Source organism: Pseudomonas sp. FA-1, from assembly GCF_056856075.1.
In genome coordinates, this window is the sequence record NZ_JBWXTH010000010.1 from 169,717 (window position 1) to 225,223 (window position 55,507).

56 protein-coding genes and 1 pseudogene (1 of these 57 cut by a window edge) are annotated in these 55,507 nt (G+C 57.7%); 40 read left to right on the top strand and 17 right to left on the bottom strand.

Translation table 11 applies throughout. From position 1 onward, the window contains the following. Positions 1–315: 315 nt before the first annotated feature. The 18 genes from ihfB to AC1MHZ_RS18515 all read left to right on the top strand — a co-directional run bounded on the left by ihfB (position 316) and on the right by AC1MHZ_RS18515 (position 20,168). Complete coding sequence (gene ihfB, locus AC1MHZ_RS18430; RefSeq protein ID WP_084854919.1) at positions 316–612, top strand: integration host factor subunit beta; 297 nt, start codon at positions 316–318, stop codon at positions 610–612. 20 nt (positions 613–632) lie between these two features. After that, complete coding sequence (locus AC1MHZ_RS18435; RefSeq protein ID WP_084854920.1) at positions 633–896, top strand: LapA family protein; 264 nt, start codon at positions 633–635, stop codon at positions 894–896. A gap of 221 nt (positions 897–1,117) precedes the next feature. Beyond that, a complete protein-coding gene (locus AC1MHZ_RS18440; RefSeq protein WP_482966755.1) occupies positions 1,118–2,551 on the top strand; it encodes an MBL fold metallo-hydrolase RNA specificity domain-containing protein in 1,434 nt (477 codons plus the stop codon). A gap of 224 nt (positions 2,552–2,775) precedes the next feature. Further along, the gene (locus tag AC1MHZ_RS18445) at positions 2,776–3,840 is read left to right on the top strand and encodes an LPS O-antigen chain length determinant protein WzzB (protein WP_482966756.1); all 1,065 of its coding nucleotides are present in this window, start codon (positions 2,776–2,778) and stop codon (positions 3,838–3,840) included. Between the two features lie 182 nt (positions 3,841–4,022). Then, positions 4,023–5,369 (top strand): Wzz/FepE/Etk N-terminal domain-containing protein, encoded by a 1,347-nt coding sequence (locus tag AC1MHZ_RS18450; RefSeq protein WP_482966757.1) that lies wholly within the window; start codon positions 4,023–4,025, stop codon positions 5,367–5,369. Between the two features lie 314 nt (positions 5,370–5,683). Beyond that, on the top strand, positions 5,684–6,991 hold the full coding sequence (locus AC1MHZ_RS18455) for an MATE family efflux transporter (protein ID WP_482966758.1): 1,308 nt from the start codon (positions 5,684–5,686) through the stop codon (positions 6,989–6,991). 8 nt (positions 6,992–6,999) lie between these two features. Continuing rightward, positions 7,000–7,980 carry an NAD-dependent 4,6-dehydratase LegB gene (locus tag AC1MHZ_RS18460; protein ID WP_482966759.1) on the top strand — a complete coding sequence of 327 codons (981 nt, stop codon included), beginning with the start codon at positions 7,000–7,002 and terminating at the stop codon, positions 7,978–7,980. Positions 7,981–7,991: 11 nt separating this feature from the next. Further along, the gene (locus tag AC1MHZ_RS18465; protein ID WP_482966760.1) at positions 7,992–9,143 is read left to right on the top strand and encodes a LegC family aminotransferase; all 1,152 of its coding nucleotides are present in this window, start codon (positions 7,992–7,994) and stop codon (positions 9,141–9,143) included. After that, positions 9,140–10,294 (top strand): UDP-N-acetylglucosamine 2-epimerase, encoded by a 1,155-nt coding sequence (gene neuC / locus AC1MHZ_RS18470; protein WP_482966761.1) that lies wholly within the window; start codon positions 9,140–9,142, stop codon positions 10,292–10,294. The genes AC1MHZ_RS18465 and neuC overlap by 4 nt, the downstream gene beginning before the upstream one ends. Positions 10,295–10,299: 5 nt before the next feature. Continuing rightward, on the top strand, positions 10,300–11,388 hold the full coding sequence (neuB, locus tag AC1MHZ_RS18475; RefSeq protein ID WP_482966762.1) for an N-acetylneuraminate synthase: 1,089 nt from the start codon (positions 10,300–10,302) through the stop codon (positions 11,386–11,388). Beyond that, entirely contained in the window at positions 11,385–12,044 is a 660-nt protein-coding gene (locus AC1MHZ_RS18480; RefSeq protein ID WP_482966763.1) for an acetyltransferase, read from the top strand. Before neuB ends, AC1MHZ_RS18480 begins: the two co-directional genes overlap by 4 nt. A 13-nt stretch (positions 12,045–12,057) precedes the next feature. Then, on the top strand, positions 12,058–13,113 hold the full coding sequence (locus AC1MHZ_RS18485; protein WP_482966764.1) for a nucleotidyltransferase family protein: 1,056 nt from the start codon (positions 12,058–12,060) through the stop codon (positions 13,111–13,113). A 9-nt stretch (positions 13,114–13,122) separates the two neighbouring features. After that, complete coding sequence (locus tag AC1MHZ_RS18490; protein WP_482966765.1) at positions 13,123–13,794, top strand: acylneuraminate cytidylyltransferase family protein; 672 nt, start codon at positions 13,123–13,125, stop codon at positions 13,792–13,794. A gap of 80 nt (positions 13,795–13,874) precedes the next feature. Further along, positions 13,875–14,813 carry a polysialyltransferase family glycosyltransferase gene (locus AC1MHZ_RS18495; protein WP_482966766.1) on the top strand — a complete coding sequence of 313 codons (939 nt, stop codon included), beginning with the start codon at positions 13,875–13,877 and terminating at the stop codon, positions 14,811–14,813. A 36-nt stretch (positions 14,814–14,849) separates the two neighbouring features. After that, complete coding sequence (locus tag AC1MHZ_RS18500; RefSeq protein WP_482966767.1) at positions 14,850–16,094, top strand: O-antigen polymerase; 1,245 nt, start codon at positions 14,850–14,852, stop codon at positions 16,092–16,094. A 44-nt stretch (positions 16,095–16,138) separates the two neighbouring features. After that, the gene (locus AC1MHZ_RS18505; RefSeq protein ID WP_482966768.1) at positions 16,139–17,260 is read left to right on the top strand and encodes a DUF1972 domain-containing protein; all 1,122 of its coding nucleotides are present in this window, start codon (positions 16,139–16,141) and stop codon (positions 17,258–17,260) included. A 290-nt stretch (positions 17,261–17,550) separates the two neighbouring features. Continuing rightward, positions 17,551–18,936, top strand: coding sequence for an undecaprenyl-phosphate glucose phosphotransferase (locus AC1MHZ_RS18510; RefSeq protein WP_482966769.1), 1,386 nt, complete (start codon positions 17,551–17,553; stop codon positions 18,934–18,936). 23 nt (positions 18,937–18,959) lie between these two features. Further along, positions 18,960–20,168 (top strand): O-antigen ligase family protein, encoded by a 1,209-nt coding sequence (locus tag AC1MHZ_RS18515; protein WP_482966770.1) that lies wholly within the window; start codon positions 18,960–18,962, stop codon positions 20,166–20,168. Positions 20,169–20,217: 49 nt separating this feature from the next. Here AC1MHZ_RS18515 and AC1MHZ_RS18520 read toward each other — a convergent pair whose 3' ends face one another. Next, positions 20,218–20,949 carry a metallophosphoesterase gene (locus AC1MHZ_RS18520; protein ID WP_482966771.1) on the bottom strand — a complete coding sequence of 244 codons (732 nt, stop codon included), beginning with the start codon at positions 20,947–20,949 and terminating at the stop codon, positions 20,218–20,220. Positions 20,950–21,126: 177 nt separating this feature from the next. On the opposite strand from AC1MHZ_RS18520, the gene rfbC reads away from it, so the two are divergent. From rfbC to AC1MHZ_RS18545, 5 genes are all read left to right on the top strand, one after another. Continuing rightward, positions 21,127–21,672: a dTDP-4-dehydrorhamnose 3,5-epimerase gene (gene rfbC / locus AC1MHZ_RS18525; RefSeq protein WP_482966772.1), complete on the top strand. Its 546-nt coding sequence runs from the start codon at positions 21,127–21,129 to the stop codon at positions 21,670–21,672. Between the two features lie 294 nt (positions 21,673–21,966). Then, a complete protein-coding gene (gene rfbB, locus AC1MHZ_RS18530) occupies positions 21,967–23,037 on the top strand; it encodes a dTDP-glucose 4,6-dehydratase (RefSeq protein ID WP_224458326.1) in 1,071 nt (356 codons plus the stop codon). Beyond that, positions 23,034–23,930: a dTDP-4-dehydrorhamnose reductase gene (gene rfbD, locus AC1MHZ_RS18535; protein ID WP_482966773.1), complete on the top strand. Its 897-nt coding sequence runs from the start codon at positions 23,034–23,036 to the stop codon at positions 23,928–23,930. Before rfbB ends, rfbD begins: the two co-directional genes overlap by 4 nt. A gap of 5 nt (positions 23,931–23,935) precedes the next feature. Next, entirely contained in the window at positions 23,936–24,817 is an 882-nt protein-coding gene (gene rfbA / locus AC1MHZ_RS18540) for a glucose-1-phosphate thymidylyltransferase RfbA (protein ID WP_368830210.1), read from the top strand. A gap of 187 nt (positions 24,818–25,004) precedes the next feature. Next, complete coding sequence (locus tag AC1MHZ_RS18545; protein ID WP_084854938.1) at positions 25,005–25,352, top strand: ComEA family DNA-binding protein; 348 nt, start codon at positions 25,005–25,007, stop codon at positions 25,350–25,352. A 46-nt stretch (positions 25,353–25,398) separates the two neighbouring features. Here the strand turns inward: AC1MHZ_RS18545 and AC1MHZ_RS18550 are convergent, their stop codons facing one another. Next, positions 25,399–25,566, bottom strand: a complete 168-nt coding sequence (locus AC1MHZ_RS18550; RefSeq protein WP_084854939.1) for a DUF2897 family protein — start codon at positions 25,564–25,566, stop codon at positions 25,399–25,401. Between the two features lie 182 nt (positions 25,567–25,748). On the opposite strand from AC1MHZ_RS18550, the gene pyrF reads away from it, so the two are divergent. Further along, positions 25,749–26,450: an orotidine-5'-phosphate decarboxylase gene (pyrF, locus tag AC1MHZ_RS18555; RefSeq protein WP_084854940.1), complete on the top strand. Its 702-nt coding sequence runs from the start codon at positions 25,749–25,751 to the stop codon at positions 26,448–26,450. A gap of 187 nt (positions 26,451–26,637) precedes the next feature. Here pyrF and AC1MHZ_RS18560 read toward each other — a convergent pair whose 3' ends face one another. Then, complete coding sequence (locus tag AC1MHZ_RS18560; RefSeq protein ID WP_324817731.1) at positions 26,638–27,639, bottom strand: NADP-dependent oxidoreductase; 1,002 nt, start codon at positions 27,637–27,639, stop codon at positions 26,638–26,640. Between the two features lie 235 nt (positions 27,640–27,874). On the opposite strand from AC1MHZ_RS18560, the gene AC1MHZ_RS18565 reads away from it, so the two are divergent. After that, a complete protein-coding gene (locus AC1MHZ_RS18565; protein WP_224458331.1) occupies positions 27,875–28,636 on the top strand; it encodes an SDR family oxidoreductase in 762 nt (253 codons plus the stop codon). Positions 28,637–28,639: 3 nt separating this feature from the next. On the opposite strand, the gene AC1MHZ_RS18570 is transcribed toward AC1MHZ_RS18565, so the two are convergent. Further along, positions 28,640–29,485, bottom strand: a complete 846-nt coding sequence (locus AC1MHZ_RS18570) for a lipopolysaccharide kinase InaA family protein (RefSeq protein WP_416767734.1) — start codon at positions 29,483–29,485, stop codon at positions 28,640–28,642. Positions 29,486–29,746: 261 nt separating this feature from the next. After that, positions 29,747–30,916, bottom strand: coding sequence for an MFS transporter (locus AC1MHZ_RS18575; protein ID WP_416767732.1), 1,170 nt, complete (start codon positions 30,914–30,916; stop codon positions 29,747–29,749). A gap of 306 nt (positions 30,917–31,222) precedes the next feature. Here AC1MHZ_RS18575 and AC1MHZ_RS18580 point away from each other — a divergent pair, with 306 nt between their 5' ends. The 3 genes and pseudogenes from AC1MHZ_RS18580 to AC1MHZ_RS18590 all read left to right on the top strand — a co-directional run bounded on the left by AC1MHZ_RS18580 (position 31,223) and on the right by AC1MHZ_RS18590 (position 34,773). After that, the gene (locus tag AC1MHZ_RS18580; RefSeq protein ID WP_482966774.1) at positions 31,223–32,620 is read left to right on the top strand and encodes an aminotransferase-like domain-containing protein; all 1,398 of its coding nucleotides are present in this window, start codon (positions 31,223–31,225) and stop codon (positions 32,618–32,620) included. A gap of 1,067 nt (positions 32,621–33,687) precedes the next feature. Beyond that, positions 33,688–33,864, top strand: a pseudogene (locus AC1MHZ_RS18585) (HAMP domain-containing protein); the annotation flags it as partial. A 204-nt stretch (positions 33,865–34,068) separates the two neighbouring features. Further along, positions 34,069–34,773 (top strand): methyl-accepting chemotaxis protein, encoded by a 705-nt coding sequence (locus AC1MHZ_RS18590; protein ID WP_482966785.1) that lies wholly within the window; start codon positions 34,069–34,071, stop codon positions 34,771–34,773. Between the two features lie 152 nt (positions 34,774–34,925). On the opposite strand, the gene AC1MHZ_RS18595 is transcribed toward AC1MHZ_RS18590, so the two are convergent. Continuing rightward, a complete protein-coding gene (locus AC1MHZ_RS18595; RefSeq protein ID WP_084854947.1) occupies positions 34,926–36,116 on the bottom strand; it encodes a benzoate/H(+) symporter BenE family transporter in 1,191 nt (396 codons plus the stop codon). 144 nt (positions 36,117–36,260) lie between these two features. On the opposite strand from AC1MHZ_RS18595, the gene AC1MHZ_RS18600 reads away from it, so the two are divergent. After that, entirely contained in the window at positions 36,261–36,863 is a 603-nt protein-coding gene (locus tag AC1MHZ_RS18600; RefSeq protein WP_084854948.1) for a glutathione S-transferase family protein, read from the top strand. Between the two features lie 127 nt (positions 36,864–36,990). On the opposite strand, the gene AC1MHZ_RS18605 is transcribed toward AC1MHZ_RS18600, so the two are convergent. The 5 genes from AC1MHZ_RS18605 to AC1MHZ_RS18625 form a co-directional block, all read right to left on the bottom strand. Next, complete coding sequence (locus AC1MHZ_RS18605) at positions 36,991–37,362, bottom strand: glutaredoxin family protein (RefSeq protein WP_084854949.1); 372 nt, start codon at positions 37,360–37,362, stop codon at positions 36,991–36,993. Positions 37,363–37,424: 62 nt separating this feature from the next. Beyond that, a complete protein-coding gene (gene folE, locus AC1MHZ_RS18610) occupies positions 37,425–37,970 on the bottom strand; it encodes a GTP cyclohydrolase I FolE (protein ID WP_084854950.1) in 546 nt (181 codons plus the stop codon). 70 nt (positions 37,971–38,040) lie between these two features. Then, positions 38,041–38,601, bottom strand: a complete 561-nt coding sequence (locus tag AC1MHZ_RS18615; RefSeq protein WP_084854951.1) for a Smr/MutS family protein — start codon at positions 38,599–38,601, stop codon at positions 38,041–38,043. A gap of 182 nt (positions 38,602–38,783) precedes the next feature. Beyond that, positions 38,784–39,104 carry a hypothetical protein gene (locus AC1MHZ_RS18620; protein ID WP_084854952.1) on the bottom strand — a complete coding sequence of 107 codons (321 nt, stop codon included), beginning with the start codon at positions 39,102–39,104 and terminating at the stop codon, positions 38,784–38,786. A 58-nt stretch (positions 39,105–39,162) separates the two neighbouring features. Continuing rightward, positions 39,163–39,753, bottom strand: coding sequence for a cysteine hydrolase family protein (locus AC1MHZ_RS18625; RefSeq protein WP_084854953.1), 591 nt, complete (start codon positions 39,751–39,753; stop codon positions 39,163–39,165). A gap of 178 nt (positions 39,754–39,931) precedes the next feature. Here AC1MHZ_RS18625 and prmB point away from each other — a divergent pair, with 178 nt between their 5' ends. Continuing rightward, positions 39,932–40,840 (top strand): 50S ribosomal protein L3 N(5)-glutamine methyltransferase, encoded by a 909-nt coding sequence (gene prmB, locus AC1MHZ_RS18630; RefSeq protein WP_465001842.1) that lies wholly within the window; start codon positions 39,932–39,934, stop codon positions 40,838–40,840. Positions 40,841–40,959: 119 nt separating this feature from the next. Here the strand turns inward: prmB and AC1MHZ_RS18635 are convergent, their stop codons facing one another. Both AC1MHZ_RS18635 and AC1MHZ_RS18640 read right to left on the bottom strand, forming a co-directional pair. Continuing rightward, positions 40,960–41,748, bottom strand: coding sequence for a hypothetical protein (locus AC1MHZ_RS18635; RefSeq protein ID WP_482966775.1), 789 nt, complete (start codon positions 41,746–41,748; stop codon positions 40,960–40,962). A 112-nt stretch (positions 41,749–41,860) separates the two neighbouring features. After that, entirely contained in the window at positions 41,861–42,823 is a 963-nt protein-coding gene (locus AC1MHZ_RS18640) for an alpha/beta hydrolase (RefSeq protein ID WP_482966776.1), read from the bottom strand. Between the two features lie 231 nt (positions 42,824–43,054). Here AC1MHZ_RS18640 and aroC point away from each other — a divergent pair, with 231 nt between their 5' ends. The 3 genes from aroC (at position 43,055) to AC1MHZ_RS18655 (ending at position 45,979) form a co-directional block, all read left to right on the top strand. Further along, positions 43,055–44,146 carry a chorismate synthase gene (gene aroC / locus AC1MHZ_RS18645; RefSeq protein WP_084854957.1) on the top strand — a complete coding sequence of 364 codons (1,092 nt, stop codon included), beginning with the start codon at positions 43,055–43,057 and terminating at the stop codon, positions 44,144–44,146. Between the two features lie 142 nt (positions 44,147–44,288). Beyond that, a complete protein-coding gene (locus AC1MHZ_RS18650) occupies positions 44,289–45,443 on the top strand; it encodes an MFS transporter (RefSeq protein ID WP_482966777.1) in 1,155 nt (384 codons plus the stop codon). After that, positions 45,443–45,979, top strand: a complete 537-nt coding sequence (locus tag AC1MHZ_RS18655) for an oxidase (protein ID WP_416767721.1) — start codon at positions 45,443–45,445, stop codon at positions 45,977–45,979. Before AC1MHZ_RS18650 ends, AC1MHZ_RS18655 begins: the two co-directional genes overlap by 1 nt. Before the next feature lie 100 nt (positions 45,980–46,079). Here AC1MHZ_RS18655 and AC1MHZ_RS18660 read toward each other — a convergent pair whose 3' ends face one another. Further along, a complete protein-coding gene (locus AC1MHZ_RS18660) occupies positions 46,080–46,352 on the bottom strand; it encodes a DUF3509 domain-containing protein (protein ID WP_084854960.1) in 273 nt (90 codons plus the stop codon). A gap of 274 nt (positions 46,353–46,626) precedes the next feature. On the opposite strand from AC1MHZ_RS18660, the gene AC1MHZ_RS18665 reads away from it, so the two are divergent. Then, complete coding sequence (locus AC1MHZ_RS18665) at positions 46,627–47,148, top strand: ankyrin repeat domain-containing protein (protein ID WP_084854961.1); 522 nt, start codon at positions 46,627–46,629, stop codon at positions 47,146–47,148. A gap of 59 nt (positions 47,149–47,207) precedes the next feature. Next, a complete protein-coding gene (locus AC1MHZ_RS18670; protein ID WP_084854962.1) occupies positions 47,208–47,738 on the top strand; it encodes a hypothetical protein in 531 nt (176 codons plus the stop codon). Between the two features lie 118 nt (positions 47,739–47,856). Here the strand turns inward: AC1MHZ_RS18670 and AC1MHZ_RS18675 are convergent, their stop codons facing one another. Then, positions 47,857–48,795 (bottom strand): ZIP family metal transporter, encoded by a 939-nt coding sequence (locus AC1MHZ_RS18675; protein ID WP_324817212.1) that lies wholly within the window; start codon positions 48,793–48,795, stop codon positions 47,857–47,859. A gap of 128 nt (positions 48,796–48,923) precedes the next feature. Between AC1MHZ_RS18675 and AC1MHZ_RS18680 the strand changes: the two genes are divergently transcribed. The 4 genes from AC1MHZ_RS18680 to AC1MHZ_RS18695 all read left to right on the top strand — a co-directional run bounded on the left by AC1MHZ_RS18680 (position 48,924) and on the right by AC1MHZ_RS18695 (position 52,411). After that, on the top strand, positions 48,924–49,115 hold the full coding sequence (locus tag AC1MHZ_RS18680; protein ID WP_084854964.1) for a PLDc N-terminal domain-containing protein: 192 nt from the start codon (positions 48,924–48,926) through the stop codon (positions 49,113–49,115). A gap of 306 nt (positions 49,116–49,421) precedes the next feature. Beyond that, the gene (locus AC1MHZ_RS18685; RefSeq protein ID WP_084854965.1) at positions 49,422–51,500 is read left to right on the top strand and encodes an LTA synthase family protein; all 2,079 of its coding nucleotides are present in this window, start codon (positions 49,422–49,424) and stop codon (positions 51,498–51,500) included. Between the two features lie 160 nt (positions 51,501–51,660). Beyond that, positions 51,661–51,897 carry a hypothetical protein gene (locus tag AC1MHZ_RS18690; RefSeq protein WP_084854966.1) on the top strand — a complete coding sequence of 79 codons (237 nt, stop codon included), beginning with the start codon at positions 51,661–51,663 and terminating at the stop codon, positions 51,895–51,897. A gap of 181 nt (positions 51,898–52,078) precedes the next feature. After that, positions 52,079–52,411 (top strand): ribonuclease E inhibitor RraB, encoded by a 333-nt coding sequence (locus tag AC1MHZ_RS18695; protein ID WP_084854967.1) that lies wholly within the window; start codon positions 52,079–52,081, stop codon positions 52,409–52,411. A gap of 245 nt (positions 52,412–52,656) precedes the next feature. Here AC1MHZ_RS18695 and AC1MHZ_RS18700 read toward each other — a convergent pair whose 3' ends face one another. After that, the gene (locus tag AC1MHZ_RS18700; RefSeq protein WP_084854968.1) at positions 52,657–53,457 is read right to left on the bottom strand and encodes a cytochrome c; all 801 of its coding nucleotides are present in this window, start codon (positions 53,455–53,457) and stop codon (positions 52,657–52,659) included. 529 nt (positions 53,458–53,986) lie between these two features. On the opposite strand from AC1MHZ_RS18700, the gene AC1MHZ_RS18705 reads away from it, so the two are divergent. Further along, complete coding sequence (locus AC1MHZ_RS18705; RefSeq protein WP_084854970.1) at positions 53,987–54,721, top strand: amidotransferase; 735 nt, start codon at positions 53,987–53,989, stop codon at positions 54,719–54,721. Between the two features lie 121 nt (positions 54,722–54,842). Here AC1MHZ_RS18705 and AC1MHZ_RS18710 read toward each other — a convergent pair whose 3' ends face one another. Continuing rightward, positions 54,843–55,507 carry the 3' portion of a magnesium and cobalt transport protein CorA gene (locus tag AC1MHZ_RS18710; protein ID WP_084854971.1) on the bottom strand. 307 nt of this gene lie beyond the right edge of the window, so the window shows 665 of its 972 coding nt (coding positions 308–972); the start codon falls outside the window, past its right edge; the stop codon is at positions 54,843–54,845.

Below are 55,507 nucleotides of genomic sequence, written 5' to 3' on the forward strand. Positions count from 1 at the left end.
TTGATCGGTAAAAAAGGGGCGACCTTCGGGTCGCCCTTTTTTTTTTGCCCTTCCCACGCCCCCCCCTGTGGGAGCGGGCTTGCCCCGCGATAGCGCCCGCCCAAGCACCACTGTTCACGTCCCTTCCACGCCCAGCTCGCGCAGCCAGCCCCTCTCCCAGCCTCCCTACGCTCAAGTCCCTCTACCACTGGGGTTCACGCCCCACCCATTCTTGAATTTTTTTATTAAGTCAAGATGCACCCTGTTCAAATCTTTCAGAGCGTGCTACAAACTGGTTAAGCAATGATCTAGCTGCTTGATAACGAAGGGAAAAATATGACGAAGTCGGAGCTGATCGAACGTATTGTCACCCATCAAGGGCTGCTCTCGTCCAAGGACGTGGAGTTGGCCATCAAGACCATGCTTGAACAGATGTCCCAGTGCCTGGCCACCGGCGATCGCATCGAGATCCGCGGCTTTGGCAGCTTTTCCTTGCACTACCGCTCACCCCGCGTAGGCCGCAACCCGAAGACCGGCCAATCGGTGAGCCTTGAAGGCAAGTACGTCCCGCACTTCAAGCCCGGCAAGGAATTGCGCGACCGGGTCAACGAAGAAGAACACGCCCACACCTGAAGGGCAGAAGGAGCAGTCTGATGCGTAACCTCAAGCGCGCCGTGGCGGCGTTGTTCGTGCTGCTGCTGGCAGCCGTGGTGCTGTTCTTCGTGCTGGAGAACCAGCAAAGCGTCTCCCTGGTCCTGTTCGGCTGGGCCGCCCCCGCCGTGCCGGTAGCCGTGCTGGTCATCGCCGCCCTGGTCATCGGCCTCGCCGTCGGCCCCTTGCTCGGTGCCTACGGCGTACTGCGCAGCAAGCGCAAGATCCGCGCCTCCGCCCGCCAGGCTGCCCTCTCCGGTAACTGACACCATTTCTCCGCGCGGCCCAACCAAGCCCCCGCGATCCGGTAGGAGCGGCCTTGCGCCGCGAAAGGGGCGCAAAGCGCCCCCAGCAATTCCCCAAACCTCCACACCCCACTCACCAACCAGATATTTCCTACACTCATGTAGGAAGCCCACCCTGTAACTCCCTCCAAGCCACATGGGCTAATACCCAATTCCAATCCGCACAGGGAAGGCCTACCGGCATGGACTACCCCAACCTCTCACACCACGGCGCCATCCGCGGCGTCACCGGTTCCTGCCACCAACTCCACCTCGACACCACCAACAGCCTATTGATCGACTGCGGCCTGGAACAAGGCACCGACGCCACCCCCAACAGCGAAACCACCCCCCTCGATTTCGCCATCACCGGCATCCAGGCCCTGGTCATCACCCACGTCCACCTCGACCACGTCGGCCGCATCCCCACACTCCTGGCCGCCGGCTACCGAGGCCCGATCCTGTGCAGCGAGCCCTCCGCGAAACTCCTGCCGCTGATCCTCGAAGACGCCTACCGCCTCGGCATCTCCAGCGAACCCGCACAGATCGACCGCTACCTGGACCTGCTGAACCGCCTGGTCGTCCCGCTCCCCTTCGACCAGTGGCGCACCATCACCCAAACCCCCAGCCTCGAATGCCGCATACGCCTCCAGCGCGCCGGGCACCTGCTGGGCTCTGCCTATGTCGAGTGCGATGTCCGCTACCCCAAACAGGCAACCGATACCCGCGTCGTCTTCTCAGGCGACCTCGGCGCCCCCGACAGCCCACTGCTACGTCCGCTGCAGCCACCCGAAAGCGCCGACATCCTGGTGCTCGAAAGCACCTACGGCGACCGCCTGCACCCAGACCGCAGCGAGCGCCAACAACGCCTGGAATCCGCCATCGACCGCGCCCTTGCGGACCAAGGCACCATCCTCATCCCAGCATTCAGCCTGGGCCGAACACAAGAGCTGCTCTACGAGCTGGAAGACATCCTCCACCGCAAAGCGCTGCTGACCGATGAAGAAAAGCCCGGTGCCGACCCGCTGGATTGGTCCCAACTCCCCATCATCCTCGACTCCCCCTTGGCCCGGCGCGTGACCCAGGCCTACCGCGAGCTGCACGACTACTGGAACACCGAAGCCAGGCAACGCCTGGGCGAAGGCCGCAAGCCATTGGGTTTCCGCCAACTGATCTGCATCGATACCCATGCCAAGCACCAGCAGGTGGTCAACTACCTCAAGAGCACCGGCCGACCCGCCATCGTTATCGCCGGCAATGGCATGTGCTCGGGTGGGCGAATCGTCAATTACCTCAAGGCCATGCTCGAGGATCCGCGGCATGAGGTGATGTTCGTGGGCTACCAGGCCAGAGGTACGCCGGGTGCGGTGATCCAGGCGAGCAGTGGCGCGGACAGGACGGCATGGGTCGAATTGGATCAAGTGCGTTATGAGATACGTGCGAAGGTAATGACACTCGAAGGGTATTCCGCGCATGCGGACCAGGCAGGGTTGGTACGGTTTGCCCTCGGCCAGGGCCAGCCGGCGAGGCGAGTGGTGCTGGTGCATGGAGAGGGGAGGGCGAAGCAGGCCTTGGCCCGGGCGTTGCGGTTACGTTACGAGGCGCTGGGGTATGAGCTGGACGTCACAATTCCGTGAACGCCGTTTGGCGGCAAGGTGAATTTTGGTCGGAAAGCAGGGAACTTCTTTGGTCGGGTTCCCTCTACTGCTGATTAATGCTTAAGGCGTACGGCGGTTCTTGAGCGTGTTGGCAAAATGACGCTACGCTTCAATTGAGTGGCTTGCGCCACCGACGGACGGTCGGTTGGTTGATGGGCTACCGGAGCATGCGGATAGACGTGACCCAAGGAAAAACAGAATAGATGCGCAACGAACCTGAGCGCCTGAGTAGTACTGGTGACGAGATTGACCTTTTCGAGCTGATCGAGGGACTGTGGAAGCAGAAGGTGTTGATCATCGTGACGACTGTAGTCGTGACGGCGATTGCGGTGGCGTATGCGTTTCTGGCCAAGCCTGTGTATGAGGCGAAGGTTTTTGTGCAACCCCCGACTCAAAATGATGTTTCCCCGCTGAATTATGGTCGCGGCGGGAACACGGGTTTGAGCATGCTGACGGTGAAGGATGTCTATGACATTTATCTGCGGAATCTTCAGTCGGAGTCGTTGCGTAGGGAGTTCTTCCGCAACGTATACCTGCCGAGTCTGCCTGAGGATGAGCGTGGTGGATCGCAGGATGAGCTCTATGGTCGCTTTCAGGATGTGCTGACGCTCGGTATCGCTGCCAAGGAAACCCCCAATCGTTTCTTTGTAAAAGCCAACGTATCTGATCCTCAGCAAGCTGCCGAGTGGGTCGTCCGTTATCTCGAAATGGCGGGGCGTCGCGGACGTACGGAAGTCGTCAGGGATGTGAAAGCTGATGCTACGATCAAAGCGAATAACCTTGAGCAGCAGATCAACGCGGCGCTGGAAAGCGCCCGCAAACAGCGTGAAGACCAGATCGTACAACTGACTGAGGCGCTGCGCGTGGCCAAGTCGATTGGCCTCGAGAAGCCACCGATCATCTCGAATACCTTGTCAAGCGAGGTTTCGGCTGGCATGGACGGCTCGTTGATGTACATGCGTGGTAGCAAGGCGCTCGAAGCTGAAATCGATAATTTGCGCAAGCGTACGTCGGATGATGCGTTCGTGAAGAATCTGCGCCAACGGCAAGAGGCCCTGGCGTTTTACCGTACGTTGCAGATTGATCCGGGCGTGATCCAGGTTTACAGGCAGGACGGTGCTGTTGAGTCTCCGGATAAGCCGGTAAAACCTAAAAAATTGCTTATCGTAGCGCTGGGCGTTGTGCTGGGAGGCATTTTGGGAGTGCTGCTTGCACTCTTGCGAAACCTCCGGGCCGAAATTAATGCACGTAGGGTTCGAGAAAGCTGACAGGGTTACGATGGCTATCCAATAGCATGATGCTGGCATCTTGGGATCCGAACTGTCAGAATGGCCGCCATTCGTCCGCACTGGACAGGGATAGTTTATGCTGGCTTCGGCTAGGCGCTATGATGGCGAAATGACTGTTCCTGTCAGGTGGGATAATTTTCCACCGACTAACAGGCCATGCCGTGACCAGCATTATCCCAACCCCACATGCGGTTTCTCATGATGAAATAGACCTTCTGGCGATGCTTCGATCTGTCTGGAGACAGAAGCTTCTGATCGGGGCTGTCGCTGGCTTATGCACCGCAATGGCCGTAGTGTATATATTTAGCGTAACGCCAGAATATGAGGTCAGCACAGTCTTGCGTCCCGCAGCGCTGAATGATTTAGATGAGCTGAACCGCAGCCAAGTTTACTCTCTGCCACCAGAGGCTGCGTTGAAGCGCGTGGGCTCGGCGCTTGACTCTTATGACACTCGCTTGGGTTATTTCCGCTCTAGTTCAGCTTTGCAAGCCGCCTTCATGAAAGACGGCCGTACGTTGGAGCAGGCGTTCGAAGATTTTAACTTCAAAGCGTTGAAGCTTATCCAGCCAGACCCTAAGAAAACCGATTTATTAAAAAAATTTGTCGGTTTGGAAATGCGCTATCCTGAAGGATTAGACGGAAAGTCTGTTCTCAATGGTCTCGTTCAATACGCTATAGTGAACGAGCGGCAACAAATATCTAGGGACCTGCAAGTTATAATCCAGAATCGTATCAAAGAAGTTGATGCGAAGTTGGATGTTGCGCGTGTGGATTATTCGGCAGGCAAGAATAGTAAGATTGCGGAGTTGCTTGAGGCAGATACGCTAAAGCGAGCAAAGTTAAATGATGAGTTGCGAGCTCTGCGTTTGCAGTTGAAGTTGCGTCGCGATAACCGTATTGCTCAACTCAATGAGGCTATTAATATAGCGCAATCATTAGGGCTGAAGCGACCCTCTACTCCTTCTAGCTTTGGACAAGCGGCTTTGGAGTCGGCGGCTAATGTAATTCGGACCGAGGTTACTAATCAACAAATACCCCTTTACTTTATGGGTACGGACGCTCTTGAGGCAGAAAAGCGTGCCCTGCGTAATCGTACTTCCGACGATTTTGCTGACCCACGAGTAGCGGAAATTCGCAAGGAATTGTTACTGCTAGAAAACAATCGTAAAGTTCAAGTCCTGCGTTCTCGGCAAAATGAAGAGCTTTTCCTGAGAGGGATTGAGGGTCTGCGGGCAGAGCGTGCTCGCCTCGCAACAATTAGCACTGACATGAGTACCTTACAGTTGGTTACTGTTGATCGCGTAGCGGTGGACCCTGTCAACGCGGTGTGGCCAAAGAAAGGATTGGTGTTGATGCTTGGCTTGGTGCTGGGCTGTGGGCTAGGGCTTGCGGTGGCTGTATTGCGCTATATGATGCAGATGCGTCCCTATGAGGTCCATCAGGTGGATATTTCCGCCGTGTCAAAAACTCAAGAGCATGACGCGAAGATGCCAATCGTCCTGAGATAACCTCTGACCCTGAGCTGGAAGGGGTGCTTTGTCTAAGGCGTGAGGCGCCTTCTTGCTTGAGTTAAGCGATCAACGCTAGGCGGCTGGCGTTGCGAGGAGAGGCGTTGATAAGCATCTGTTTGGAATTTTTATGTAACACAGCGGGCGAAGGTAGGCGATAATACTCCGCTTGGGTAGCGTCCAAGTGATGTCAATTTAATATTGGCCCAATCACTGGTTGCTAGGGTCAATCTGAAAGTCTGGATACGGGGAAAACGTGTTCGAGCTAAATCAATCCTCACTCACGCTTCAGCATTTCCGACAGGAGCAGGTGGATGCACGCTGAGGGCCGGGAAGATCGGCGGCCGCCGTTAAGTTTGCAAAAAAGGCAAAATATAGAAAAGCTTATAAATGTAGGCCTTCGCGGCGCAACTTTGGCCAGTAAGTTCTTGCTGGTTCTATTTCTTGCAAAATTTTTAGCGCCTGCTGAGCTAGGTCTGTACGGGCTTATTGTTGCTAGTGTCAGCTATGCACTATATTTGGTTGGCTTGGATTTTTATACCTATACTACACGGGAAATCATAAAGCGTAACCCGGGGGACTGGGGAGACATTATAAAGTCTCAAGTTGCTCTGAGTTTTTGTATGTATGTTGTGTTTGTGCCTATTATAAGCATCTCTTTTTGGAAGGGGATTCTTCCGATCTCGTTGATCTATTGGTTTTTCTCTTTGTTGGTTCTTGAACATCTCGCACAGGAGCTAAACAGGGTATTGGTTGCTTTGTCGGCTCAGCTTGTTGCGAGTTTGGTTTTATTCCTACGTTCCGGTCTATGGGCTATCATTGCCGTAGGTCTAATGTTTTTCGATGTTAAGAAGCAGAGCTTAGATTTTGTTTTGTTGTGCTGGGTAGTTGGGGGGGTATGTGCGTGTGCGGTTTCCCTCGTCTATCTAGCTCAAAAAAAGTCGCGGGGCTGGAATCGAGCCGTAGATTGGCGATGGATTAAGGTTGGCGTATATACCGCGATACCTTTTTTAGTCTCTACGTTGGCTACTCGTGGTATTTTTACGCTGGACAGGTACTGGCTTGAGCATTTGACTAATCTTGAAGTCGTGGGGGCGTATGTGCTGTTTATGAGTGTTTCAAATGCCTTGGTTTCATTTCTCGATGCAGGGGTCTTTGTATATACTTATCCAGCATTGATCGCTGCTCACAATGCAGGTCAATTAGATATATATCGCTATCATATGCGTAAACTCGCTATACAGTGTTTAATAATAAGTGTTTTGTTTGGTATTTTTGCCGTATGTGTAATGCCTTATGTGCTTTTAGTGCTTGATAAGGATATTTATATTGGGCAGTCCTGGATGTTCGCGTGGGTGATGCTGGCGACTGTGATATTTAGTTTGGGGATGATTCCGCAGTTTGGCCTTTATGCCCAAGGAAAAGATAAGCATATTGTTGTTAGTCATATAGCAGGATTTTCTGTTTTTGTGCTGGTAGTGGCTGCGTTTTCAAAAAGTTCAGCTAGCGCTTCGGTGCTTGCTGGCTTGGTTGTTGGGTTTGGAGTTAGTACAGTATGGAAGGCGATCGCCTACCATTTGCTGAGTCCATCGATTTATTTGTTTTATAAAAGACGGGTGTGAGAGGAATTATGAAAAGAGCTCTTGTGACAGGCGCGGATGGATTTATTGGCTCTCATCTCACTGAATTACTGGTTCGTGAGGGGTATCAGGTCAAAGCTCTCTCGCAATATAATTCGTTTAACTATTGGGGATGGCTCGAGGACGTAGATTGTTTGGCGGATATTCAGGTTCTGAACGGCGATGTACGTGACCCACACTACTGTAAATATATAACTAAAGATGTTGATGTGGTCTTTCATCTTGCGGCCCTGATCGCGATTCCTTATTCGTATGTTGCGCCTGATAGCTATGTAGATACTAACGTTAAAGGGACGCTTAATATATGCCAGGCCGCGCTGGATAATGGCGTGCAGCGAGTGATTCATACCTCGACGAGTGAGGTATACGGTACGGCGCAATATGTGCCTATCGATGAGAAGCATCCCCTGCAACCACAGTCGCCATATAGTGCTTCAAAAATTGGAGCGGATGCTATGGCGATGAGTTTTTTTAACGCCTTCGATCTGCCATTGACAATTGCTCGTCCTTTCAATACATATGGTCCTCGTCAATCGGCTCGCGCAGTAATTCCTACTATAATCAGTCAGATTGCAAGTGGCAAAAAACAGATTAAGCTAGGCGACGTATCTCCAACGCGCGACTTTAATTATGTAGCTGATACTTGCCGAGGATTCCTTGATTTGGCTCGTTGTGATAAAGCCATTGGTGATACTGTCAACATTGGTTCAAATTATGAAATTTCCGTAGGTGATACGCTAAATCTCATCAAAGAATTGATGGGGAGTGATGTCGAGTTTTTAACCGACGATCAACGTATTCGTCCTGAAAAGTCCGAAGTATTCCGGTTGTGGTGCGATAACACCAAGATCAAAGGACTTACGGGGTTCGAGCCGCAGTACTCGATTCGTGAAGGCCTACAGGCTACGATCGATTGGTTTACCCAGCCGGATAATCTGGCAAAGTACAAAGCTGATATTTATAACGTTTGAGGCATCAACTCATGTTCGACAACCTGATCAGCTTTATTCGCGAACAGTACCGTACCCAAGAGGTCATACCACTCCATGCTCCTGTTTTTGGGGGGCATGAACGGGATTATGTGGTCGACACCATTGAATCAACCTTTGTGTCGAGCGTTGGAGCCTTTGTTGATCGCTTTGAGCGTGACATGGCCGCCTATACAGGTAGCACTCGTGCGGTGGCAACTGTCAATGGCACTGCGGCACTGCATATCGCGTTGAAGCTGGCGGGTGTTGGTCCTGGAGATCTGGTTATCACTCAACCGCTCACTTTCATCGCCACCTGCAACGCTATTGCATACTGTGGTGCTGAAGCCTTATTTATCGATGTAGACCGTCAAACATTGGGGCTTTCGCCCTCGGCGATGGAAGCTTGGCTTGAAGAGTATGCATTTATTTGCGATGACGGGCTATGTCGTGTTCGAGCCAATAATAAAATTATCCGTGCAAGTGTTCCTATGCATACGTTCGGGCATCCAGTTGCTCTAGATGAGCTGGTTTCTGTTTGTGCCCGTTGGAACATTGCTTTGGTTGAGGATGCGGCCGAGTCGCTAGGAAGTCTATATAAAGGAAAGCACACTGGTACGTTTGGGGCGCTGGGTATTCTCAGTTTTAATGGTAATAAAATCATAACAACCGGCGGTGGTGGTATGATTCTCACGGGTGAGGAGTTGGGGGTGCATGCAAAACACTTAACTACCACCGCGAAGAAGCCGCATCCTTACGAATATGTACACGATGAAATCGGTTACAATTATCGACTGCCTAATCTGAATGCTGCTCTTGGTTGTGCTCAGCTTGAGCAGTTAGATAAATTTGTCGTCGCTAAGCGCGAACTCGCCGATCGTTATTCTGCCCAATTAAAGAATGGGCCGTTGCAATTCATAAAAGAACCAGGCGGATGCCGATCAAATTACTGGCTTAATGGCGTGATCTGCGAAGATTTGGAGCAGCGCCAGGCGCTCTTGAAGGCCACCAATGATAAAGGAGTGATGACCCGTCCCATCTGGCAGCTTATGAATCACCTTTCAATGTATTCACACAGTATGAAAGGTGATTTAAGCACGGCGGAGTGGCTGTCCGCCAGAGTCGTAAATTTGCCAAGCAGCGTATTGCCGGAGTTTCAGGTATGAACCGCAAGGTTGCCGTTTTTACTGGTACTAGGGCTGAATATGGTCTTCTTTACTGGCTGATGAAAGATATTCAAGCCAGTGGTCAGCTTGAGCTACAAGTGATTGCCGGAGCGATGCATTTTTCTCCCGAGTTCGGATCAACTTGGGAGCAAATTGAACGGGACGGGTTCACAATAGACGCTAAGATTGAAATGCTTTTATCGTCTGATAGTCCTGTAGGAGTAGTCAAATCCATGGGCCTTGGTACTATTGGTTTCGCAGATGCTCTCGATCGTCTGCGACCGGATATACTGGTGGTTCTTGGTGACCGTTTTGAAGCTCTAGCGATCGTTCAGTCTGCATTGATTATGCGTATTCCTGTGGCTCATTTACATGGCGGGGAGATTACAGAAGGGGCTTACGATGATGCAATTCGACATGCTATTACCAAAATGTCTGACTTGCATTTCGTAGCTGCCGAGCCGTATCGGCGTCGTGTTATTCAAATGGGAGAAGATCCTAGCAAAGTATTCAATGTAGGGGCGATTGGTCTAGATCATCTGATGCGTTCAGACCGGATGAGTCTCGAGGATCTATCAAGCAGTCTTGGGTTCGAGCTGAAGCGCCCCTACCTGTTGGTGACCTATCATCCGGTTACTTTGTTGGAGGAGGATCCAAAAGAAAGTTTCACAGCGTTGCTGGAAGCGCTGGACGAGTTTCCGGATCACCAAGTGATTCTAACTTATCCTAACGCGGACAATGGGGGGCGAGCTATCATTCCGCTACTTGAGCAATACGCTCAACGTCATCCAGAACGTGTTCTCGCAATTCCCTCGCTTGGCTTTAAGCGATACCTCAGCGCTGTATCAATGGCTACCGCTGTCGTTGGTAATTCTTCTAGCGGTATTATTGAGGTGCCATCCTTTGGTGTGCCGACTGTAAATATTGGAGCTCGCCAGCAAGGCCGTCTTGCTGCAAATTCAGTATTGCATTGCAATGCTAGTCGCACTGATATCAGTCAGACTTTACGCCGAGTTTTGGATGATGATTTCCGTGCTTCTTGTGCGAATATCGAAAATCCATATGGGCAGGGGAATGCGACACATGACATCTTGCATCATCTTGAGCAGCTTGACGTTATCTCCCCTAAGCACTTCCATGATTTGGTTTGATCCTCATGTATACATCAGATTCTGAAAAAGTTTATATCATCGCTGAAGCAGGCGTGAATCACAATGGCGAACGGGACTTGGCCTTTGCGTTAGTAGATGCAGCTGCAGCGGCCGGTGCTGATGCTGTAAAGTTTCAGACTTTCAGCGCAGAAAAACTAGCTTCCGCAAGTGCTCCCAAAGCAGCTTATCAGAAAAAAAGCACAGATGCCCAAGAAAGCCAACTGGCGATGCTAAAAAAGCTGGAACTTCCTCAAGAATGGCATTGCGACCTGCAAGAGTATGCCCGGAAAAAAGGAATCGAATTCCTTTCTACTGCTTTCGATAGTGATAGCCTTGATTTCTTGTGCAGCCTCGATATACCAATTTTCAAAATTCCGTCCGGAGAGCTGACAAACTCCCCGTTGCTTTGGTTATTTGCACGTACTGGAAAACCGCTGGTTCTTTCTACTGGCATGGCAACTTTAGCGGAGGTTGAAACTGCGCTTGCGGTCATTTCTCACGCCTTGAACTCTGATCAAGAACCTTCTTCGCTTGATGAGGTTTGGCGACTCTGGAGCCAACCTGAATGTCGGAAAGCTTTGCAGGGGCATGTAACTCTTTTGCACTGCACGTCGCAGTATCCGACCCCTGCTGCTGAAGTAAATCTCAGGGCAATGGATACGTTGGCGGATGCCTTTGGTCTGGCCGTTGGATATTCCGATCACACAGAAGGTACCTTGATTCCTATAGCTGCGGTAGCTCGAGGGGCGAAAGTCATCGAAAAGCATTTCACGCTTGATCGTAACCTTCCTGGTCCGGACCACAAAGCGTCGTTGGAACCTGATGAGCTTGCTGAAATGGTTGCTGATATTCGAGCGCTGCAGCTTGCATTTGGAAATGGTTGTAAAGCACCTCAAGCTAGTGAGTGGGACACTCGTAAGGCTGCAAGGCAACAGGTTATTGCTGCTAGAGCCATCTCTGCTGGAAGCACTTTTCTACGTACAGATCTTACAACTGCCCGATGCGGCAGAGGTTTGGCGCCAGCAATGCTGTGGGAATTAGTAGGGCAATCAGCCAGCCGAGATTATCAGGCAGGCGAGATTATTAACACATGAGCCGAAAATTATCGTTGGTTATGCTCGGGGCAGGGGGGCACGCAAAGGTCTCGTTGTCGCTTGCGCGGGCGGCAGGTTGGGATGTCATTGGCGTCTGCGATCCCTTTCTGGCAGAACAGGGTGTCCAGAGTTGGCGGGGTGTTCCGGTTCTGGGGGGGGATAGCGCTCTCGCCAACATGAATAGCGCCCATGTAGGTCTGATCAATGGTATTGGGCAGCTCGTCCAAGGCAGTATACGGCAAGAGATTTTTGAAAAACTTTCAGGACTAGGTTTCCTCTTTCCTGCGTTGGTGCATCCTACCGCTTGGGTCGATCCCTCTGTTAGTTTAGCCGATGGCGTTCAGATCATGGCTGGCGTTGTGATCCAAGCAGACGTGGTGATTGGTAAAAACTGTATTGTGAACACTCAGGCTGGCATAGATCATGACTGTACTATAGGTGCACATACTCATATAGCTCCTGGCGCTATTCTATGTGGTGGGGTGGAAGTAGAGTCGAATGTTTTCATTGCATGCGGTGCAAAAGTTATTCAAGGCTTAAGGATTGGCCAAGGCGCGATCATTGGTGCAGGCGCAACGTTAGTGCGTGATCTTCTGGCCAATCAAGTACTGCTTGGACCTAAACCCCAATCGAAGATAGCGTCGTCAGACAAATAGTAAGGAAAACATCATGAAACAATGGCAATCAGTGCTTCTTAGTCCAGAAACGTCTCTGGAAACTGCCATAGCTGTGCTTGATCGTGAAGCATTGAGAATCGTAATTATAACGGATGCTCAGGGCTGTTTGCTAGGAACTTTAACTGATGGTGACGTACGCCGAGCACTGTTACGACATCTTTCGTTAACTACTCCATTGCGCGACGTGATGCATACTACACCTCAAGTTGCTGAGCGCGGATGGACTAAGGAGCGCATGTTGTCAGTAATGGAAAAATTCCAGCTTCTGCAATTGCCTGTAATAGATGAAAAGCGAAAAGTAGTAGGTCTAGAAACTCTTCATGGCTTGTTAAATAAGCGCCACCTTAATAATCCTGTGTTCCTTATGGCTGGTGGCTTCGGAACTCGTTTGCATCCCCTTACACACACCTGTCCGAAACCATTATTAAAGGTTGGCGAGAAGCCAATTTTAGAATTAATTATGCAGGGCTTTATTAACGCGGGGTTTCACAGATTTTTCATTTCTACACATTATATGCCGGAAATGATCCGTGAGTATTTTGGTGATGGCAGTAATTGGGGGGTTAGTATCCGTTACGTTCATGAAGATGAGCCTTTGGGGACTGGCGGAGCCTTGGGGTTACTTCCCCATGAAGAGATAAATTCGCCATTATTTATGATGAATGGTGATCTATTAACAAATTTAGACTTCCAGAATCTTCTAAGCTTCCATGAAGCGCACGATGGGGTTGCGACTATGTGCGTGCGTGAGTACAAGCATCAGATTCCGTATGGTGTAGTTCAAAGCGATGGGCATAAAATCATCTCAATGGTTGAAAAGCCGGTGCATCATCATTTTATTAACGCTGGAATTTATGTACTGTCACCGGAGTTAGTAAAAAGCATAAAGCCAGGCACAAAGATTGATATGCCAACAGTATTGGAAAATGCCATGAAGCAAGAGCAATCAGTGAATATGTTTCCTATCCATGAATATTGGCTGGATATTGGCCGTATGGAAGATTTTAAGCGTGCACAATCAGATGTCTTAAGTGTATTCAATGTGTAGGAATAGCTAATGTCATCTCTGATTGTAATTCCTGCACGAGGAGGAAGTAAGCGGCTTCCTCATAAGAATATATTAATGCTGCACGGTAAGCCGTTAATTTCTTGGACTATCGAAGCGGCCCTCAGCTCAAATGTCAGTGAAAAAATAGTAGTAACCAGCGATGATGATGAAATTCTAAAAATTGCTATTTCATATGGAGTGATTGCACATAAACGAGACTCAAGTCTTGCAAGTGACACGGCTAAGACGATTGATGTCGTTTTAGATTGTATTAGTATGTACGGAAACGGTGTGGGTAATGTTCTGCTGCTACAACCAACCTCACCTCTACGGACAGGCGAAGACATTGCTGCGGCAATGGCGCTTTATGAATATGCCGCTCATGAAACAGTAGTGAGTGTTTGTGAAGTTGAACATCCTCTTGAATGGTCGGGAAAAATTAATACGGAAGGTAAATTTTTCGGAGTAGACTTTCATTCAGTCAAGAGAAGCCAAGACCTAGAGAAGTCTTATAGAATTAATGGGGCAATTTATATTTTTCCCAAGACATTATTGATGGAAAATAAAACCTTTTACTCAAATAGTGTTTTTGCATATGTCATGCCTCAGGCACGTTCAATAGATATAGATACATGGTTAGATTTTAAAATTTGTGAATATTTAATGCTGGAAAGCAATTAGGTATCTTTTTTGATGCTCTTGTGCGCCTCCAATATTAGGTTTAATAATTTAGCTGCTGGCAACATCACGGTGGATAGAGCATGAAAAAAAAATTTATTTTGGTTTTTGGTTATACTGCCCTGCACGCCCTTTTGCTTCAAGACATTGAAAAACGTTTCGAGCGCAGTGGTTACGAATGCATTAGTTTTTATCGCCGTCCGAACGAGAATCGTTTTGTTTATAGATTGAGGCAAATTATATTTTTTTTCTGGTATCGATTTAAACTTTTAATTGGTGGCAACATCTCTATACTTCTGCCTCATCCAGAGCACTTATTGGCAAATTATTTTTTTTATTCTTCAAGGGTAGAAAAGATCTATATATATGAAGATGGTTTGATGAATTATCTTCATGTCGAGCTTCCCGAGGTGTTAGTTAAGCAGGCTCGAAAAAAAGCTATACTGGCATCATTTTTTCTTTATAAGTATAAAATTATTAAAGGTTATTTGTCCGGTTGCGAGCAGCGAAAAATAACAGGGACATTTGTTCGTCTACCTGAAATGATGTACTTGCCAGAAAAACATGGTGTTATTTCAAAAATAGATAGCGCTATTGTCGCTGTTGGCTCACCAGATCCGAATATCGCTCTGTTTGTTGATCAGGATATTGAAGCCATATATTCAAAGGAAGAGGCGGCTCGCCTTAGGGCGAAAATTTATAAAGGAATGAGTTCATTCGATAAGGTATATGTAAAACCTCACCACAATTATTGGTCTGAAGGGAAGCGCTTTATCGGACTGCCTGATAATTTTGAGCTGCTTTCCGATGAGCTAAAATCGTTAACTGCAGAAGAGGTTACTGTGATTTTGAAAGTTGGTAGTGTTTGGGGTTTCTATAGTTCAGCATTAATAAATGCGGCGACGATGCTCAACAATGTAAAGTGTTACTCGTGCGCTTCAGAGACGCATTGGGTTAATACAGTGGAGGGTGATATTTTGATGTCAGATCTTTTAAAAAAATTTGGCGTAAAAGCGCTGTAAAAATGACTTGCTTACCGAGCGAGGTGAACTGACGTCATGATTTTAATATTTGTTCTATTTGTAATAGCAATCGTCACTCATGCGCGAGTATGGGGTTTTTTTGATCTTGCCAATCCCATAGTATTTATGTTGGATTATCATTTGTTTTTTCTTTCGCTGGGTGTTTTTGTTTTCTATTTCAACTTGTATCCAGCATATGAGATACAGCAAATTTCGTTGTTTTTAGTTCTTGCATCGTATGTCGTGACTACTCTGTCTGCTTTTGTAACATATTTTGTCATCGGGAAGTATATTCGGTTACGTCTTTCGTCAATTTCTTATGAACGCTTCATCTCTCATTCAGATGTGAAATCAAATATTTTGTCAGATTTGTTTTGGGTTATAGGAGTTTTATTGACAATCGCTGTTGTTTTTAAGAGTGGATTTAGTGCTCTCTTAAGTATGTCAGCAGGAGAAGGTTTTGAAGATGAACGCGTAGCTGCTATGAGTGGTAACGGAATACTGGTTATTCCTGCGCAGATATTCTTATTGGTGGGTACTGTTTGGGCTGTCAGTCGAGCTGATCGATCCTTTATCATTAAGGTGTTCATGTTTTTGGTTGCCGTTATTTGCATGGTTTCTTTTGGTTTTCGTTCTGGTGTCGCCTTCCTTGTTGCGATTTGTGGGCTAAACTACCTATATAATAAATTCGGAAAAGTCCCATCCTTTAAGATAACTATTTTTGCTTTTTTTGCTTTAAGTTTTTTTGTTTTTATGGGGGTGCTGCGAAAAGGTGAAGGAGATGTTCTTGAGCGTTTCATGGCCAGTTTTTTTTGGAGGTCATTTGTTACGCTCTATAATTTAGACGTAATTTTGTCTAATTATAAAGACTTCTTGCATGGGGAAGGGATCTTGATGGAATTGGCAGTAATTGTTCCGGGGCCGGATATAAATTTAGGTGCTCATCTTAAGGAAGTATTAGGCTATGATTTTCCAGGAGGTGGTATTACGCCGTCTTATATTGGTGCAGGATATATAGATTTTGGAATATGGGGTGCAGTTCTTTATCCAGCCTTTACAGGTGTTCTAGTCGCATCGTCCTATGTTTTATGGCCAGTATTTGTTGGGCGCTCTGGATTGTCGTTTTTATTACTATTAATTTTTTCAGTAACGACTAGCGGTGTATCTGCGGCAGGGTTCGTATCTCCGTACTTATATTTTGGCATTCCATTGTTTTTGCTTGGCTTGGGGGTTCGTCTTGTACTTTCTATGCGTTTACTGATGCATAAAAATAATGCATAAACCCATTGGGATACTCTTAAGTTTTTAATTAATAGGTGTTGATGGTGAGCTCTTTTACAGGAAAAAAATTATATATTCTAGGGACAAGGGGAGTTCCGGCGCAGCACGGCGGATTTGAGACTTTTGCTGAAAAGCTGTCACTTTACCTTGTTTCTAGAGGATGGGATGTTACTGTTTATTGTCAAGAGGAAAAAGGAAAGGGCGTTTGGAAAAGTGACTGGTGCGGAATTAATAGAATTCATATTCCGGTAAAGCGTCAAGGAGCTCTAGGGACAATTATATTTGATTGGCGAGCTACTTGGCACGCGCTGTCTCAGCAAGGGCTCTTCCTTACGCTTGGTTATAATACTGCAATATTTAATGTAATGCAGCGTTTGAAAGGGCAAGTTAATATAATTAACATGGATGGCATTGAGTGGCGGCGGGAGAAGTGGGGAGGGCTCGCAAAGACGTGGTTCTGGATTAATGAGCGCATAGGGTGTTGGGTAGGGAACCATCTAATTGCCGACCACCCAGATATTAAATCTCATTTGTCTACGAGAGTGAATCATAAAAAAATTACAATGATTCCATATGGGGGCGATGAGGTTAGACAGGCCGAAGAAAAAATTCTAAGCCAGTTTGGAGTGGTCGCGGGGGAGTTTTCAATAGTTATTGCGCGTCCGGAACCAGAAAACTCGTTCTTGGAAATGATCAAGGCATTTAGTGCAAAAAAACGAAATCACAAACTTGTTGTATTAGGAAATTTTATACCTGAGACAAACTTGTATCATAAGCAAGTCATTGACGCCGCGAGTGACGAAGTTATATTCCCAGGTGCTATATACGATGCTGAAATAGTTCGATCTCTGCGGTATTTTAGCCGATTTTATCTTCATGGCCATCGGGTTGGCGGTACTAACCCTTCACTCGTTGAGGCTTTAGGGGCCGGATGCGCGGTCCTTGCGCATGAGAATTGTTTTAACAAATGGGTTGCTGGTGCGGATGCGCGATATTTTGCTACTGAAGCAGAATGCTCGGCTTTGTTTGATCAAATCCTTCAAGACGATGATGCTGTTCTGCTGATGAAACAATCAAGTATTAAACGGTTTACTGAGCGTTTTACATGGGCGCAAATTTTGCGGGAATATGAGCAGCTGCTTCTCAGTTGGTATTCTGTGAAATAGAAGTTGTTCTTCATTATATTTTTTAGCTCCAAGCGAACCGCTTTTCGCTTGGAGCTTTTTATGCAATATACGCCGTTGGTTAGTGCTTCATCCCTAATTTTCTGATAACGGATAACCGTGTTAGACTATCCATCAGCCGTTAGCTCTGTACGGCTCCGAGACTAGACTGGGGCCAGAGCCTCGTTGGTCGGTGTCAATCTCGTGGGCTCGGTCTCGATTGGTTTCTGACTTGGCGATATTGGATTTAGCAACTAAACGTTAAATGAATCTGTTGGAGTTTTTTTGGGACTATGCAAGCCATTCCACGCTACCAGCCTACTTTTGCAGAGCGCTACCCCGTACCACTTTTTGTGGCTTTGCTTGACTTTTTCATAGTTATTGCAGCTGGGCTTGTTGCTCACTATTATCGTTTCGATATGTTTGAGATGAATGGGCGCTATAATACTGCCACTACATTGTCGGCGATCATAGTTGTTCTCTGTTTGGGCGTTGGAGGAGGGTATGGTTCGCAGCGTGGTTACGCTTTCATCAGGCAGTTTAGCGTTTTAATTGTGGCCTGGTTGGCGGCAGCGGGATTACTACTTTCGTTGAGCTTTTTTCTGAAAGTTTCAGAAAATTACTCGAGAATTTGGTTTAGTTCTATGTTGGTAATCGGTGGAGGTATGAGCCTCTTGCTTCGGATTTCAGCATTTATGCTTTTAAAAAAAATCCGGGCTTCAGGTATGAATCTAAAGACTGTTGTTTTGATCGACTCCGGTGGGGTGACGGCGTCTAAATTAATCCAAGGGCGCTCTTTAGAAGTTTTTGGGTTTAAGATAATTGAAATTTTGCCGTTTAGTCGGGATGAAAATTGGGAGAGTCAACTTCCAGAAATAGTGGATAAGCTAGGTGTGCATGAAGTCTGGCTGTGTCTGCCCTTAAGTGAAGGGGGGGCTATTCGTACAATTATGTATTCACTCCGTCACCATACGGTGGCTGTCAGGTTTATTCCAGAGTGGGGTGATACTCGCTTATTAAATCATAAAGTTAGCCATATTGCTGGAGTTTATTCATTAGATTTGAGTTGTAGCCCAATGGACGGTGGGGCACGTATAGTAAAACGTGCAGAAGACATTATTTTGGGCTCTATAATTTCATTATTGATACTTCCCGTTTGTGTTATTATCGCCTTGGCAATACGGTTTACCTCTAAAGGCCCGATTCTTTTCAAGCAATATCGAACAGGGATTAATGGGAAGCGTTTCAAAGTCTACAAGTTTAGAAGTATGGTCGTGCATAAAGAAGGGGGTAGTACTGTTACGCAAGCCACTCGGCATGACGCCAGAGTGACAAGGGTTGGAGCTTTTCTACGTCGTACAAGCCTTGATGAATTGCCACAGTTTTTTAATGTGTTGCAAGGCCGAATGTCAATTGTTGGGCCTCGGCCGCATGCGCTCTCTCATAATGAGTATTATAAAGATTTGGTAGAGTCATATATGCAAAGGCATAAGGTTAAGCCAGGCATTACTGGCTGGGCTCAAGTTAGTGGTTATCGTGGTGAAACCGATACATTAGAGAAAATGCAAAAGCGGGTGGAATATGATCTTTGGTACATTGATAATTGGACTATATGGCTAGACGTAAAAATAATTTTCATGACTGTACTGAAGGGGTTTGTTAATAGAAACGCATATTGAATATTTGTTTTTTGGGGGTTGCAGTGTTAAAAATTGACAGAGCCATTTGGGTTTTTTTTTCTAATTGGAAGGCAGTTCTCGCTGCTTTTATGGCTATTGGGCTTGTAGTTTTGGTTAGCGGTAAAGTTTTTATTGTTTCGGGGAGTGCTAGGAATTCACAGATTTACATTTGGTTGCTTCTTCCCGCATTGTTTTTGCTTTTTTTGGGGGGGAAAAGAAAATTTGACTTCTATTACCTTCCTTGGGGCTTGTTTTTGGGTTGGGTTTCGCTGAGTGCTTTCTGGGCAAGCGGTAGTGATACGGATCCTCTTTCATTAGCTAAGCGTGGGCTTTATATCGCAATTTTCATTGTTGCAGTTAGAATTTTGTTGGATGATAAGGAGGTTTACTTTCGGCGTGCTCTGCTCTGGGGGATCGCTTTAGTTTCCATTGGGGCTTTTCTTAGTTTGTTGTATCAATACGTTATCTTGAAGCAATCGCTAGCTTATAGAGCGTTTCGCATTGATCGTATGGGTTATGGCGAGTTTGCAAATTATGGTTGGCCTGTCGCTGCAGGTATTTTTCACGGTGCAATAGCAAGTTGGGCGCTAGGTTTGGCTTTAGACAAGAATGCTGGCTTTTTTAGATCCTCTTTCTGGCTAACTTGTTTTTCAATTCTATCCATATATGTGTTGCTTACATATACGCGAGGGGCGTGGATCGGTCTTGCGGTAACTTCTGTTGTTATAGTGTTAATGATTAACTCACGCCGCGGGTGGTTTTTGCTGGGCGCTGGTGTCTTGCTCGTATGTAGTGCACTCCTTATGTGGTGGGATAAAATAATTTTTGAGATTGTATATAGGAAGCTGTCGGGTCGAGGCCCTATATGGGAGTATTTTTATTCTGTAATGGAAGGTAAATGGTTACTTGGTTACGGCCTGGGCACGCCTTTTGAGTATAAATGGCCAGGCCAAGAAACTATATCGCCGCATGCTCATAGTCTTTATTTGCAGCTAGTATATGATAGCGGCTTAGTATCTCTTGCGTTACTGCTTGTGGGAGTTGCGACAATTAGTTACAAGGCTTGGACTTTAAGGCACGAGGCTTGGGTGGTTTTGGCGTTTCCCGCATTATTGTTTTCGATGATAGCGATGATCACTGATGTAGAGCGGATTTTTACTCGCCCTGGCGATTATTGGGTCGTTTTTTGGTTGCCGGTATCAGTGCTATTGGCGGTTCCACGTCACAAATAAAAAATTAGCTAAGTTCTTGATTTCTTTAGGGTCTATTTGGGCCCTTTTTTTAAAAATTTTTCTCGCTTTGGATTGATGTGCTCGTCATTGATTTAATATCAAAGATCGTTAGGCTTCCGTCAGGGAACGAGCAGCCTGTATCAATATAAAAAGTATTGCCAAGTCTTAACGGTTTGGGAACTGTTGAATGACCGACAAACAAATTTCCTATTCCCAAGATTGGCTTTTTGTCCATTGTGTTTAGACGTTTTCGTGCATATAAGGCCTGAAATAGTGCTTCTGTTCTTTTTCTTTCGATAGGTTCATCTAGTAGCGCTATAGATTTACTCCATTCTAGGCCTTCCTCCCACTTAGGGGGTTCTGCGTGTATTATCCCTGTCGTGGAACCATTTGGAAGCGAAATTTCAATTGCGATAGGTAGCTGATTAAAGGCAAGTGTTATTTCTTTTTGTACGTGGTGCGAGCACTTATAGAACCAATCACCTCCGTTTTTACTATGTCTTAATGCATCCCCATTTCCATTTATTGAGTCTATCGCCATTTGCTCGTGATTGCCCCTAACGCTATGGAACCAAGGCTGTTTCAGCCATTCCAATACATTTTTTGAAAATGGTCCGCGGTCAACGAGATCTCCCGTCGAAAATATTCGATCGATAGACGTGTTGAAGCTTATTTTCTTTAATATTTTTTCGAGAAGTTCGAAGCTTCCATGGATATCACCGGTAATGAAGTCTCGGCCTTTATGATTTGCAGGAATTTTTTTTAAGGATAATGATTGCATTTAGTTCGCATCGTTGTACTTTGATTTCATGGTTTCTATTATTTTTGTGCCTGGTTTTTGTTTGTTGGTTTTGAATTTTTTGTCTTGTGGAATTGAGTTTTTTTTAGGTTTTTGTATAATTATTTCGGCTAAATTTTTTCAAGTCCTTTGTGTTGCCTAGTTTAAAGGAGTAAGTTTTTGAAATCAGCGTCGTTAACCATCCCTGAAGTTATCCTATTCGAACCTCGCATTTTTGGCGATGCCCGCGGCTTCTTTTTTGAAAGCTTCAATCAGCGTGTCTTCGAAAGCGCCATCGGCAGACCCGTCACCTTTGTTCAAGACAACCACTCCCGCTCCGCTAAAGGCGTTCTACGGGGCTTGCACTACCAGATTCAGAACCCCCAAGGAAAGCTCGTTCGCGTAGTGGAAGGCGAGGTTTTCGACGTCGCTGTCGACCTGCGCCGTTCCTCTCCAACTTTCGGCCGCTGGGTCGGTGCTTATCTGTCCGCAGAGAATAAACACCAACTTTGGGTCCCGGAAGGCTTCGCACACGGTTTCGTCGTTCTCTCCGAGACGGCCGAATTTCTTTACAAGACCACGGACTACTACGCGCCAGCCCATGAGCGTTGCCTGGCTTGGAATGATCCGCAAGTCGCCATTCAATGGCCACAACAGGGCGAGCCGTTGTTGTCCGACAAGGACAAGCTCGGAAAGCTTCTCGCTGAAGCTGACTTGTTCGACTGATCAGTATTTACGATGGGGTTGCGAGCGAGGTCTGGTTTTCAGGCCCTGCTCGCGTTCGGAGTCTATAGCAACCTCGAACTCAGCAAACCCATACCGTTCAAGGTACAATTCCGCCCGTGAGGTATTCAGCCCCCTGTGAGCTGATCCTCCGCCGAATCATGACTAGACGTACGCACGCTGAGTCCCCTTCCCGGGGTCTATATGACGACGGCTGTCAGCAAGACGTTAATGCCCAACGTTGGGCGCAAGGAAGTCCGTCATCCCTTTCGCGAAACAACTGAAAAGACCTGAAAAATGACTATCTTGGTAACCGGCGGAGCCGGCTTCATCGGCGCAAATTTCGTACTGGACTGGGTGGCTCAATCGGATGAGCCGGTGATCAACCTGGACAAGCTCACCTACGCAGGCAACCTGCAGAACCTCGCGAGCCTGGAAGGTAACCCCCAGCACCAGTTCGTACAGGGCGACATCGGTGATTTCGAGCTGGTGCAGCGCCTGCTGGCAGAGCACAAGCCGCGAGCGGTGATCAATTTCGCCGCCGAATCCCATGTGGACCGCTCGATCCACGGTCCTGAAGATTTCATCCAGACCAATATCGTCGGCACCTTCCGCCTGCTCGAGGCCGTGCGCGGCCACTGGAAAGGCCTAGAAAGCGACGCCCAGCAGGCCTTCCGCTTCCTCCACGTTTCCACCGACGAAGTGTATGGCTCCCTGGCAGCCGACGAGCCAGCGTTCACTGAAAAGCACCAGTACGAGCCCAACAGCCCGTACTCGGCGAGCAAGGCTGCGAGCGACCATCTGGTCCGTGCCTATCACCACACCTACGGCCTGCCGGTGCTGACCACCAACTGCTCCAACAACTATGGCCCTTATCATTTCCCGGAGAAGCTCATCCCCTTGATGATCGTCAACGCCTTGGGTGGTAAAGCGCTGCCGGTGTATGGCGATGGCCAGCAGATCCGTGATTGGCTGTACGTCAAAGACCACTGCAGTGCCATCCGCCGTGTGCTTGAGGCGGGCAAGGTGGGTGAGGTTTACAACGTCGGCGGCTGGAACGAGAAGCCGAACCTGGAGATCGTCAATCGTGTCTGCGCCTTGCTCGATGAGCTGCGCCCGCGTGAGGATGGCAAGGCCTACAGCGAGCAGATCACCTTCGTGACCGATCGCCCAGGGCATGACCGTCGTTATGCCATCGATGCCCGCAAACTGGAGCGCGACCTGGGCTGGAAGCCAGCGGAAACCTTCGAGACCGGCATTCGCAAAACCGTGCAGTGGTACCTGGATAACTGGCAGTGGGTCGAGAACGTGCAATCCGGCAATTACCGTGACTGGGTCGAGAAGAACTACAGCGGGCGTAATGCATGAAGATCCTGCTGCTAGGCAAAGATGGTCAAGTTGGCTGGGAACTGCAACGCAGCCTTGCGCCGCTGGGAGAGGTTTTGGCGCTCAACTCTCGCAGTGAATCCTATTGTGGCGACCTCGCTGACTTGGCAGGCCTTGGGCGTACCGTTCAAGACTGGGCTCCTGATGTGATCGTCAATGCCGCCGCTTACACAGCTGTGGACAAGGCTGAGTCGGAGCGCGAACAGGCCTTCCGGGTCAACGCCGAGGCCGTTGGTGTGTTGGCACAGGCTGCGGCAGCTTCCGGGGCGCTGTTGGTGCATTACTCCACCGACTACGTTTTCCCTGGGCACGGCGTGACGCCTTGGCAGGAGACGGATGAAGTAGGGCCGCTCAACGTATACGGCGAGAGCAAGCTTGCGGGTGAGCAGGCGATACAGGCGTCGGGCTGTAAGCATCTGATCTTCCGTACTTGCTGGGTATACGCGGCACGTGGCAATAACTTTGCTCGCACCATGCTGCGCTTGGCCACGGAGCGCGACACCTTGGGCGTTATCGATGACCAGTTTGGCGCACCTACCGGCGCGGAACTGATCGCTGACGTAACTGCGCACGCTATTGTCGCGGCGCGCCACGATGCTGCATTGTCTGGGCTCTATCATTTGGCCGCAGCAGGGGAGACGACTTGGTGTGGCTATGCCCGTTTTGTGCTGGAGCACGCTGCTGCGGCCGGTGTGGCGCTGAAGGTGCCCGCTGAGGCGGTCAAGGCGTTGACCACTGACGCCTACCCCACACCGGCGAAGCGGCCGGCCAATTCGCGTCTCGATACGCATAAACTTGAGAAAGCTTTCGGCCTGCGGCTTCCTGAATGGCAACAGGGCGTGGCACGGATGCTGACGGAAATACAAGGGAAATAACGGCAATGAAACGTAAAGGCATCATTCTGGCGGGTGGTTCGGGTACTCGTCTTCATCCGGCGACCTTGGCAATTTCCAAGCAATTGCTGCCGGTCTACGACAAGCCGATGATCTATTACCCTTTGACCACGCTCATGTTGGCTGGGATTCGGGACATTCTGATCATCTCGACTCCGCAGGACACGCCGCGTTTCGAGCAGTTGCTGGGGGGCGGGGAGCAGTGGGGTTTGAATATTTCCTACGCTGTTCAGCCTTCACCCGATGGCTTGGCGCAGGCGTTCATCATTGGTGAAGACTTCATCGGCAACGATCCATCGGCGCTGGTGCTGGGCGACAACATCTACTACGGCCACGATTTCCAACATTTGCTGAGTAACGCGGGCAAGCGTACCAGCGGCGCCAGCGTGTTCGCTTACCACGTGCATGACCCGGAGCGTTATGGCGTGGTCGAATTCGATGCCAATGGCAAGGCCATCAGCCTCGAAGAAAAGCCTGCTCAGCCGAAGTCCAGCTATGCCGTGACCGGGTTGTATTTCTATGACCAAGATGTGGTCGAGATCGCCAAGGGCATCAAGCCATCCCCACGTGGCGAGCTGGAAATCACCGATGTGAATCGCACCTACCTGGAGCGCAACAGCCTGTCCGTGGAAATCATGGGACGTGGCTACGCCTGGTTGGATACCGGTACCCATGATTCGCTGCTGGAAGCGAGCCAGTACATCGCAACCATCGAACGCCGCCAAGGCCTGAAAGTGGCCTGCCCTGAAGAGGTCGCATTCCGTCAGGGCTGGATCGGTGCCGAGCAGCTCGAGGCTCTGGCCGCACCGCTGGCCAAAAACGGCTATGGCCAATACCTGAAGCGCCTGCTGCAAGAAAAAATCTACTGATCCCGAACGCCCCATTCCCACTTCCTGTACGACCTTTCCCCAGGAAGTGGGACACACGCCGTAACGTCTAAATCTCGTAACCATTCCCCCTCACGCACCGCTATCCCACCGCCTCCTGAAGGGCTAAGTTGTGTCGGGCAGCCAGGAAATGCTGCCTCGTCATTCAACCTCACAGGAGTGCTACTCAATGCGCAACACCATCCTTTCCTACCTGCTCCTCCCGCTGTTCACCGGCCTGTCCTTCTCGCTCAGCGCCGCGCCCAACGCAAGCCCAGCGCCTGTCACCGAGCTGTCCGCCACCCAGGTGGTGACGGCTGCAGTGGAGTCTCAACCTGCCAAGCTCGACCTGAACACCGCCGACGCCCTGACCCTGCAGAAGGAACTCAACGGCATCGGCAAGGCCAAGGCCGAGGCGATCGTGGCCTACCGTGAGGCCCACGGGCCGTTCACGTCGGTGGATGAATTGCTGGAAATCAAGGGTATCGGCAACGCGCTGCTCGAGCGCAACCGCGACAAGTTGGTGGTAGCGGAGTAACCGGTAGGGGTGATGGCCGGTCCGCTGGGTCGGCCATCAAGGAGCATCAGCGGTCTTTCGCCTCTTTGGCGTCCATTTCGGCATTGCGTTCGTGGATTTTCTTCAGCTGTTCTTCGGTCAAGGGCAGTTTCTTGGCCGTGTCGCGCAGCAGCAACAGGCCACCCACGATCGAGCCAAGGGCTATGATCAGTATCAACCAGGCATACCAGGGCATGATGTTCTCCTTGCAGACCGTGGAGGGCAGCGCTCCTTCAGTTTCGAGCCTGCCGTGTATCCGTTGGTTCAATTATAGGAGCGACCGGGTGCCGGGCCAATTCTCGTGACCCGTGGCCCCCAAAGGTGGTGCCACTTCGTTTACAATGCGCGCCGTTTTCGACTTGCCAAGAGACCCTGCCCATGTCCGCCTGCCAGACGCCCCTGATCGTCGCCCTGGATTTCCCTACCCGTGAGGCCGCCCTGAAGCTGGCTGACCAGCTCGATCCTGCCCTGTGCCGGGTGAAGGTCGGCAAGGAGCTGTTCACCAGCAGCGCGTCGGGCATCGTCGAGACGCTGTGCGAGAAGGGCTTCGAGGTGTTCCTCGACCTCAAGTTCCACGATATCCCCAACACCACGGCGATGGCGGTCAAGGCTGCGGCCGAGATGGGGGTGTGGATGGTCAATGTGCATTGCTCCGGTGGCCTGCGCATGATGGCGGCCTGCCGTGAAGAGTTGGCCAAGCGTAGCGGGCCGCAGCCGCTGCTGATCGGCGTGACGGTGCTGACCAGCATGGAGCGTGAAGACCTGGCCGGTATCGGCCTGGATGTCGACCCGCAGGAGCAGGTGCTGCGCTTGGCGGCGTTGGCCGAGAAGGCGGGGATGGACGGGTTGGTGTGCTCGGCGCTGGAAGCACCGGCGTTGAAGGCGGCGCACCCGTCGTTGCAACTGGTGACCCCGGGGATTCGCCCGGCGGGCAGTGCGCAGGATGACCAGCGGCGGATCCTGACGCCGCGCCAGGCGTTGGATGCGGGGTCGGATTACCTGGTGATCGGGCGACCGATCAGCCAGGCGGCGGACCCGGCGCAGGCGTTGGCGGCGGTGGTGGCTGAGATTCGCGGTTGATTGTGCGGGGCGGGCCGCGTTGCGGCCCAATCGCGGGGCAAGCCCGCTCCCACAGGGGCAGCGCCGGCCGCGGGTTCTGCGACAGCGCAGCCCACAGGTAGGGTGCCTGCCATAGACATATGGCCGACTCGGCCTCTGTAGGAGCGGGCTTGCCCCGCGATCAGGCCGGCACCGACGGACACATGCCTCAAACCTTGAGCACAAGCTTCCCGAAGTTCTCCCCGCTGAACAGCTTGAGCAGTGTCTCCGGGAAGGTCTCCAACCCTTCCACCACATCCTCCTTGCTCTTCACTTCGCCACTGGCCAGCCAGCCGGCGATCTCCTGGGCGGCCTTGCCGTACTCCTTGGCGTAGTCCATCACCACGAAGCCTTCCATCCGTGCGCGGTTCACCAACAGCGACAGGTAGTTGGCCGGGCCTTTGACGGCGTCCTTGTTGTTGTACTGGCTGATGGCCCCGCAGATGATCACGCGGGCTTTGAAGTTCAGGCGGCTGAGCACGGCGTCGAGGATGTCGCCGCCAACGTTGTCGAAGTACACGTCCACGCCTTTGGGGCATTCGCGCTTGAGGCCGGCCAGCACGTCTTCGGCCTTGTAGTCGATGGTGCCGTCGAAGCCGAGCTCCTCCTTGAGGTAGCGGCACTTCGCTTCGCCACCGGCGATACCGACCACACGGCAGCCCTTGAGCTTGGCGATCTGCCCGGCAATGCTGCCCACCGCGCCGGCGGCGCCGGAGATGACCACGGTTTCGCCGGCCTTGGGCTGGCCGACGTCGAGCAGGGCGAAGTAGGCGGTCATGCCGGTCATGCCCAGGGCCGAGAGGTAGCGGGGCAGGGGGGCCAGGCGTGGGTCGATCTTGTACAGGCCCTGGGGTTCGCCGGTGAAGTAGTCCTGCACGCCGAGCGGGCCGTTGACATGGTCGCCGGGCTGGAAGCCCGGGTGCTTGGAGGCGATCACTTCGCCTACGCCCAGGGCGCGCATCACCTGGCCCAGGGCCACGGGTGGGATGTAGGACTTGCCTTCGTTCATCCAGCCGCGCATGGCTGGGTCCAGGGAGAGGTAGAGGTTCTTGACCAGCACCTGGCCTTCGGCGGGCTCGGCGGCGGGAGCTTGTTCGTAGGTGAAGTCGTCGCGGCGTACGGCGCCGACGGGGCGTCTGGTCAGCAGGAAGCGGCGGTTGGTGTGGGCCATGGGGGTTCCCTTGGGTTTGGGGTTGGCAGTGCCGGCGCAATCGCGGGGTTGTCCCGCGATCGGGGCTATCACGATTCTTCGATCCAACCCACTTGATAGCCCCAAGGGGTTCTTCGGAGCAAGCACCACATCCGCTGTAAATACATCCTGATCCACCTGGATGATCCTGCTGCCCAGCGGCCGTATGATCTGTCTAGACTCCCCCTGCACAACAACCAGCATGCAGGAGCCAGCAATGAGCATGACCTTTTCCGGCCAGGTTGCCCTGGTCACCGGTGGCGGGGCGGGGATCGGCCGGGCGACGGCGCTGGCGTTCGCCGGCGAGGGCTTGAAGGTGGTGGTGGCCGACCGTGATGTGGCCGGCGGCGAAGCGACCGTGGCGCTGATCCACGAGGCGGGTGGGCAGGCGCTGTTCCTGGCGTGCGACGTTACCCGCGAGCGCGAGGTGCAGGCGCTGCATGAACAGGTCATCGAGGCCTATGGTCGCCTGGACTATGCCTTCAACAACGCTGGCATCGAGATCGAGAAGGGCCGCCTGGCCGAGGGCAGCGAGGCAGAGTTCGACGCGATCATGGGGGTGAACGTCAAGGGCGTGTGGCTGTGCATGAAGTACCAGTTGCCGCTGATGCTGGCCGCCGGTGGCGGGGCCATCGTCAACACAGCCTCGGTGGCGGGGCTGGGCGCGGCGCCGAAGATGAGCATCTACAGCGCCTCCAAGCATGCGGTGATCGGCCTGACCAAGTCAGCGGCGATCGAATACGCCAAGAAGGGCATCCGGGTGAATGCGGTGTGCCCGGCGGTGATCGACACCGACATGTTCCGCCGCGCCTACGAGGCAGACCCGCGCAAGGCGGAGTTCGCCGCGGCGATGCACCCGGTTGGGCGCATTGGCAAGGTGGAGGAGATTGCCAGTGCGGTGTTGTACTTGTGCAGCGATGGGGCGGCGTTTACCACCGGGCATAGCCTGGCAGTGGATGGTGGGGCCATGGCCATCTAAGAATCAGTACTGGGCGTTGACGGTGCCTGTGAGAAAGATATCGCGACGCTCCAATCGTCCGATGTCCTGGTGCTTGGCAATCCGGTATACCCGCTCGAATGCCTCCCGGTCGATATGTGGAAAATAGTGTGAGAGGGCTTGTTCCACCTGGGTGTCGTAATCGGCTTCGGTGATGTAGCGATAGACTTCGCGGAAATAGAAGAACCCGAACTGGAAGCCCAGCGTTTCACCAAGGAAGTCTGTTGGGACGTGGAAGCTATTTTCCAGATCGATGGCTTGGGGCTGGGCGTCAGGTTGGGTTGGCAACATGATATTGGCAGCCCATAGGTCCATATGAGTAATGCCCAGGCTATGGAGAGCGTGCAGCAACTCGAAAGCAGCCCGGATTATGTTGTCGATCGCCTCTGGGCTCTGACGCAGTATGGCCAGCCCATCGTGATATTCATCCAGGTGTTGGGTAATCAGGAACAGGTCCTGCACCAGCCCGAGCTTGGAGCGGCTATAGCCATACCCTACCAAGGGGGGGACACGAGCGCCGCGTCGCGAAGCCTCTTGTGTGTTGATCAGTTCCTCGATCGGCCAATCGAACATGCCATTGCGTTTTGGGCGACCTCTTTGCACGCGCCATTTCTTCTTCAGTGAGTCGAGCTTTTCACGCTTGGTGAAGAATGCTCGCTCCGGGCAATCGAGAGGAGTGCTGATGCGTTTGCTGCGGCTGGCCTGGTCGATCAACCGCTCGAGAGCATGTCGGGTATGGGGACGCAGAGGGGCTTTGAAATGCAGAGTGGTGCGTTGGTGCTTCACGACATGCGGAAAATCATTGGACCATTCTGGGGTATTGCGGACCACGCTACATCCTTGTAAGTATCAAAAGGCCATCATTCCTTGGAATGTTACAGTTATTTCACCTTTTTGTTGCAAATTTAAATTTACATGCGCCCCTGTCCATGGCTGTCCTCTCGGCGTTGTTCGATGTTGTAGGAGCGGCCTTGTCCCGCGATTGGGCCGGGCCTGCCTTCGCGGTGGTATGGCACGGGCTTCGCCCGTGATCGCGGGCAAGCCCGCTCCCACAGGGGCCCTGCTGCCCATTGGATTACCGTTGCCCTGGGTCTACAAGGGCTGCGCTGCCTTACGAACAGCGCTAGCGCGCATCGACATCATCAATGCCAGGCCAACCGCCACGCACCCCAGCAACAACGCCGCCCCAAACACCACCAACGCCGTCCGCGAACCGAGCCGGTCACTGAGCACGCCGGTAAAGATCACCGGCAAACTGAACCCCAGGTAGGCCAGCAGGAAGAACCCCGCGCTGGCGCGGGTCTTCTCGGTGCCAGCCAATTGGTTCACCGCCGCTAGCCCACCCAGGTAGATGAACCCGTAGCAGGCGCTGCTGGCCGCCACTGCGCCGGCCAGCACGGCCAGCAGATGCCCGCTGTCGGCGCCCCAGGCCAGCAGGGCATAGCTACACGGCAGGATCACCAGCCCCAGCAGGGTGGCGCGGGCGCTGGGCAGGCGGCGGGCCATGGGCTGGAACAGCAAGCCGCAGCTGATCACGCAGAACGTGGAGAACCCCGACCAGGCACTCAGGCCGTGTTGTCGCAGGATGCCGGGCAGCAGGGCGATCACCAGCCCGACACAGGCCCATGCGAGCAGGATGGCCAGCCCGTAGGCCAGGCTGCCGGCGGGATAGCAGGGCAGGCGCAGCATGGCGCTGCGTTGTGCGGGCCGTGGGTCGGGCAGGCGCCAGACGAGCGCGAGGGCGAGGGCGGCGAGGGCCAGCTGCAGGTGGAAGCTGCCGGGCGTCAGGGTCGGGCCGCTCAGCAGGAACAGGCTGGTCAGCGCAGCGCCAAGGCCGAAGCCCAGGGAGGTGCTGGCGGTGACCCAGTTGGCGGCGCGGCCGGTGTCGCCGCCGGCCATGAGTTCGCCCATATAGGCGGTGGCGGTCGCCGAGGCCAGTCCCGTGCCAAGGCCGAGGAACAGGCGGGCGATGCCCAGGGTCTGCAGCCCGGGGGCTAACAACATCAGCACGGTGGCGACCATCGACAGGGCCAGGGCGGCGAGGATCAGCGGGCGTCGGCCGATGCGGTCGGCCAGGCCGCCGAGGGCCAGCAGTACCGGCAGCACACCCAGCACGTAGCCGGAGAACGCCACCGCGGTGGCGGCTGCGCCTTGCCCGGAGAGGTCGGCGTAGGCGATGTACAGAGGGGCCTGGAGGTTGACCGCCAGGGTGATCAGGCAGAGGGCGAAGGCCAGGCGGGCCGGGGCTGAACGGGTGGGCATCGGGGTATCCTTCACGGGTTGTCTGTTCGGGCCTAATCGCCGGCAAGTCGGCTCCCACCGGTCCTGCGCTGACGCCGCTATACCTGTGGCTGGCTTGCCAGCGATAGGGGCGGGCCAAGCAACCAAGACAGTTGCTCCCACAAGGTCCGGTGTGTACCCCGCCTGGGTGAGCGCCGCTTCTGTGGGAGCCGGCTTGCCGGCGATTGGGCCGGTAGGGGCACAGTGCCCCCAGCCCAAACCACCCACAAGACACACGGCCACCCCATTTATGCTTAACTGTTCGCCAAAAAACAGCGAACACTTGCCATGCCCATCCACTTGGACCGCCAATCCACCACGCCTCTGGTGCAACAGCTCACCGACCAGCTCCAGGCCTGGATCGAACACCAGCGCCTGCGCCCCGGCGCACGCCTGCCCTCCATCCGCACCCAAGCGCGCACACTAGCGGTCAGCGCATCCTGCGTGATCGAGGCCTACGACCGCCTGGTTGCCAGCGGCTGGCTGGAGGCGCGCCACGGCACCGGCTTTTTCGTCGCCGAGCGCAAACCCGGGCTCGCGGTCGAGGACACCCAGCCCTGGGGCGAGGCCGGTGACGGCAGCTGGCGCCAGTTTCGCGAAGGCCACGACGAGCTGCTCAAGCTTGGCTGCGGCTGGCTGCCCGGCGCCTGGCGCGCCAACGCCGAGCTGGCCCAGGCCATACGCCAGGTCAGCCGCGGCAGCGTAGAAGACCTGTTCGACTACTGCCCACCCCTGGGCCTGGCCAGCCTGCGCCAGCAGTTGCACAAGCGCCTGGCCCGCCTGGACATCCCCGCCGGCCCGGAGCGCATCCTCACCACCCAGGGCGCCAGCCACGGCCTCGACCTGCTGGTGCGCACCCTGTTGCGCCCGGGCGACGCGGTGCTGGTGGAAAGCCCCGGCTACTACAACCTGTTCAACCTGCTGCGCCAGCACCAGGTGCGCATGCTGCCGGTGCCGCGCACGGCCAGCGGCCCGGACCTGGAGGCCCTCGAGCGGCTGTTGGCCGAGCATCGCCCGCGCTGCCTGTTCATCAACAGCCTGTACCACAACCCGACCGGTACCAGCCTGACCCCCAAGGTCGCCTATCGCTTGCTGGAGCTGGCCCGGGAACATGACCTGCGGATCGTCGAGGACGACCTCTACGCCGACTTCCAGGACGGCCCGGCCACCCGCCTGGCCACCCTCGATAGCGAGCAGCGGGTGATCTACCTGGCCAGCTTCTCCAAGACCTTGAGCAGTTCCCTGCGGGTCGGCTACCTGGTGGCCGACGCCGCGTTGATCGCCCGCCTGGCCGAATTGAAGATGGTCACCGGCATCGGCACTTCGCGTTTTGCCGAGCAGGTGGTGGGACAGATGCTCGCCACTGGCAGCTACCGCAAGAGCGTGCAGCGCCTGCGGGTGCGCCTGGGGCAGCACATGGCCAAGGTGCTGGGGCAACTGGAGGCGTTTGGCTGGGAGGTGTTCTGCGAGCCCTATGGCGGCATGTTCGTCTGGGCCCGGTCGCCGGGGCGAGGTTTCGCCAGCCTGGAGCGCATCGCCCTGGAACACGCGGTGTTGCTGACGCCGGGCAGTGCCTTCGACCCAGAGGGTGCGCCCAGTGACTGGCTGCGGATCAACGTCGCCTACGGGCAGGACCAACGGGCCCAGGCGTTCTTTCGGCACGCAGGGCGACCTTCAGCATGCTGAAAGCGACAGGGTCATAGCTATTTGACACCATTGTGAGGGTTGGGCCTTGTGGACAGAGGCCAGCTGTTGCCACTCTTGGTCGATAACAAAAGGGCTGCTTTGCAGCCCATCGCGGGGCAAGCCCGCTCCTACAGGGTTCGCGCATTCCTGTAGGAGCGGGCTTGCCCCGCGATGGGCCGCACAGCGGCCCTAAAACGCAGGGGGAAAAGGCAATGAGGGCAACCCAACACGGTGTTCTGGCCAACCTGGGCATGGCCCGCAAGCTCGGCCTGGGCTTTGCCCTGGTCCTGCTGCTGACCCTGGCGGTCGCCGCCATCGGTATCTTCGCCCTCCACGGCGTCGGCCAGCGCTTCGACAGCCTGCGCCAGATGAGCCAGTTCAACACCGACCTGCTCAAGCTGCGCCAGCATGAGCAATCCTTCGCCCTGCGCTCGGACATCAAGGAAGCCGAAGCCCTGCGCAACGACCTGAAAAGCCTGGTCGAGCGCGCCGGCAGCCTGCCCGCCCTGGCCGCCGCCCAAGCCGACCTCAGCGCCTACGGCCAGGCCTTCGACGTCTTCGTCGAAGCGGTGCAGGCCAAGGAGTTGGCGCTGGACATGGCCAGCTGGTCGGTGTCCAGCGTGGCCAACAACCTCGATGTGCTGCAGATGGGCCTGGCCGACGACGGCACCTATACCCTCAAGCAGTCCCAGGGCCAGCAGGGCAGCGAGTTCCTCGAGCAGGCCGGGCAGGTAGCCCAGGTGTCGCGGCTGATGCTGCAGGCCATGGACGAGGCGCGGGTGCGCCTGGAGCAGGGGCGCAAGGGCGAGGAGGCGGTCAACGAAGGGCGCATCGCCCAGACCGTCGAGGCCGGCGCGCTGGTCGAGCAGCTCAAGGGCTCGGTGGCCGATGCCGGTTACCAGAGCGTGCTAGGTGAAGTGGCCGGGCACATCGCCAGCTTCTCGGAAAAGCTCAACGAATACACCGACCTGCTGGCCAAGGAGCAGGGCATCAAGGCGCAGCTTCAGGCCCGCGCCGAACAGGTCACTGCGCGGGTCGACCAGGCCTACGCCGCCCAGGAGCAGGCCATGCAGGGCGAGCTGGCCCGCAGCACCGTCGCCATCGGCCTGGCCACGGCCTTGGCGCTGTTGGCCGGCGTGCTGGCCGCCTGGTTGATCACCCGTGCGGTGGTCGGCCCGCTCAAGCGTGTGATCGCCCGGGCCCAGCGCATCGCTGCGGGCGATCTGGCGATCGACACCGAAACCACCCGGCGCGACGAAGTCGGCCAGCTGACCCTGGCCATGCAGCAGATGGCGGCGGGGCTGTCCGGCATCGTCAGCGGCCTGCAGCAGGGCATCGAACAGTTGGCCGGCAACGCCCAGGCGCTGTCGGCGGTCACCGAGCAGACCAACCGCGAGGTGGGCAGCCAGAAGGAAGAAACCGAGCAGGTGGCCACGGCCATGCAGCAGATGACCGCCACCGTGCACGATGTGGCGCGCAATGCCGAGGAGGCCGCCCAGGCCGCGCAGAGCGCCGACGACAAGGTCGAGTCCGGCCAGCAGGTGGTGCGCCAGAGCATGCAGCGCATCGAGCAGCTGGCGGCGGCGGCGGAGACGGCCAGCGCCAGCATCGACAGCCTCAGCGACGAGATCCACACCATCGGCGATGTGCTCGAAGTGATCAAGAGCGTGGCAGAGCAGACCAACCTGCTGGCGCTCAACGCGGCCATCGAAGCAGCCCGGGCCGGGGAGCAGGGCCGTGGCTTCGCGGTAGTGGCCGATGAGGTGCGGGCCCTGGCCCGGCGCACCCGGCAGTCCACCGAGGAGATCGAGCGCCTGGTCGCCAGCCTGCGTGGCAATGCGGCCCAATCGGTGGCGCAGATCCGTGGCAGTACCGAGCTGGTGCGCCTGGCGGTGGCCGACGCCCTGCACACCGAAAGTGCGCTGGGCAGCATCGCCGCAGCGGTTTCATTGATCCAGCAGATGAACCAGCAGATCGCCGCGGCGGCAGAGCAACAGAGTTCGGTGGCCGAGGAAATCAGCCGCAGCGTCACGCAGATCCGCGGCAGTGCCGACCAGGCGGCGTTGGCCATGCAGGACAATGCCCGGTCCAGTGTGGCGCTGGCGCAGTTGGGCGATGAACTGAAAGGGATGGTGGGGCATTTCCGGCTGTAAAGCGCAGACACGTCCTCTGTAGGAGCGGCCTTGCGCCGCGAAAGGGCCGCAAAGCGGCCCCCCGACATTCTGTGCCATGGCGCAGATCCTGGGGCCGCTTCGCGCCCCTTTCGCGGCGCAAGGCCGCTCCTACAAAGGGATTTGCGTGGGTTTCAGGCCTTGCGTGGGCTCAGGATCAGCAAGGTCAGCACCCCCGCCACGATCCCCCAGAACGCCGAGCCGATGGAAAACAAGGTGAACCCCGAGGCCGTGACCATGAAGGTGATCAACGCCGCCTCCCGCTCGCGCACCTCGCCCATGGCCACGCTCAATCCGTTCATGATCGAACCGAACAGCGCCAGCGCGGCGATCGACAGCACCAGCTCCTTGGGCAGCGCCGCGAACAGTGCCGCCAACGTGGCCCCGAACACGCCGGCGATGCCGTAGAAGATCCCGCACCACACCGCGGCGGTGTAGCGCTTGCTCGGGTCTTCATGGGCATGTGGCCCGGTACAGATCGCCGCGCTGATCGCTGCCAGGTTGATGCCATGGGAGCCGAACGGCGCCAGCAGCAGCGAGGCCAGGCCGGTGGCCGAGATCAGCGGCGAGGCCGGTACCTGGTAGCCGTCGGCGCGCAGCACGGCCACGCCCGGCATGTTCTGTGAGGTCATGGCCACCACGAACAACGGGATGCCGATGCTGATGGTCGCCGCCAGCGAGAAGCTCGGGGTGGTCCACACCGGCTTCGCCACCTCCAGGTGGAAGCCGCTGAAGTCCAGCAGGCCCAGGGCGCCGGACAGCGCCGTGCCCACCAGCAGCGCGGCCAGCACGCAATATCGCGGCGACAGGCGCTTGACCACCAGGTAGCTGAAGAACATGCCCAGCACCAGCACGGTGCGGTGCTGGGCGGCGACGAAGATCTCGCTGCCGATCTTGAACAGGATGCCAGCCAGCAAGGCCGAGGCCAGCGACGCCGGGATACGCCGCACCAGGCGCTCGAAGCTGCCGGTCAGGCCGCAGACCAGCACCAGCACTGCGCAGGTGATGTAGGCGCCGATGGCCTCGCCATAGCTGACCCCGCCCAGGCTGGTGATCAGTAGCGCCGCGCCCGGAGTCGACCAGGCGATGGTCACCGGCGTGCGGTAGCGCAGCGACAGGCCGATGCTGCACACCGCCATGCCGATCGACAGGGCCCAGATCCATGAGGAGATCTGCGCATTGGTCAAGCCTGCGGCCTGGCCGGCCTGGAACATCAGCACCAGCGAGCTGGTGTAGCCGGTGAGCATGGCGATGAAGCCGGCGACGACGGCTGACGGGGAACTGTCTGCCAGGGGGCGCAACGGCGCGGAGGTGGCATCGGTCATGGAAAAGTCCTTGTAAACGTGTAAGCAGTTTTTTCAGCGTACCGTGACCCGGCGCAATGCTTGCCATACAGCAACCATTGCATTTAGCCGTACAGTCGCCAACTATTGGGCACGATTGCGCAACTGCACGAGAGGGAAGGGGTGATGTACAAGGTCTATGGGGATTACCAGTCGGGTAACTGCTACAAGGTCAAGTTGATGCTGCACCTGCTGGGCCGCCCTTACACATGGCATCCAGTGGACATTCTCAAGGGCGAGACCGAGACGCCCGAGTTCCTGGCCATGAACCCCAACGGCAAGGTGCCGGTGCTGCAGCTAGAGGACGGTACCTGCTTATGGGAGTCCAACGCCATCCTCAACTACCTGGCCGACGGCAGCGAGTTCCTGCCCAGCGAACCGCGCCTGCGCACCCAGGTGCTGCAGTGGCAGTTCTTCGAGCAGTACAGCCATGAGCCCTACATTGCCGTGGCGCGCTTCATCCAGTTCTACCTGGGCTTGCCGGATGAGCGTGTGGAGGAGTATCGCAAGCTGCACAAGGGCGGCTACAAAGCGCTCAAAGTGATGGAGCGGCAGCTGCAGATGACGCCATACCTGGTGGGAGAGCAGTATTCGATCGCCGATGTGGCGTTGTACGCCTACACCCATGTGGCCCATCAGGGTGGGTTCGACCTGGCCGAGTACCCGGCGGTGCAGGCCTGGCTGGCGCGGGTGGCGAGCCATCCACGGCATGTGCCGATGGTCGATTGACCCAGGCTGTTGTGTTGCCTGTGCTGGCCCTATCGCCGGCAAGCCGGCTCCCACAGGTTCGGTGCAGGTATCCCCTGTGGGAGCCGGCTTGCCGGCGATAGGGCCGGTACAGGCAGCTGCAGGCTGGTCAGATCGCCGAGAACCGCTTGTCCAGGTAGGCGATGATGTCCTTGGACTCGTACATCCAGGTCACCTTGCCCGCTTCCTCGATCCGCAGGCACGGCACCTTCACCCGGCCGCCGCCCTCAAGCAGGGCCTGGCGGTGTACCGGGTCGTTCTTCGCATCGCGCAACTGCACCGGCACGTTCAGGCGGTGCAGGGTGCGGCGGGTCTTGACGCAGAACGGGCAGGCATGGAACTGGTACAGCGCGAGGCCCTTGGCCTCCTGCTCGACACGGGCCTGGGCCGCGGCGTCGCGCTTGCGCTTGGCCGGGCGGCTGATCCAGTCGCCGAACACGATGAGCTGGCCGAGGCCGACCCGCAAGGCTTTGACGATCATGGGCAACTCCTGAAGACATGAAAAAGCCGACCCCCAAGGGTCGGCTCGCAATCACCGGCCGATCACTTGATCAGGCTGAGGAACTCGCTGCGGGTCGCCGCATTGCTGCGGAATTCGCCGAGCATCACCGAGGTGATCATGGTCGAGTTCTGTTTTTCCACACCGCGCATCATCATGCACATGTGCTTGGCCTCGATCACCACGGCCACGCCGGCGGCGCCGGTCACCTGCTCCACGGCCTCGGCGATCTGGCGGCTGAGGTTTTCCTGGATCTGCAGGCGGCGGGCGAACATGTCGACGATGCGCGCGACCTTCGACAGGCCCAGGACCTTGCCCTTGGGCAGGTAGGCCACATGGGCCTTGCCGATGAAGGGCAGCATGTGGTGTTCGCACATCGAGTACAGCTCGATGTCCCGGACCAGCACCATCTCGCTGTTGTCGGAGGTGAACAACGCGCCGTTGGTGACTTCTTCCAGGGTTTGTTCATAACCGCGGCAAAGGTACTTCATGGCCTTTGCGGCCCGCTTGGGCGTATCGAGCAGCCCTTCGCGGGAGACGTCCTCGCCGAGCTGGCTGAGGATCTCGGTGTAGTTCTGTTCCAGGGACATGGATCTACCTGTGGGGATTAATCGCAAAGACGAAGGGTACGGCGGCCAGGGCCATGCTGCAAGCACGGCGTCACTCGTCGCGGCCTTCGAGCATGGTCCGCTTGAGCATCACGTACACCGCGCCCGTGCCGCCGTGGCGGGGCTGGCAGGAAGCGAAGCCGAGCACCTGCGGGTGCTGGCGCAGCCAGGTGTTGACGTGGCTCTTGATCATCGGGCGCTTGCCATCCAGGCGCGCGGCCTTGCCGTGGGTGACGCGTACGCAGCGCACTTCCAGCTTGGTGGCTTCGGCGATGAAGTCCCAGAGCGTCTCGCGGGCCCGCTCCACGGTCATGCCGTGCAGGTCGAGGCTGCCTTCGAAGGCGATCTGGCCGAGCTTGAGCTTGCGGATCTGGCTTTCCTGCACGCCGTCGCGACGCCACATCAGCTCGTCCTCGGCGCCCACATCGATGACGAATTGGTCGGACAGGCCGTCGATCACCAAGGGCTGGTCGCTGCGCACCGTCGCGGCCTGGCGCAGGCCGGCCAGCTGCTTGCGGTCGGCCTTGGGCTTGCCGACATCGGCGCGGTCGTGCTTGATCGGTTTCACGCCGCGGATCTCGGCCCGGAACAGGGAAAAATCGTCGTCTTGCATGCTGCCTCCACGTGGGCGGCGTAGTGTACGCGAAAGCGCTTGTATGTAGGAGCGGCCTTGTGCCGCGAAAGGGCTGCGAAGCGGCCCCAGGATCTGGGCCGCAGCATAAATTGCTGGGGCCGCAGCGCGGCCCTTTCGCGGCACAAGGCCGCTCCTACAGGGGGAAGCCGGTGATCACACCGTCAGTCGTGCTTTTTCATCAGGTGCGGCGCCAGGTTCAGCCCATGCCCACGGCGCAGGCGGATACGGCTGCGCCGCCAGAAACGCACGCCCAGGTACAGCAGCACCAGCCCGCCGACCGTGAGCGTCACGGCCAGGGGGCGATTGGCATTGAGTTCGGCCAGGGCATCGTAGTTGCCCAACAGGCCGGCGATGCCGGCCATGGCCAAGAGGATTCCCAGGGTCGCCACCAGGGCGGACAGGCCGGCCGCCAGGCGCGCGCCCCAGTTGCGCGGCTCGCGCTGGCGCAGGCGCTTGGCGTCGAAACTGCCTTTGAGCTTCATTCCGATGTCCTCTGTGGGTATCCGGAATTCGACCTGGGGTCGGCCCTTGGGTTCCGCCTCAGATCAGGCTGGCGGTCGGGGCGACGCAGGCGAAGTTGTCGGCCATCACGGCCATTTCGCACTGGTGGATCTGTGCGGCCGGGATGACCGTATCCTTGAAGGCCAGATCGCGGGTGGTGGAGGCATCCTCGACCAGGGTGCAACGATAACCATAGTCCTTGGCGCGGCGTACGGTGGTGCTGACGCTGGAGTGGCTCATGAAGCCGCAGACGATCAGGTCCAGGTGGCCCAGCTCCTGCAGCGTCTCGTGCAGCTTGGTGTTCTTGAACGCGTTGGGCATGCGCTTTTCGATGACGATTTCGCCTTCGCGCGGCTCAAGGCCCGGGATGAACTCGCCACGGGCGCCCTGAGGGTCGAACAGGCCGCCGACGGTGCCCAGGTGGCGGACATGGATGATCGGACGGCCGGCTTTGCGTGCGGCGTCGAGCAACCGGGCGATGTTGGCCACGGCCTCGTCCATGCCCGACAGCGCCAGGGGACCGCTGAGGTACTCCTTTTGCGCATCGATGATGATCAGGCTGGCTTGGCCCAGCTTGGCCGGCGGGTAGTCGCGGCCGCTGAGGCGGAACATCGTGGTTGGAACGGACATCAAGGGCTCCTTGGGTAGGGCTTTTGTATACCTATTCTCCCCTGCAACGGCGACAATGTGAATGGTTGACATTGCAGGCGGCATGGTTACTGGCTTCTGGCTACCGGCGGAGGATTCCGGGGGAACATTTGCGGCGGCGGGCTGTTAGACTTTTGTACTGTCTGAAAAGGAGTCCCCCGTGATCACATCCCGTCTGCGCACCCTGCGCGACCATATCCGCTGGGCGGTCAGCCGCTTCCATGAGCACGAGTTGTTCTTCGGCCACGGTGCCGACAACGCCTGGGACGAAGCCCGCCTGTTGGTGCTGGGGGCCGTGCACCTGCCGTGGGAAGTGGCCGACAGCTACCTGGATTGCCAGTTGGAAGATGACGAGCGGGTGCGCCTGCAGCACCTGCTCAAGCGTCGTATCGAAGACCGCGTGCCTACGGCCTACCTGCTGGGCGAGGCGTGGTTCTGCGGTATGTCGTTCCTGGTCGATGAGCGTGTGCTGGTGCCTCGTTCGCCCATCGGCGAACTGCTCGAGAAACGCCTGGAGCCCTGGCTGGCGGCCGAGCCGGCGCGCATCCTCGACCTGTGTACTGGCTCCGGGTGTATCGGCATCGTCGCCGCCGACGTGTTCCCCGAGGCTGAAGTGGTGTTGGCCGACCTGTCCTTCGAGGCGTTGGAAGTGGCCAACCAGAACATCGAGCGCCATGGCCTGGAGGAGCGGGTCTACACCGTGCAGGGCGATGGCTTCGCCGGGCTGCCGGGGCAACGTTTCGACCTGATCCTGTCCAACCCGCCGTATGTCGATGCCGAAGACTTCGCCGACATGCCGGCCGAGTACCACCACGAACCCGAGCTGGGCCTGGCTTGCGGCAACGACGGCCTGGACCTGGTGCGGCGCATGCTCGCCGAGGCGGCCGACCACCTGACCGAGAAGGGGCTGTTGATCGTCGAGGTGGGCAACAGCCAGGTGCATGTGGAGGCGTTGTACCCCGAGGTGGACTTCGCCTGGCTGGAGTTCGAGCGTGGCGGGCATGGCGTGTTCATGCTGACGGCCGAGCAGTGCCGGCAGCATCGGGAGCTGTTCCGCTCCAGGGTGTGATGAAGTGGGGCTGCCTTGCAGCCCTTTCGCGGCACAAGGCCGCTCCTACAGAAGATCGCATCCCCTTGTAGGAGCGGCCTTGTGCCGCGAAAGGGCCGCAAAGCGGCCCCCGTACACGCTCAGCGCGTAGCGATCCAGATCAACAACCCGGCCTGGAACACCGCGAACGCCACCAGGCAGGTGATGGTAAAGCGCAGCCCGCTGTCCTCGCGCCGGTACTTGGCCACCCGCTCATCGCGCTCGCGCAGTTGCGCTTCCTTCTCCAGCAACTGCTGTTCGGCCTGCTGCAACATGCCCGCCGCTTCGAGGATGTCGACGCGCTGCACCTTCTCGCCGTTCCAGCTGCCTTTGAGCTGCCCCACCGGGGTCTCCACGATTCGCGCCTTGAGCAGTTGCCCGTCGGCGTATTCCACGTCCAGGCCCGCGCCGCGCAGCACATGATCACGACGCAGGCGGCTGTCTTCGTTGAGGGCGTCCTTGCTCGGTAGGCTCATGCCTTGGACTTGGTAATGCGACCAGCGCCGCTGCAGCCATTGCACCGCCTGGCCGAGCAGGAAGCGGCCCAGGCCGCGGTTCAGCGGCTCGAGCTGCAGCCCGCTGTCGCCGCCGATGCACACCAGGCGCTGATCGTGGTCGACACGGATGTCCAGGTGGTTCTGTTCCTTGCGCACCTTCTGCCCAGGCAGGCGGATCACCAGACGCAACAGGCTGTGTTCCTTGCTGTGGCGTTCGGCATGGCCAAATTCGACGAAGCGCAGCGGCCGCGCGCCGCTGGTGCGTTCGGTGGGCAGCGGCGCCAGGCGCAGCAGCTGGAAGTGTTCCGGGGCCAGGTCTTCCCAGGGCAGCGGGGCGCTTTCAGGGGCTTGTGGCTCTTCGTCCGCCTCAACGGCGGCGGGGGCGTCGGTCATCAGGGGTGTCCTCGAATGCACGGTGGGCGGGATACGGGGCCGCAACGCGGCCCCGAAGCACCGCCTCGATAACCCCCGTTATCGGCAGCGAAAACGACTTCCTGAACCCGATCTACTCCCGTGCCACCTGGCGAACGAACGCGACGATCCGTTCCCCCAGCTCCCGGGCCAGCGGCAGCGCTGGGTTGCGGTAGCTGTCACGCTGCTGGCTCATGTCCCGAGGGCTGATGCGCAGCATGTGGTTCATGCCCTCGATCACCACCAACTGCGCATCGGGCTTGGCCGCCTTGAGGCGCTCGGCGTCAGCGACCTCCACCTGCACGTCGTTGCGGCCCTGGAGGATCAGTGCTGGCATTGGCAGGCGGGCGAAGGCCGCCGCCGGGTCCTGGCGCAACAATGAGATCAGGTACGGCTGCACGCTCGGGCGGAACACCTCGCGCAGCGGCGCGGGCACGTCGAGGGTGGTCTGCCCGGCCTGTAGCCGGTCGATCACGGCATTGCCCTGCGCCAGTTGCGCAGGCGGCAGGCGCTGGGCCAGCTGTTCGCGCAGCACGTCCGCCACCGGCCTGCCGCTGCCGGCCACGGTGATCACCGCGCTGGCGCCGGCCTGTTCGGCAGCCAGGCTGGCGATCAGCGCACCTTCGCTGTGGCCGAGCAGGATCAACGGGCCGAAGCGCGGGTCAGCCTTGAGCATTCGGCCCCAGGCCACGACATCGGCTACGTAGCGCTCGACGCTGAGGTCGCGCTCGTCGGGGGTGGCCGGCTGGCTGGCGGCCACGCCGCGCTTGTCGAAGCGCACGCTGGCGATGTGCTCGCCGGCCAGCAGCAGGGCCAGGCGCTTGAGGTTGTCCAGGCGGCCGCTGGCGGGGTTGTTGCCATTGCGGTCGGTGGGGCCGGAGCCGGCGACGATCAGCACCACCGGTGGCGGCGTCTGCTCCTGGGGCAGCAACAGGCTGCCATGGAGCACGCCCTGGCCGGTGTCCAAGTCGATGGGGCGTTGCAGGACAGTGGGGGCGGCGGCCTGGGCGAGGCTGGTGCACAGCAGCAGGAGGAGGGCGGCGAGGCGCGACATCATTGGGCTACTACTTGGAGGGATGTCGGTTGGACCGGGGGCTTGGCGGAAGGTTCTGGTTCGGTGTTCGCCTGTACTGGCCTAATCGCGGGGCAAGCCCGCTCCTACAAGCGCTGCGGTAAACCTGTGGGAGCGGGCTTGCCCCGCGATTGGGCCAGTACAGGCAACCTATCCAGCGGAGTTTTCCGTATACTGCCTGCCTCCTTCAAATTCAGGCAGATTCGCGGAGCGTCCATGTCCGGCAATACCTACGGCAAGCTGTTCACTGTCACCACCGCTGGCGAAAGCCACGGCCCGGCGTTGGTCGCCATTGTCGATGGGTGCCCGCCAGGCCTGGAAATCACCCTGGGCGACCTGCAGCATGACCTCGACCGGCGCAAGCCGGGCACCAGCCGGCACACCACCCAGCGCCAGGAAGCGGACGAAGTGGAGATTCTCTCGGGCGTGTTCGAAGGCCGCACCACCGGCTGCTCGATCGGCCTTCTGATCCGCAATACCGACCAGAAGTCCAAGGACTACTCGGCGATCAAGGACCTGTTCCGCCCGGCCCACGCCGACTACACCTACCACCACAAGTACGGCCTGCGCGACTACCGCGGTGGTGGCCGCAGCTCGGCCCGCGAGACTGCCATGCGCGTGGCTGCCGGAGCCATCGCCAAGAAGTACCTGGCCACCCAGGGCATCCGCGTGCGCGGCTACATGAGCCAGCTGGGCCCGATCGAAATCCCGTTCAAGAGCTGGGACTCGGTGGAGCACAACGCCTTCTTCAGCCCCGACCCAGACAAGGTGCCGGAACTGGAAGCCTACATGGACCAGCTGCGCCGTGACCAGGACTCGGTCGGCGCCAAGATCACCGTGGTCGCTGAAGGCGTGATGCCGGGCCTGGGCGAGCCGATCTTCGACCGCCTGGATGCCGAGCTTGCCCATGCGCTGATGAGCATCAACGCGGTCAAGGGCGTGGAAATCGGTGCGGGCTTCGCCAGTGTCGCCCAACGCGGCACCGAGCACCGTGACGAGCTGACCCCGCAAGGCTTCCTCAGCAACAACGCAGGCGGCATCCTCGGCGGCATTTCCTCTGGCCAGCCGATCGTCGCCCACCTGGCGCTCAAGCCGACCTCCAGCATCACCGTGCCCGGGCGCTCCATCGATATCGAGGGCAACCCGGTGGAGGTGGTCACCAAGGGCCGTCACGACCCGTGCGTGGGCATCCGCGCCACGCCTATCGCCGAGGCGATGATGGCCATCGTGCTGATGGACCACCTGCTGCGTCACCGAGCACAGAACGCCGACGTGAAGGTGAACACCCCGGTGCTGGGCCAGCTCTGAGAACGGTGTTCGTCAGTCAGGTACAGGTTGCCTGAACCGGCCCAATCGCGGGGCAAGCCCGCTCCCACAGGTTCTCCGCAGCCCTTGTAGGAGCGGGCTTGTCCCGCGATTGAGCCGGCACAGGGACCTCACAAGGCCAATCATGCCCCCGATCCCATACTGGCGCCTGTCCAGTTTCTACCTCTTCTATTTCGCCCTGCTCGGTTCCACCGCCCCGTTCCTGGCGCTGTACTTCGACCATCTGGGCTTCTCCCCGGCTCGCATCGGCGAGCTGGTGGCCATTCCCATGCTGATGCGCTGCATCGCCCCCAACCTGTGGGGCTGGCTGGGTGACCGCAGCGGCCAGCGCTTGCTCATCGTGCGCCTGGGGGCGTTGTCTACCCTGGCGACCTTCTCGCTGATCTTCGTCGACCAGAGCTACGCCTGGCTGGCACTGGTGATGGCCCTGCATGCCTTCTTCTGGCATGCGGTGCTGCCCCAGTTCGAAGTGATCACCCTGGCCCACCTGCACGGCCAGACCGCCCGCTACAGCCAGGTGCGCCTGTGGGGCTCGATCGGTTTCATCCTCACCGTGGTCGGCCTGGGCCGGCTGTTCGAGTGGCTGAGCCTGGACATCTACCCGGTGGCGCTGGTGGCGATCATGGCTGGCATCTTCCTCGCCAGCCTCTGGGTGCCCAATGCCCAGCCGGTGGAACAGGCCGAGCGCAAGGGGGCGGGGGGCTTCCTGCGCCAACTGGCGGCGCCAGGGGTGTTGGCGTTCTATGCCTGCGTGGCGCTGATGCAGCTCAGCCACGGCCCTTACTACACCTTCCTGACCCTGCACTTGGAGCACCTGGGCTATACCCGCGGCGCCATCGGCCTGTTATGGGCGCTGGGGGTGGTCGCCGAAGTGCTGGTGTTCATGGCCATGAGCCGGATCTTCGCGCGCATCAGCGTGCGCCGCGTGCTGCTGGCCAGCTTCCTCTTGGCGGCGCTGCGCTGGCTGCTGCTGGGCACCCTGGCCGACATCCCGGTGGTGCTGGTCATGGCCCAGGTGCTGCACGCGGCCACCTTCGGCTGCTTCCATGCCGCCGCCATCGCCTTCGTCCAGGGCAGCTTCGGCGCGCGCCAGCAAGGGCAGGGCCAGGCGCTGTATGCGGCATTGTCCGGTACCGGCGGTGCCTTGGGCGCGCTTTATTCGGGCTACAGCTGGAAACTGCTGGGCCCGGCCTTCACCTTTGGTATGGCCAGCCTCGCAGCCTTGGCCGCAGCCGTTATCATTGCCCTTTGTTCGAAAGAAACCAGGAACAGCCCCTGATGAGCATTCTCAGCGTTTTCCACACATCCAGCCCCGAGGTGCCGAACAAGGTGCTGACCCACCATGACGACATCGCCGCGACCCTGGCCGAGCAAGGCGTGCGCTTCGTCCGTCGCCCCCATGAGCTACGCATCCGCCCGGGCACCAGCCGCGACGAGGTGCTGGCCGAGGGCCGTGGGTTGCTCGATGAGCTGATGACCGAATATGGCAGCGTGGCGTTCAGCCTGCTCGATCGTGATGGCCAAGCCCCGGCCGAGGCGGACCTGCGTGATGAGCATGTGCATGAGGCCGAGGAAGTGTTCGCAGTCGTCACCGGCCGTGCGCAGCTCAGCCTGCGGATGGGCGACCAGGTGTATGCGGTGCTGTGCGAGAAGGGCGATGTGCTGGTGGTGCCGGCCGGTGCCCGTCGGTGGTTCGATCTGGGCGACAACCCGTTCTGCCTGGCCTTGCGCCTGTTCGGCAGCGAGCAGGGCATGCAGGCGCGGTATACCGGCGATATTTCGGCCCGGGCATTTGCTGGAATGGGTGAGTTCTAAAGCCAATCGCCGGCAAGCCGGCTCCCACAGGTATGGCGATGTCTATGAAACAGCGCAGGACCGGTGGGAGCCGGCTTGCCGGCGATTGGGCTTTCCGTGCTTACCGATAGGTCGGCAAGGCAAAGCGCTGTTGGCTCTGCAACATCGAGATCACCGGCAACTCGCTGGCCTGTTCGGCCAAGTCACGGCGAATGGCGCTGATCGCCCAGGACAATTGCTCCGCGCTGTGCAGCTGCGCGTACGACAGCACCCGGCGGGTGACCTTGCCGTCGGCGGCACGCAGGGTCAGCTGGATACCGCCATCGGGACGCGGTTGGGTTTCGACCTTGTAGGCGGAGAAGACCGAGGCGAATTTTTCCTGGATGAGGTCCATATCTCAACTCCTGACTGTTGTGTTTTGCAGACTCTGGAGTTGAGGGTTGCAGCGACCGTGCCAGCCACGATCCGTTGATAATTACGTTTAAAATCAATGGGTTGCCGATCCATTGCAGTGAGGTGACCGTGCATTGTGCAAGGTCGTGCATTTTGCACAGTGCATTTTGCAAGGGTCATAGGGTTTGCCTCTTGGCCCTATAGATTCTGAACCTTTGACCGCCCGGCATTGCCTGACGAACACTTGGGCGCTCGACTATGCCAGGAGGTTCCCGATGTCCGACCGACAACCCATCGCCATGACTGACGACGAAACCGCTGCGTTCGCTGAAGAAGTCTTCGAACGCGCCCGCCGGGGCGATGCGCAGATGCTCGAACGCCTGCTGCACAGCGGCCTGCCGGCCAACCTGCGCAACCACAAGGGGGACACCTTGCTGATGCTCGCCAGCTACCACGGGCACCATGACGCGGTGAAGGTATTGCTGGCCCATGGCGCCGACCCGCTGATCGCCAACGACAACGGCCAATTGCCGATCGCCGGTGCCGCGTTCAAGGGCGATCTGGCGATGATCCGCCTGATGCTCGAGCACGGCGTACCGGTGGATGCCGCCGCTGAGGACGGGCGTACCGCGCTGATGCTGGCGGCGATGTTCAACCGTGTCGAGATCCTCGACTTCCTGCTGGCCCAGGGCGCCGATCCTGCTCGCCAGGATGCCCGTGGCGCCACCGCCCTGGCCGCTGCCCAGACCATGGGCGCCGTCGACACCGCCGCACGCCTGCAGGCGCTGGCCGGCTAACCCTCCGGGGGCATTTGCGGCTATCCTTGGCGACTTTTTCGCAAGCCGCAGGCCCCCTCATGAAAAACCAGTTGCTCGAATTCATCAGCCTCATCGGCGCCGGCTGCATGCGCGAACAATACATCGAGCGCATCGCCGACGAAGCCGCCCAGGCCTATGCCGACCCGGCCGCCTTCCTGGCCGCCAACCCGGACATCAACTACGACGACACCTTCCCCATCCCCCTGGGCGAGTGGGTAGTGCTCGGCAGCCTGCCCGATACCGTGCTGTTCCAGGCCGACAGCTACCAGGAGCTGTTCGAGCGCATCACCGATTCGTTCGACAAGAGCGTGCCGTTCACCCTCAAGCCCAAGCAACTGGCGCGCACCGAGGCGCTGACCGCGCTCAACCGCATCCAGGTGCAGATGGCCGCCATGAACAAGGAAGCGGGTGGCTACGTGCTGCTCAACTTCAGCCAGTTGCTCGATGACGAGCTGCAGATGGTGATGGTCGGGCAGAACGACCTGGCGCGGGTGCTGGAGCTGGGCGCGGCGTTGGGCATCAAGGTGGAGCCGGCGCTGGAGGCGTTGCGCGTCGCGGTGCACGTCTGACAATGAATGGGGCCGCTTTGCGGCCCTTTCGCGGCACAAGGCCGCTCCTACAGAGGATCACGAATGCCTGTAGGAGCGGCCTTGTGCCGCGAAAGGGCTGCAAAGCAGCCCCAAAATCTCACCCCAACGCGGTATCGAGAAACATCATCACCCCGAACCCGCCCATCAGCCCCAGGGTCGCCGCGGTCTGGTGCCCGTTGCGGTGGGTTTCGGGGATCACCTCGTGGGACACCACGAAGATCATCGCCCCGGCCGCCAACCCCATGCTGATCGGGTAGGCGAGGGCGAAGCCAGTGGAAATGCCCAGGCCGATCACCGCGCCCAGTGGCTCCATCAGGCCGGAGCCGATCGCCACCAGCGCCGCCTTCAAGTTGGAAAGCCCGGTGGCACGCAGCGCCAAAGCCACGGCCAGGCCTTCGGGGATGTCCTGGATGGCGATGGCACTGGTCAGCGGCAGGCCGATGTTCATGTCGCCGTTGGCGAAGCTCACCCCGATGGCCATGCCTTCGGGCAGGTTGTGCAGGGTGATGGCCAGCACGAACAGCCAGACCCGGCTGATCCGTTCCGCTTCCGGGCCGCACGGGCCGGTGCTTTCATGCTCATGGGGGGTGAAGCGGTCGAGGCCCAGCATCAGCAATACACCCAGGCCCATGCCCAGCACCACGGTAAAAGCCGCAGCCGGGCCGTTGCCGGTGATTTCCCGGGCGGCGTCCAGGCCAGGCAGGATCAGCGAGAAGGAGCTGGCCGCGAGCATCATGCCGGCGGCAAACCCCAGCATCACGTCCTGGCTGCGTGCGCTGACATCGCGCAGCACCACTGCCAGCACCGCGCCCAGAGCGGTGGCGCCGAACCCGGAAAGGCCGCCCAGCACCGCTAGATGCAGGTTGTCGGCATGGTCACCCTGGACGGCATTCCACAGGCTGGCCGAGAGCAGGGCAAGCACCGCCAGCAGGCTCAGGCCCAGCCCGGCACTGAGCCAAGGGGCAGTGGTGGCTTGTTGGCGCCAGGCGCTGAACAGTGAGACAGGTGCGGTAGTGGGGGACTGGGCGGGTGGCATGCGAACCTCGAGGTAAATCCGTTGCTGGCAGTCTACCCAGTGACCGATGCTAGCGCCCAAGGATTCCCTTCTATCGACGTAATAGCCGACTATGCTTGGCGGCAATCACCTTTGGCAGGAGCGTGCGCATGGGGTCCACATTCAATGGCCTGGTCGGGCTGATCATCCTGGCGCTGGATATCTGGGCGATTCTTCATGTGCTCAAGAGTGGGGCCGAGGTTGGCATCAAGATCCTCTGGGTGTTGCTGATCGCCTTGCTGCCGGTGATCGGGCTGATCATCTGGGCCATCGCCGGGCCGCGAGGCAACCTGCGGTTCTGATAGCTGATGTAGGCGGCAACGGTCCGCATTGGCTGTTCCGGCCCAATCGCCGGCAAGCCGGCTCCCACCTGTCCTGTGCTGTTTTCAGACACACCGCCGAACCTGTGGGAGCCGGCTTGCCGGCGATTGGGCCGTTACAGGCAGCACACAAACCGCCCCGTGACAAAATTTTCACACTGGATTATCGAAAATCCGCGCCGCACAATGCTGCGTTGGCCCAATTGCCGTGCTGGATGGCCGGGCCCTTCAGGTAGCAGGGCGTCTTCGCCTTTTCCGCAAACCCGCAATTCTAGGATCCCCCCATTCATGGCTAATATGGATGCCTTGAAGCAACGGGCCGTGCCGACTTCGTTCGCGCCGACCCTCAAATCGCACCTCGCCTACACGTTGTTCAGCGCCCTGGTGATCATGCTGATGCTCAGCCTGGTCCGCTTGGCGCTGCTGGTCTACAACAGTGACATGATCGGCGATACGCCATATGCCACCGTCGCCGAAGGCTTCCTCAACGGCCTGCGCTTCGACCTGCGCGTGGTGGTGTACATCAGCATCCCGCTGCTGCTGGCGCTGCTCAGCCCCTGGGCCATGGCCCGGCGCGGCTTCTTCCGCCTGTGGCTGACCCTGGCCTCGAGCCTGGTGATGTTCCTCGGCCTGATGGAACTGGACTTCTACCGTGAGTTCCACCAGCGCCTGAACGGCCTGGTGTTCCAGTACATCAAGGAAGACCCCAAGACCGTCATGAGCATGCTCTGGTACGGCTTCCCGGTGGTGCGCTACCTGCTGGCCTGGCTGTTCGGCACCTGGCTGCTGAGCCTGCTGTTCAAGGGCATCGACCGCCTGACCCGTGGCATCGGCCGCACCGCTGCAGCCACCGCCTCGCGTAACGTCGCGCCCTGGTACCAGCGCGTGGCGGTGTTCATGGTGATCCTGTTGGTGGCCGTGGTCGCGGCCCGTGGCACCCTGCGCCAGGGCCCGCCGATGCGTTGGGGCGACGCCTTCACCACCGACTCCAACTTCGTCAACCAGCTTGGCCTGAACGGCACCCTGACCCTGATCGACGCTGCCAAGAGCCGTTTCGGCGAAGACCGCGCCAATATCTGGAAGCCCGTGCTCGAACAGGGCGTGGCCACCCAGAGCGTGCGTGACCTGCTGCTGACCCCCAACGACACCCTGGTCGACGCCGACGAAGCCGCCATCCGCCGCGACTTCGTACCACCGGCCGACCGCACCCTGGCGGTCAAGAACGTGGTGGTGATCCTCATGGAGAGCTTCGCCGGCCACTCGGTGGGCGCCCTGGGCAGCCCCAACAACATCACCCCGTATTTCGACAAGCTGGCCAAGGAGGGGCTGCTGTTCGACCGCTTCTTCTCCAACGGCACCCATACCCACCAGGGCATGTTCGCCACCATGGCCTGCTTCCCCAACCTGCCGGGCTTCGAATACCTGATGCAGACCCCGGAGGGCGGTCACAAGCTCTCTGGCCTGCCGGCGTTGCTCAGTGGCCGTGACTACGACGACGTGTACGTCTATAACGGCGATTTCGCCTGGGACAACCAGTCCGGTTTCTTCGGCAACCAGGGCATGACCACCTTCATCGGCCGTAACGACTTCGTCAACCCGGTGTTCTCCGACCCGACCTGGGGCGTGTCCGACCAGGACATGTTCGACCGCGGCAACGAAGAGTTGGCCAAGCACGACGGCAAGAAGCCGATCTACGCATTGCTGCAGACGTTGTCCAACCACACGCCGTACGCGTTGCCCAAGGACCTGCCGGTGGAGAAGGTGACCGGCCAGGGCCGCCTGGACGAGCACCTGACCGCCATGCGCTACTCCGACTGGGCCCTGGGCCAGTTCTTCGAGAAGGCGCGCAAGGAGCCGTACTTCAAGGACACCCTGTTCGTGATCGTCGGCGACCACGGTTTCGGCAACCACCAGCAGGTCACTGAGCTGGACCTGGGCCGCTTCAACGTGCCATTGCTGCTGATCGCCCCCGGCATCCAGGAGAAGTTCGGTGCGGTCAACCACACCGTGGGCACCCAGGTCGACATCGTGCCGACCATCATGGGCCGCCTGGGTGGCCAGACCCGTCACCAGTGCTGGGGTCGCGACCTGCTCAACCTGCCTGAGGGTGACCAGGGCGTGGGCATCATCAAGCCGTCGGGCAGCGAGCAGATCGTCGGGATCGTGCAGGGCGATCGTATCCTGATCGAGTCCAAGGACATGACCCCGCGCCTGTATCGCTACCAGCTGGGCCGCGAGTTCAAGGCCGAGCTGATCGAGAGCCCGGAGCAGCCTGCGTTGCTGAAGAACCTCGAGGCCTATATCCAGACGGCGACCAAGAGCCTGCTGGACAATACCGCGGGCGTGGTTCACGGCACGCCGAAGTAAGCGCAAGCGGGCCGCAGGGCGGCCCCATCGCCGGCTTGCCGGCGATAGGGCCGGTCCTGCCAACCATTCCCGCCATCCCTGCGGACTGAACAAATCCTCCAGCCCACGGTCAAGGTTACAGGCAGCACATCCTGGTTTCTTTGATTGAGAGGGCGATTCAATGAAAGAGTGGGAAGTCACCTTCGTCGACCAGAACGGCGTACAGAACTCACTGCTGTACAACGGCGAGCAATGCCCCAGCGATGAGGAAGCCGCACGGCTGATCCGTTCGCACCTGTTCCCGGTGATCGATGAGCTGGACCTGAACGACTTCCAGGACCGCAGTCCTTCTCCCACGGTACGCTGGCTCAAGGAACAGAGCGGTGTGTCCATCACTGGCATCAGCCCATTGTCCTGAGCGGCTGCGCTGGCGTCGGTGGCCAGCAGGCACTACGCTCAGACGAGGCCTGGGTCTTTTCTGCGGACCTTGGTCGGTTTCATTCGCGTCTCGCATCAGCTCGATCTGCCGGGTACCTCTTGGTGCCAGCAGGTGCGTTGTGCACGGAAAGTCTATCCATTGCATTGCAGGAGGACGTTTCATGAGCAGCCAGAACGACGATATCAGCAGCAGTGTCCTTCGCCAGATGAAAGATGGCGGTTTCGATTTCACCCGTATCCACCCGATCGAGTTCTACGCAGTGTTCCCCGACGAGGCAGGCGCCCGGCGGGCGGCCCGGCAATTTCGTGGAGAGTCCGTCAGTGCGCAGGTTTGCGAACTGGACGACGGCGTCTGGCACCTGGAACTGAGCAAGGTGATGTACGCCACCTACCGAGGAATCGGTGCCTTCGAAGAGACGTTCGAGCAACTGGTCTCGCCGTTTGGCGGCGAGGTGGAAGGCTGGGGCGTCAAGCAAGAGCGCCCGGTGGCCTGACTGTCTAGCGGCTCCTTGTGGGAGATTACCCAGCCCTTCGGGCTGCGCTGTCGCGCAGAGAACAAGCGGCCAATGCTGCCTCTGTGGGAGCGGCGGTGCGGCGGTCCGACTTGTCCCGCGATCAAGGGCGAGGCCCTTGCCAGGCGACGGTGATATCGGGCCCGGCCTAATCGCGGGACAAGCTCGCTCCCACAGGGTGCCGCAAATCAAATGGTCATGCGTTGTTCTATGAGAGAGGCGGGGCCTCAGGGCTTGCGCTTGGCCATATGCGCCAGGTAGGCGATCAGGTCGTCCAGCTCCTGGTCGTTCAGCACGCTGGGCGCAAACCCCGGCATCCGCGCCTGGGGCCACTGCCGCAGGCTTTGCGGGTCGCGGATATAGCGCCGCAGGAAGCCGGCCTGGAAATACTCGGTTGGGTTGTAGGGCACGTTCAGGTCCGGGCCGAACTGCGCGTCACCCGCGCCGTTGAGCCGGTGACAGGCCAGGCAGTTCTGCTGGAACAGGGCGAAGCCGTGGCGCACCGGGTCGTCCTCCGGCAGGCTGGGGTCGGGCAGCAGGGCAGGGAAGCGCGCCTGCACCGGGGCCAGGCGGCGGATCGTGGCGATCTGGAACGGCCACTGTTCGGGGCGGATGCCGCTGGCCTGGGGGTTGGTCCACACCAGGTAGAAAGGCCCGGCACTCGGCTTGCCGTCGCCCAGGGCCGGCCACGGCTTGGCCGGGTCTTCCACGGCCAGCCACGCTCGGGCCGGGCCGGTCTGCAGCAGGGGCCCGGCGGGCATCTCGGCGGCGAAGCCATCCAGGGCAACGGCTTGCAAATGGTCGCTTGCAGTGACGCCCTCGAGCAGCACGTCCAGCGGCACGGCGCGGTAGTGCATAGGGCGCTTGTAGGACACATCCTGGTCGATGCGGATATCCCGGGCCTGCGGGTGGGCCAGCAACTCCTCGCTTTGCCACTGGCGCGGGCGTTCACCGAGTTCCAGGTGCAGTTGCGCCGCCGACAGCGGCAGGCAGAACAGGAGTGTCAGCAGGGCGAGGCAGCGACGCATGGGCAATCTCCAACCGGTCAGGGGTGGCAGATTACCTGTGCGGTGCCTGCAATGGCCACGGCTGCTTTCATCCGAACAAGCGTGTCAGGTTCGGCAGGATGAGCAGCAAGGTCGTGGCGAAGAGAATGAGCCCAGCTTGGCGTACTTTTGGTTGTTTGATCATGGCGGACCGCCTTCTTGTTGTTATTCCTGAATAGCCCTTGGCTTCCTTGTCTCGCTTCGGGTCGATCGCGACGGCGTACGCGGTACGCCGGTCCTGCATGCCTCTTTTTTCTGGATATACAACCAACAGTAGGGCGTACGTCATCCCTGTTTCAGAACCCTTTGTTCTATCGGTTTTTCCATTGATTCACTTCGTTTATGAGGCCATGTGCCAGCTCGCTGGCATGCTCTGACTAGACAGCTGCGTTCCCTGGGCCGAACCGCTTGAAATTCGTGACCGTTCGTCAGAGTTTCCTACTTGCTTGTACCGGGCTTTCGCGTCAGTCTCTACAGCAAATTCCCACACACGTCGTTCAGGACTATCCCTATGTCGTTACGCATCTGCATCCTGGAAACCGATGTCCTGCGACCGGAGCTGACCGCGCAGTACCAGGGCTACGGAAGGATGTTCGAGCAGCTGTTCTCGCGTCAGCCGATCGCCGCCGAGTTTCGTGTGTACAACGTGATGAACGGCGAGTATCCACCGGAAGGGGAAACCTTCGATGCCTATCTGGTGACCGGCAGCAAGGCCGACTCGTTCGGTTCGGACCCGTGGATCCAGACGCTCAAGGCGTACCTGCTCAAATTGTACGAACGTGGCGAGAAGTTGCTGGGCGTGTGTTTCGGCCACCAGGTGCTGGCGTTGGTGCTTGGCGGCAAGGCCGAGCGGGCTGAGCAGGGCTGGGGCTTGGGAATTCACCGCTACTCCCTGGCTGCCCATGCGCCCTGGATGGACCCGGAGGTCTCCGAGCTGACCCTGCTGATCAGCCATCAGGACCAGGTGACCGAGCTGCCGGAAGGCGCCACGGTGATCGCTTCGAGCGATTTTTGCCCCAACGCGGCCTACCACATCCGCGACCAGGTGCTGTGCTTCCAAGGGCACCCGGAGTTCGTCCACGACTATTCCCGCGCCCTGCTCGATGCCCGTCAGGAGGTGTTGGGGGATGAAGTGTACCAGCGGGCCATCGCCAGCTTGTCGGAGGAGCACCAGGGGGATCTGGTGGGCAAGTGGATGCTGCGCTTCATCGGGCACTCGGGCAAGGCCAACGAACACGCGGCGTAAGTGCCTGGCTGTCAGGGCCCAATCGCCGACAAGTCGGCTCCCACAGGTTCAGCGGTGTCTATAACAGCAGCGCAGGACAGGTGGGAGCCGGCTTGCCGGCGATTGGGCTGCCTAGCAGCCCCTACAGCCAGCCCGACCGCTTGAAGCTGGCATACAACGCCGTGCAGCCCACCCCGATCAGCCCCAGCACCCCGAAATACCCATAGTGCCACCCCAGCTCCGGCATGTTCTCGAAGTTCATCCCATAGATTCCGGCAATGGCCGTGGGAAATGCCAGGATCGCCGCCCACGCCGCGAACTTGCGCTGCACGATGCTCTGCCGCGAGGCTTCGAGCAGCATGCCGATCTCGATGGTCTGGCTGGCGATGTCACGGATGCTGGATAGGTCTTCCATCTGCCGCGTGACATGGATCTGCACGTCGCGAAAATACGGGCGCATGTTCTTGTCGATGAACGGGAAGCTCAGGCGCTGCAGTTCCTCGCTGACCTCCACCATGGGCGCGACGTAGCGGCGCAGGCGCAGGATGTCGCGGCGCAGGCTGTGCAGGCGCTGGATGTCCTCCTCGCGCAGCGAATTGCTGAGCACGCTCTGTTCGAGTTCCTCGATCTCGCCGTGGATGGCCTCGCTGACCGGCTGGTAGTTCTCGGTGACGAAGTCGAGCAGGGCATAGAGCACGAAGTCCTCGCCATGCTCGAGCAGGAGCGGGCGCGCTTCGCAGCGCTGGCGCACCAGGGCGTAGGATTTGGAGTGGCCGTTGCGGCAGGTGATGATGTAGCCGGCGCCGG

Bases quoted from the DNA above. Each gene is read 5' to 3' on its own strand.
- ihfB (WP_084854919.1), top strand. From the start codon at position 316: ATGACGAAGTCGGAGCTGATCGAACGTATTGTCACCCATCAAGGGCTG.
- AC1MHZ_RS18435 (WP_084854920.1), top strand. From the start codon at position 633: ATGCGTAACCTCAAGCGCGCCGTGGCGGCGTTGTTCGTGCTGCTGCTG.
- AC1MHZ_RS18440 (WP_482966755.1), top strand. From the start codon at position 1,118: ATGGACTACCCCAACCTCTCACACCACGGCGCCATCCGCGGCGTCACC.
- AC1MHZ_RS18445 (WP_482966756.1), top strand. From the start codon at position 2,776: ATGCGCAACGAACCTGAGCGCCTGAGTAGTACTGGTGACGAGATTGAC.
- AC1MHZ_RS18455 (WP_482966758.1), top strand. From the start codon at position 5,684: ATGCACGCTGAGGGCCGGGAAGATCGGCGGCCGCCGTTAAGTTTGCAA.
- AC1MHZ_RS18460 (WP_482966759.1), top strand. From the start codon at position 7,000: ATGAAAAGAGCTCTTGTGACAGGCGCGGATGGATTTATTGGCTCTCAT.
- AC1MHZ_RS18465 (WP_482966760.1), top strand. From the start codon at position 7,992: ATGTTCGACAACCTGATCAGCTTTATTCGCGAACAGTACCGTACCCAA.
- neuC (WP_482966761.1), top strand. From the start codon at position 9,140: ATGAACCGCAAGGTTGCCGTTTTTACTGGTACTAGGGCTGAATATGGT.
- neuB (WP_482966762.1), top strand. From the start codon at position 10,300: ATGTATACATCAGATTCTGAAAAAGTTTATATCATCGCTGAAGCAGGC.
- AC1MHZ_RS18480 (WP_482966763.1), top strand. From the start codon at position 11,385: ATGAGCCGAAAATTATCGTTGGTTATGCTCGGGGCAGGGGGGCACGCA.
- AC1MHZ_RS18485 (WP_482966764.1), top strand. From the start codon at position 12,058: ATGAAACAATGGCAATCAGTGCTTCTTAGTCCAGAAACGTCTCTGGAA.
- AC1MHZ_RS18490 (WP_482966765.1), top strand. From the start codon at position 13,123: ATGTCATCTCTGATTGTAATTCCTGCACGAGGAGGAAGTAAGCGGCTT.
- AC1MHZ_RS18495 (WP_482966766.1), top strand. From the start codon at position 13,875: ATGAAAAAAAAATTTATTTTGGTTTTTGGTTATACTGCCCTGCACGCC.
- AC1MHZ_RS18500 (WP_482966767.1), top strand. From the start codon at position 14,850: ATGATTTTAATATTTGTTCTATTTGTAATAGCAATCGTCACTCATGCG.
- AC1MHZ_RS18510 (WP_482966769.1), top strand. From the start codon at position 17,551: ATGCAAGCCATTCCACGCTACCAGCCTACTTTTGCAGAGCGCTACCCC.
- AC1MHZ_RS18520 (WP_482966771.1), bottom strand. From the start codon at position 20,949: ATGCAATCATTATCCTTAAAAAAAATTCCTGCAAATCATAAAGGCCGA.
- rfbB (WP_224458326.1), top strand. From the start codon at position 21,967: ATGACTATCTTGGTAACCGGCGGAGCCGGCTTCATCGGCGCAAATTTC.
- rfbD (WP_482966773.1), top strand. From the start codon at position 23,034: ATGAAGATCCTGCTGCTAGGCAAAGATGGTCAAGTTGGCTGGGAACTG.
- rfbA (WP_368830210.1), top strand. From the start codon at position 23,936: ATGAAACGTAAAGGCATCATTCTGGCGGGTGGTTCGGGTACTCGTCTT.
- AC1MHZ_RS18545 (WP_084854938.1), top strand. From the start codon at position 25,005: ATGCGCAACACCATCCTTTCCTACCTGCTCCTCCCGCTGTTCACCGGC.
- AC1MHZ_RS18550 (WP_084854939.1), bottom strand. From the start codon at position 25,566: ATGCCCTGGTATGCCTGGTTGATACTGATCATAGCCCTTGGCTCGATC.
- pyrF (WP_084854940.1), top strand. From the start codon at position 25,749: ATGTCCGCCTGCCAGACGCCCCTGATCGTCGCCCTGGATTTCCCTACC.
- AC1MHZ_RS18560 (WP_324817731.1), bottom strand. From the start codon at position 27,639: ATGGCCCACACCAACCGCCGCTTCCTGCTGACCAGACGCCCCGTCGGC.
- AC1MHZ_RS18565 (WP_224458331.1), top strand. From the start codon at position 27,875: ATGAGCATGACCTTTTCCGGCCAGGTTGCCCTGGTCACCGGTGGCGGG.
- AC1MHZ_RS18575 (WP_416767732.1), bottom strand. From the start codon at position 30,916: ATGCCCACCCGTTCAGCCCCGGCCCGCCTGGCCTTCGCCCTCTGCCTG.
- AC1MHZ_RS18580 (WP_482966774.1), top strand. From the start codon at position 31,223: ATGCCCATCCACTTGGACCGCCAATCCACCACGCCTCTGGTGCAACAG.
- AC1MHZ_RS18590 (WP_482966785.1), top strand. From the start codon at position 34,069: ATGACCGCCACCGTGCACGATGTGGCGCGCAATGCCGAGGAGGCCGCC.
- AC1MHZ_RS18595 (WP_084854947.1), bottom strand. From the start codon at position 36,116: ATGACCGATGCCACCTCCGCGCCGTTGCGCCCCCTGGCAGACAGTTCC.
- AC1MHZ_RS18600 (WP_084854948.1), top strand. From the start codon at position 36,261: ATGTACAAGGTCTATGGGGATTACCAGTCGGGTAACTGCTACAAGGTC.
- AC1MHZ_RS18605 (WP_084854949.1), bottom strand. From the start codon at position 37,362: ATGATCGTCAAAGCCTTGCGGGTCGGCCTCGGCCAGCTCATCGTGTTC.
- folE (WP_084854950.1), bottom strand. From the start codon at position 37,970: ATGTCCCTGGAACAGAACTACACCGAGATCCTCAGCCAGCTCGGCGAG.
- AC1MHZ_RS18615 (WP_084854951.1), bottom strand. From the start codon at position 38,601: ATGCAAGACGACGATTTTTCCCTGTTCCGGGCCGAGATCCGCGGCGTG.
- AC1MHZ_RS18620 (WP_084854952.1), bottom strand. From the start codon at position 39,104: ATGAAGCTCAAAGGCAGTTTCGACGCCAAGCGCCTGCGCCAGCGCGAG.
- AC1MHZ_RS18625 (WP_084854953.1), bottom strand. From the start codon at position 39,753: ATGTCCGTTCCAACCACGATGTTCCGCCTCAGCGGCCGCGACTACCCG.
- AC1MHZ_RS18635 (WP_482966775.1), bottom strand. From the start codon at position 41,748: ATGACCGACGCCCCCGCCGCCGTTGAGGCGGACGAAGAGCCACAAGCC.
- AC1MHZ_RS18640 (WP_482966776.1), bottom strand. From the start codon at position 42,823: ATGATGTCGCGCCTCGCCGCCCTCCTCCTGCTGCTGTGCACCAGCCTC.
- aroC (WP_084854957.1), top strand. From the start codon at position 43,055: ATGTCCGGCAATACCTACGGCAAGCTGTTCACTGTCACCACCGCTGGC.
- AC1MHZ_RS18650 (WP_482966777.1), top strand. From the start codon at position 44,289: ATGCCCCCGATCCCATACTGGCGCCTGTCCAGTTTCTACCTCTTCTAT.
- AC1MHZ_RS18655 (WP_416767721.1), top strand. From the start codon at position 45,443: ATGAGCATTCTCAGCGTTTTCCACACATCCAGCCCCGAGGTGCCGAAC.
- AC1MHZ_RS18660 (WP_084854960.1), bottom strand. From the start codon at position 46,352: ATGGACCTCATCCAGGAAAAATTCGCCTCGGTCTTCTCCGCCTACAAG.
- AC1MHZ_RS18665 (WP_084854961.1), top strand. From the start codon at position 46,627: ATGTCCGACCGACAACCCATCGCCATGACTGACGACGAAACCGCTGCG.
- AC1MHZ_RS18670 (WP_084854962.1), top strand. From the start codon at position 47,208: ATGAAAAACCAGTTGCTCGAATTCATCAGCCTCATCGGCGCCGGCTGC.
- AC1MHZ_RS18675 (WP_324817212.1), bottom strand. From the start codon at position 48,795: ATGCCACCCGCCCAGTCCCCCACTACCGCACCTGTCTCACTGTTCAGC.
- AC1MHZ_RS18680 (WP_084854964.1), top strand. From the start codon at position 48,924: ATGGGGTCCACATTCAATGGCCTGGTCGGGCTGATCATCCTGGCGCTG.
- AC1MHZ_RS18685 (WP_084854965.1), top strand. From the start codon at position 49,422: ATGGCTAATATGGATGCCTTGAAGCAACGGGCCGTGCCGACTTCGTTC.
- AC1MHZ_RS18690 (WP_084854966.1), top strand. From the start codon at position 51,661: ATGAAAGAGTGGGAAGTCACCTTCGTCGACCAGAACGGCGTACAGAAC.
- AC1MHZ_RS18695 (WP_084854967.1), top strand. From the start codon at position 52,079: ATGAGCAGCCAGAACGACGATATCAGCAGCAGTGTCCTTCGCCAGATG.
- AC1MHZ_RS18700 (WP_084854968.1), bottom strand. From the start codon at position 53,457: ATGCGTCGCTGCCTCGCCCTGCTGACACTCCTGTTCTGCCTGCCGCTG.
- AC1MHZ_RS18705 (WP_084854970.1), top strand. From the start codon at position 53,987: ATGTCGTTACGCATCTGCATCCTGGAAACCGATGTCCTGCGACCGGAG.